We start from the raw sequence: 57,417 nt of genomic DNA, 5'->3' as shown, positions 1-57,417 counted from the left end.
GGGTCGTTGCGCCGGTCCAGCACGAGGTTCCGGGAGATCGGCATCGACAGCACCAGGCCCTCGTGGTGTCGGTCGGCGGGGATGACCCCGAGCCCGGCCTCCAGGAAGGCTCGGCCACCGCGGCCGGTCATGTCCGTGCCGGACAGCCGCACGGTGCCCGTGTCCGGTGACTCGAGACCGGTGAGCACGGAGACGATCTCGTGCTGCCCGTTGCCGTCGACGCCGAGGATCCCCAGCACCTCGCCGGCCCGCACCTGCATCGACAGCTCGCGCAGCGGCATGCCGTGCAGCGTCCGGCTGCCCATCGAGACATCGTCGATCTCCAGCAGCACCGCTGCGTCGTCAGGGATCACGGTCGGCTCGCGGCGGGTACCCACCACCTGACGGCCGACCATCAGGGTGCCGAGTTCCTCGACCGTTGTCGCCGCGGGGTCCCGGGTGGCGACCAGCCGGCCACGGCGCAGCACCGACACCGTGTCGGCGAGAGCCAGTGCCTCGCGCAGCTTGTGGGTGATGAAGATGATGGCGCGACCGTCGTCGCGCAACCGGCGGAGCACCTCGAACAGCGAGGCCGACTCCTCGTCGGTGAGCACCGCGGTCGGCTCGTCGAAGATCAGGATCTCCGCGTCACGGGTCAATGTCTTGACGATCTCGACACGCTGCTGCATGCCGACCGACATGTCCTCGACCACCGCGTCGGCGTCCAGCGAGAGCCCGAACCGGACCGACACCTCGCGGGCCTTGGCCCGGGCGGCGTCCCGGTCGAGCATGCCGCGCCGGTTGACCGGTTCCGCGCCCAGTGCGATGTTCTCGGCCACGGTGAACGCACCGACCAGCCGGAAGTGCTGGTGCACCATGCCCACCCCGGCGGCGATGGCCTGGCGCGCGTCGAACCCGGTCACGTCCTCGCCGGCGATGACGACCTGCCCGGCATCAGGGCGGACCGTGCCGGACAGCATGCCCATCAAGGTGCTCTTGCCGGCGCCGTTCTCGCCGACCAGCACATGGATCTCGCCCTTGCGCACCGACAGGTCGATCGCGTCGTTGGCACGCAGGGTGCCGTAGTTCTTGCTCAGCCCACGGAGTTGCACATGCGGTTCGGAAGTGACTGACGGCGCGACGGTCGACAGGGCTGCGTCGGCCGGGACGTGCTCGGGCATGGCGGCGGTCCTCTCTGCGACGACGGGGTCCGGGCGCTCGCGGCGCCCGGACCCCGTCCCCGGATCAGCTGGTGGTGATCGTCCCGGCGACGATGTCCGCCTGGACCTTCACGAGCTCGTCCTTCAGCGCCTGCGGCACGGCCGCGTCGGCGTCGTGGAACGGCGCGATCCCGACGCCCTCGTTGGCCAGCGTGCCTTCGTACACGCCGTCCGGCAGATCGCCGGCCACGGCCTGCGAGACCACGTCGAAGAGGCTGACCTGGATGTTCTTCAGGACGGAGGACAGGAACAGGTCGCAGTCGGCCTCGTTGGTGATGCAGCCGTCGGTGTCCGGCCAGAACAGGTAGTAGCCCTTCTCCGGACCACCGGCGGCGCGGATCGCCTCGGCGCCGCCACCGATCAGCGCCAGCACGATGTCCGCGCCCTGCTGGATCTCTGACTCGACGAGCAGCTTGCCCTTGTTGGTGTCGGTGAAGTTGCCGACGAAGGTGCCGGTCCGTGCCTCGGTGTCCCAGCCGATCGCCTTGACGTCGGCGGACTTCTGCTCGGCGTAGTACTTCACGCCGTTGACGTAGCCGTCCATGTACAGCTCCACCGGCGGGATCGACACGTTGCCGACGACACCGATGGTGCCGGTCTTGGACATGCCGGCGGCCAGGTAGCCGGCCAGGAAGGAGGCCTGGTCGGTCTGGTAGTGCAGCGAGGACACGTTCGGCTGCGGCGAGCTGATCGCGTCGTCGATCAGGATGAAGTCGGTGTCCGGGTTCTCCGGGGCCAGCCGCTCGATCGTCTCGGTGGTGTTGAAGCCCATGCCGACGATCAGGTCACACCCCTCCTGGACGAACTGGTCGCCCATCTGCGGGTAGTCGATCGAGCCGGACTGGGCCAGGTACTTGACCGTGATGCCCAGGGTGTCCTGCGCCTGCTGCATGGCGTCCCACGCCTGCTGGTTGAACGAGCGGTCGGCGACACCGACGCTGCTGACCATGAGGCAACCGGTGTAGTCGACCGGGGCCGCCGCCGAGCCGCTGGAACCGGCGGCGGACGAGGCGGAAGTGGCGGCCGAGTCGGCGGCGGCGCCGGTGGTGGTGGACTCGGTGACCCCGCCGTCCCCGCACGCGGAGATCAGCAGTACGGCGGTGGCCAGGATCCCGGCGAGGCCGCGACCACGGCCCAGCATCCGGAATCCTGTCCGGGAGGACCGAGAGTGCAGATCTGACACGATGTCTCGCTTCCATGAGGAGGGTGGCAAAGGCAGCGCGAAGGAGGGCGGCGGCCCGATCAGGTCGGGCGGGCGGCGGCCGGGCCATTCGTTATTCGCATAACGGAGCTTAGGGAACCGGAGGGGTTCTGACAATAGGCAAACACCCGGGACCTGCTACATCAACGCGGCGATACCTGTGGATTGCCAGCATGTTTCCTGCCCCGTCACGCGCGCTCGGCGTGCAGGTGGCGGTGCCGGGGACGTACGATGCCCGGACACCCGGTGCGATCCGGGCCCGGCGCGGCCGACCGGCCCCGGGCTCCTGGCACCGTCCACCCCTGCCGAGGAGTTCATCGTGTCCGATTCCGCCGTGTCCGATCCCGCCGTGTCCGATCCCGCCGCGGCCGATCCCGCCGTGTCCGATCCCGCCGCGGCCGACCTGCAGTTCGAGCAGGCGGTCCGCAAGCACAAGCTGGTCGCGTCCTACCGCCTGTTCGCCCGGTTCGGCTTCGACGAGGGTGCGGCCGGCCACATCACCGTGCGGGACCCGTTGGACCGGAACACCTTCTGGGTCGCGCCGTTCGGGCGCTGGTTCGGCGGGGTCACCGTGGCCGACCTGGTCCGGGTGGACCAGTACGGCGACGTGGTGGAGGGTTCCGGCCCGGTGAACAAGGCCGCCTTCTTCATCCACTCCGCAATCCACGACGCGCGCCCCGAGGTCGACGGCGCGGCGCACGCACATGCCCTGCACGCCAAGACCTTCGCCGCGCTCGACCGGACACTGCGGCCGCTCACCCAGGACTCCTGCGCGTTCTACGGCCGGCACAGCAGGTTCGAGGAGTTCAGCGGTGTGGTGCTGGACCGCGGTTACGGTGACCGGATCGCCAAGACCATGGGCGAGGATCGGGCGCTGATCCTGGCCAACCACGGGCATCTCACCGCCGCCACCTCGCTGGATGCGGCGGTCTGGTGGTTCATCTCCATGGAACGGTGTTTCCAGTCCGAGTTGCTGGTGCTGGCCACCGGCGAGGCCTCCCCCATCCCCCACGAGGAGGCGGCACTGACCGCGTCGCAGCACACCGTCGAGTACGCGGAGCTGTGCTTCTCCGCGCTCTACGAGCGGATCATGGCCGAGCAGCCGGATCTCGCCGCATCCCGGCCGGTCTGAGAAGTCTTTGCGTCACGGCGTTCCGGAACGCCGTTGCCCTCCGCCCGGACGTCGGGCGGAGGGCAAGAGGGGAACGGGCGGTCAGCCGAGCCGGGACAGCGCGTCGATCACGACGTCCCAGAAGCGGTCGAAGTCGAGGCCCACGCCGGCCCGGTGCCGGCAGTCGTCACCGGCGGGCAGTCGCAGGTCGACCACGGTGCGCCCGTCGGTCAGCCGGCCGGCGGTCTCGACGGCGATGGGCCCGCGGACGAACTCGAAGATGGTCGGGTCGATGAGGCCGACCACCGGGCACAGGTCGTGCACCGGGGCCGACTCGAATCCCTGGTGCTCGAGGTAGCGGGCCTGGAAGAACTCGAGCATCTGGTCCGCGAACACCCCGATATCGGTGCCCAGACCGGCGATCCGGCTGCGGATCTCGGGGGTCGCGAGAGCCTGGTGGGACACCTCCAGGCCCATCATGGTCACCGACCACCCGGCGTCGAAGACGGCCGCCGCGGCCTCCGGATCGACCAGGATGTTGAACTCCGCGGACGGCGTGATGTTGCCCTGGCCGACGGCGCCGCCCATGATCGCCACCCCCTCGACCCGCTCGGCGATCAGCGGTTCCCGCTGCAGCGCCAGGGCCAGGTTGGTCAACGGTGCGGTGGCGACCAGGGTGATCTCCCCCGGCTCGGCGGCCATGACCAGGTCGACGATCAGCTGGTCGGCGGACCTCGGGTCGAGGGTGACCGCGCCGGGATCAGGCAGCGGCGGGCCGTCGAGCCCGGTGTCGCCGTGGATGTCCGGCGCCGCCCGGTGCTCGCGGACCAGTGGGTGCTCGGCTCCCCGGGCGAACAGCACGTCGGTCATCCCGGCGAGACCGCCCACGGCCAAGGCGTTCCGCGTCACCAGGTCCACGGTCTGGTTGCCGCAGACGGTGGTCACGGCCACCAGGTCGATCGCCGGGTGCCCGTAGGCGGTCAGCATCGCGAAGGCGTCGTCGTGCCCCGGATCGCAGTCCAGGATGATCGTGGTGGCCATCAGGGGTGTGCTCCTCAGCTGTACTGGTGGACGGGGTGCCGGTTGGCGGGGGCGGGGTCGACGGGAGGTACGGCCCGGGCGGCGCCGGCGACGCCGAGACTCGCTGCTGCCCAATGGTTACCGCGTTCTGCGGCGGCAACGTGCCCGGAGCCCTGCAGCACGGAAGTGAGGAATCCGGCGGCGAACGCGTCACCTGCACCGGTGGTGTCCAGCACCAGGGCGACCGGCGGCACCGGGATCTCCAGCACCGTGCCGTCGGGCTCGTGCACGAACACCGGGTCCGCGCCGTTCTTGACGACGTAGCAGCCGCCGCGCCCGGTCACCTCGGCGACCGGCAGCAGCGCCGCCTCGTCCTCGTTGGCGAACACCAGGTCCGGCCGCAGCACGTCCAGCAGGCCGGTGAACGTCGACCCGAGGGCCACAAGGAGGTCGGCGGACGAGGCGTCCAGCGAGACCCGACCGCCACCCAGGCGAACCGCGGTGGCGAGATCGCAAACGGTGTCAGCACTGTCGGGGGTCTGCAGGGCGTAGGCGGAGATGTGCAGGATGCCGGTGTCGATCACCCAGTCGCCCGGTACGGCAGCGAGTTCCGCAGCGGCGGCCCGGTCCGGGTACATGGTCCGCCCGGCGGCCTCGTCCACGATCACCACCACGGTGCCGGTGCGTCCGCCCGTCTGCACCTGCACGTCCACCCCGGACTCCCGCAACCGGTCCGCGAGATCGCGACCCACGGCGTCCGCACCGACCCGGCCGATGAACCTCGTGGGCACCTCCGCGGCGGCCAGGGTGGCAACGTTGGCCGCGCTGCCGCCCGGACCGCGGGTGATCGACGAGGGGTTGTCGGTGTCCGGCGTGGAGGGCCCGGTGCGGCGCACGACGATGTCCTCGACGAGATCGCCGACGCAGGTCAGCAGGGCGGTCGGCCGCCGGTCGGCGGAGCGGGTCACGAGAACCTCCCGTGGGCAGGATCAGCGGGTGGGGATCAGCGGTGATGGGTGGTGCGGGTGCGGTACCCGGTCGACATGCAGCGGCGGCTGCGCGGACGTGCCGTAGAACACGAGCAGGTGGTGCCGTGGAGAAGGCCGCAGGCCCGGCGGGTGTCGCCGGCGCAGCAGGTAATTATGCGGTTAACGTAGCAGAACGGTGCGGTGCTGTCAGGGGCGGGACTGCCGGACCTTCCGGCGCGGGGCCGGCGCGGTGGACCCGCGGACGACCAGCGAGGTGGGCAGCTGGACGGACCGCCCCGGCCGCCCGTTGCGGGCGATCTCGTCCACCAGCAACGTGACCGCCTCCCGGCCGAGCGCCCGTGCCGACAGGTCCACCGAGGTCAGCGGGGGTCGGGTGATCATCGACATCAGGTTGTTGTCGAACGAGGCGACCGACATCCGGCCGGGGACGTCGATGCCGGCGCCGGCCAGCCCGGCCAGCACGCCGTAGGCCTGCACGTCGGTGGCGGTGACGATCGCCGTGGCGCCCTGGGCCAGCCAGTCGTCGACCGACCTCGCGGTCACCTCGGCCGCGGCGTTGAGGTCGATCCCGGACCGCACCCGCAGCACCTTCCCCTCGACCGCCACCTTGCGGAACTGGTTGCGGAAGTGCGTGCGGCGCGAGGTGAACGTCGACCGCGGCCGTGTCGAATCCAGGTACACCACCGTCCGGTGACCGAGCTCGGCGAGATGCCCGGCCAGCATGGCCGTCCCGTGCGCGAGATCGAAGTACACCCGGGAGGCGTTGGCCCGCGGCTCGTGCTCGTCGACGACGACCACCGGGAAGTCCAGCAGCTCCGGGTCGTACTCGCCGTCGTCGAGGTTCAGCAGCATCCCGTCCACGCCGAACGAGGCGATCATCGCGACATCCGGCGGGGCGCTCTCGGCGCCACCGGCGCCCAGCAGCACCTGCAGGTCGGCCGGCGCCGCCTCGACCACACCGGCGGCCACGGTGGCGATGAACGGGTTGGTGAGATCGTGCGCGAGCAAGGCGATCCGGCCGTACCGACCGGTGACGAGCGAACGCGCGGACGGGTTCACCACGTAGCCGAGCTCGCGGATCGAGGACTCGACCCGCTGCCGGGTGGTCTCCGAGACCCGCCCCTCCGCCTTGCCGTTGGCCACCAGGGAGACTGTCGCGATCGACACACCCGCATGTTTCGCGACATCGGTAGCCTTCACCCGCGAGCCCCGCCCGGCCACCGCACCCCCGTTGTCGCGGTTCCCCGGATCGCGTTTCACCCCGGCAGCATACGGCCGGGCCTTTCCGATGTTGCAGCACTCCGCCGTTCCAGCGTTCCGCCGTTCCAGCATTCCGCCCACCGGGCCGCGTTGCGGCCACCTCACCCGAAGAGCAGGGAGCTGCCCTGATGTCCGTCCGCCTGGACCCCGCGCGTCTGCGACGCGTGCCCGAGACCTTCTCCCGCGCCGTGGGCGAGGGCCTGCTGCCCGGCTACGCGCTGCGGATCAACCAGGGCACCGAGGTGGTGCTCGACACCCAGGACGGGCTGCGCGATCTCGAGCGGTCGCTGCCCGTCGAGCGGGACACGGTGTTCCGGGCCTTCTCGATGACCAAGCCGATCACCTCGGTCGCGGCGCTGATGCTGTACGAACGCGGCGACCTCGACATCCGGGTCCCGCTCGCCACCTACCTGCCGGAGTTCGCCCACACCCCGGTCTGCCGGACGGCCGCCGGCGACCCCGCCGACGTCGTGCCGATGACGAACCCGCTGAGCGCCTGGCACCTGCTCACCCACACCTCCGGACTGGGCTACGAGTGGTCGGGGCAGAACGGGGTCACCGAGGCCTACCACCGGCACCGCATCTGCGATCCGGACGGCCCCGAGGACCTGGCGACGTCCGTCCGCCGTCTGGCCGGCCTGCCCCTGCTGTTCCAGCCGGGCAGCGCCTGGAACTACTCCATGTCGGTCGACGTGCTGGGCCGGCTGGTCGAGGTGGTGTCCGGCCGTCCGCTGGACGAGTTCCTGGCGGCCGAGATCTTCGGTCCGCTGGGCATGACGGACACCGGGTTCGCCGTCCGCAGTGCCGATCTGGGGCGGTTGGCGACCTTCTACGAGGCGGTGCCCGGCGGCGGGCACCGGCCGATGTCGATCTTCGGCCCGGCCGTCGACGCGCCGCCGAACCTGCTGGCCGGCGGCGGTGGCCTGTACACGACCATCGAGGACTACCAGGCGTTCGTGCTGATGCTGGCCGCCGGCGGCCGGGTCGGCGACCGGTGGCTGATCGGCCCGGAGACGCTGCGCTTCGCGACCACCAACCACCTCCCCGGCGGCGTGGACCTGGCCGCCTTCGCCCACCGCGGGCTGGAGGACGACCTGTCGGGCCTGGGGTTCGGCCTCGGCTTCGCCGTGGTCACCGATCCCCCGGCGCGGCGCATCCAGACCCGGCGCGGCGTGCACTTCTGGAACGGTCTGGGCGGTGGGACCTTCTTCATCGACCGGGAGTCCGGCCTGTCCGCCACCTACCTGATGTCGGTGCGCTCCGCGACCAATTTCGTCTGGGAGGCGAAGCTGCAGCAGCTGGTCCACCAGGCGATCGTCGACTGAGCGGCCGGAGCGGCCCGCTCGCCGGGCGGGAACGGTGCGTCACCAACTTGTTTCGGGTCTGTTTCGGTCCACCGGATCGCCCGGAATCTCGCCATCGACCGTTGCCTTCCGTCCCTCCGCGGGCTAGCGTCGAGTTATACGCATAACGCCAGGCTTCGCGGCCGGCGTTGCACCCGTCGGACCTTGTCCGTCACCGGTCGAAGATCGCCCCGGTGCGGCACCAGAGCTTGAGAGGGCCACTGTGACCTACGTTCCCATCCTCGACCTGACCTCGGACGACGAGACCCTCGCCCGGGCGCTGGACGAGGTCTGCACCGAGGTGGGCTTCTTCCAGATCGTCGGCCACGGAGTGGATCCCGCTGTCGAGGAGCGGCTGTGGAGCACATTGCGCGCCTTCTTCGACCTGCCGGACGAGGACAAGCTCGCGCTGCGCCCAGAGCCGGGCGAGCCCTACGGCTACATCCCGGTCAGCGCCGAGTCGCTGGCGAAGTCCCTCGGCGTCGCGACCCCGGGCGACCTGAAGGAGAGCATCAACCTCGGGCCGATGCAGCCGCCGGCGCACGAGCTGTCCGATCCCGACGAGGCGTCGGTGTACCAGCCGAACCGCTGGCCGGATGCGCTGCCGGAGCTGCAGCAGGTGTGCGCCGACTACTACGCCGAGATGAGCGTGCTCAGCGAGCGGCTGATGCGGCTGTTCGCCCTCGCCCTGGATCTCCCCCGCGACTTCTTCGACCCGATGATGAGCCACGCGCCGAGCGCGCTGCGGGCGATCAACTACCCGGAGACCGACCAGCCGCTGGCGATCGGCCAGCAGCGGGCCGGCGCGCACACGGACTACGGCCTGCTCACGATCCTGCGGCAGGACGCGGTGGGTGGCCTGCAGGTGGTCGACAAGGAGCAGAACTGGGTCGACGTGCCGAGCGTGCCCGGTGGCTACGTCATCAACATCGGTGATCTGATGGCCCGGTGGACGAACGACCGCTGGCAGTCGACCCTGCACCGGGTGGTGAACCCGGTGGGCGGCGCAGCCGCCGCGGCCCGGCGGCAGAGTGTGCCGTTCTTCTTCAACGCCAACTGGGACGCCGTCGTGAGCTGCCTGCCCTCGTGCCTGGAACCGGGTGAGTCGCCGAAGTACGAACCGGTGACCGCCGGCCCCCACCTGATGGGCAAGTTCCGCCGCACCGTCACCGCCTGAACCTCACCACGCTGCACCGTTCCACGGAAGGAAACCCCATGGGCGACAACGAGACCCCCGCATCCGACGACGGCGTGGTGGTCGGCACCCCGCTGATCCCGGTCATCGACATCACCTCGTTCCTGGACGGCACCGACCTGGTGACCGCGCCGGAGCAGGTGAACACCGCGGCCGTGCACTCCGGCTTCTTCCAGATCGTCGGGCACGGCATCCCGATCGAGAAGCTGGACGCCGTGTACTCCAAGTCGATCCAGCTGGCGCAGATGCCGCAGGACTACCGGGACAGCCTGGTGTCGCCGGTCGGCCACCCCTACCGCGGACTGACGACCAACATCGACAAGGCCGGTCAGGTGCGCTCGCTGCGCATGCACGCCAGCCACTTCGACAACTCGGCGCACGCCGAGGCCGCCGGTGTCCCGGCCGCCTACTCGGACTTCTTCTCCCCCAACGTCTGGCCCGAGGAGGTCGTCGGGTATCACGAGGCGGTCCGCGACCTGTTCGAGGCGACCCAGCAGCTCGGCGCGTCGATGATGAAGCTCTTCGCCGTCGCCCTGTCCCTGCCGGACGACTACTTCGATGCCCTGATCGAGCCGAACGCCTCCAGCTGCTCGATCAACTACTACCCGGCCCGGCACGCGCCCCTCACCGAGCACCCGACGGTGATCTTCGACGAGCACTTCGACGGTGGGACGCTGACGATCCTGCACCAGCGCGGTACCTACGAAGGGCTGCAGATCCGCGATCTCGAGGGCAACTGGTTCCCGGTCCCGGTGATCGACGAGGCGCTCGTGATCAACATGGGCGAGCTGATGATGCGGTGGACCAACGGCCTGTGGCCGGCCACCCGGCACCGCGTCGTCGCCTCCGAGGACCCGGAGGGCCACCGCACCACGCTGACCACCTTCCACCTGCCGGCGGTGGACACCGTCATCGAGCCGCTGAAGACCACCTACGGCTCCGAGGGCCCGCAGTTCGACCCGGTCTCGGTCTACGACTGGGAGCAGCGCTTCATCAAGAAGACCTACGCCGAACGCAAGCACCTGGTGACGGGTGACGCCACCGAGGCCTACCTGGAGAAGTTGAACCAGCAGTAGTCGCCTGCTGCGATCCGGTCGGGCGGATGTCCCAGCCGGCCGGATCGCGGTGCACCGCCGCACTTCTCACATCCGCACCACCTCTCACCGCCGATTCCACCCGACCGCCGGTGCGCCGCGCCCGCGGTCGGGCAGCCGACCGCCCGGAGGACCACCGCACCCATGACCACCACCCTCATCGCCGGCGGCACCGTCGTCTCCGCCATCGGCCGGCAGCTGCTGGACGTGCTGGTCGAGGACGAGCGGGTGGTGGCCCTGCTCGAGCCCGGCTCGCAGCGACTCGGCGATCTCCGCTCGACCGCCGACGTGGTGATCGACGCCACCGGGACCTACGTGATCCCCGGCGGCGTGGACGCGCACACCCACATGCAGATGCCGTTCGGTGGCACCACCGCTTCCGACACCTTCGAGACCGGTACCCGGGCAGCGGCTTTCGGCGGCACGACGACCATCGTGGACTTCGCGATCCAGACCCCGGGCGAGCGGCTGCAGGACACCTTCGCGCTGTGGCAGGACAAGGCCGCCGGGGTGTGCGCGATCGACTACGGCTTCCACCAGATCGTCGGCGACGTGAACGACGAGTCCCTCGCGGCCATGGGTGAACTCATGGCCGAGGGCGTCACCAGCTTCAAGCTGTTCATGGCCTATCCCGGCGTCTACTACTCCGACGACGGCAAGATCCTGCGGGCGATGCGGCGGGCCGCCGGTCTCGGCGCGATGATGATGATGCACGCCGAGAACGGCATCGCCATCGACGAGATCGTCAAGGAGCACCTGGCGCGCGGGGAGACCGACCCGATCTACCACGGGATCTCGCGCCCGTGGCAGTTGGAGGAGGAAGCCACTCACCGGGCGATCATGCTCGCCGAGGTGACGGGCGCACCGCTCTACGTCGTGCACGTGTCGGCGAAGCAGGCGCTCGAACAGATCGCCTGGGCGCGCGGGAACGGCGCCAACGTGTTCGCCGAGACCTGCCCCCAGTACCTGTACCTCAGTCTCGAGGAGCAGCTGGGCGCACCGGGTTTCGAGGGCGCGAAGTGGGTGGCCTCCACCCCGCTGCGCTCCCGGGCCGAGGGTCACCAGGACGCGCTGTGGCGGTTCATCCGGACCGGCGACGTGTCCGGCATCGCGACGGACCACTGCCCGTTCTGCATGAAGGATCAGAAGGAGATGGGGCTCGGCGATTTCTCGAAGATCCCCAACGGGATCGGCGGCGTCGAACACCGGATGGACCTGATGTACCAGGGCGTGGTCGACGGCCGGATCACCATGGAGCGGTGGGTGGAACTGTGCTGCACCACCCCGGCCCGGATGTTCGGGATGTACCCGCGCAAGGGTGCGATCACCCCCGGTGGCGATGCCGACATCGTGATCTACGACCCGGCCGGGCACACCTCGATCGGCATCAACGCCACCCATCACATGAATCTCGACCACTCCGCGTACGAGGGCTTCGAGGTCGACGGTGCCGTGCGGACCGTGCTGTCCCGCGGGAAGGTCGTCGTCGACCACGGCCACTACCTGGGTCGTCCCGGCGACGGCCGTTACGTGGCCAGGGGTCTCGCCCAGACCCTCGTCTGACCTCCGGTACCCGACCGACCCCCACCCTCGTCGAAAGCTGGTTCCCCGTGCAGTTCGGTGTTGTCATGCAGTGCGTCCCGCCGGCCTCCCGGGTCGTCGACCTGGCCGTCCGTGCGGAGACCTACGGGTTCTCCCACTTCTGGACCTTCGACTCGCACATCCTCTGGCAGGAGCCGTACGTCATCCACGGCCAGATCCTGGCCTCGACGCGCAACATCGTCGTCGGCCCGATGGTCACCAACCCGCTGACCCGGGACTGGACGGTGACCGCCAGCACCTACGCGACGCTGAACTCGATGTACGGCAACCGCACGATCTGCGGGATCGGCCGCGGCGACAGCGCGGTCCGGGTGCTGTCCGGTCAGCCGTCGACGCTGGCCACCCTGCGGGACTCGGTGGAGGTGATCCGCGAGCTCGGCAACGGGCGGGCGGTCGAGTGGCAGGGCAAGCAGCTGCGGCTGCCGTGGGCGACGAACTCCCGGCTGGACGTGTGGGTGGCCGGGTACGGGCCCAAGGCGTTGGAGCTGACCGGTCGGCACGCCGACGGCTTCATCCTGCAGCTCGCCGATCCGGAGATCGCGAAATGGACGATCGAGCGGGTCCGCAACGCCGCCGCCGACGCCGGGCGCGACCCGATGGACGTGAAGATCTGCGTCGCGGCGCCGGCCTACGTCGGGACCGACCTGGCGCACCAGCTCGAGCAGTGCCGCTGGTTCGGCGGCATGGTGGGCAACCACGTCGCCGACATGGTCACCCGGTACGGGACGGACGGCACCGTTCCCCGGGCGCTGACCGACTACATCGCCGGCCGGCAGGGCTACGACTACAACCACCACGGCCTGGCCGGCAACCCGTCCACCGACTTCGTGCCCGACGAGATCGTCGAACGCTTCTGCGTTCTCGGTGACATCGACCGGCACATCGAGCGGATGAAGGAGCTGCAGGCCCTCGGCGTCGACCAGTTCGGCGTGTACCTGCAGCACGACGGCAAGAACGCCACCCTGCAGGCCTACGGTGAACGGATCATCCCGGCGATGGCCGAACACACCGCAGCCGTCGCCTGACCTACGTTCGCGGCCTCCGCCGGGTCGCCCTCGTTGTTGTTCCCGCCGTTCCCGACAGCACCCGTCAGCACCCCCGGAGGTTTCCGTGTCCGACCAGACCCTCTCCCCCGCCGCGACCCACCCGGGCCGGGATGCCGGTGACAACCGCAGTTTCATCGACGACTTCGTCGAGCTGTCGGCCTTCGGCGCCACCCCGGCCGGCGGCGTCGAGCGGCAGGCGGCGACGGCAGAGGACGGGGAGATGCGGAGTTGGCTCGCCGCCTGGCTCGACCGCAACGGCTTCACCGTCGAGTTCGACCGGGTCGGGAACATGTTCGGGCTGAGAGAGTTCGCCCCCGGCGCCCCCTGGTTGCTCGCCGGATCGCACCTGGACAGCCAGCCGCGTGGCGGGAAGTACGACGGCGCCTATGGGGTTCTGGCCGCCGCCCACGCCCTGCACCGGGTGGTGCGCGGGCACGAGACCGCCGGCACGGTGCCGGGTTTCAACTTCGCGGTGGTCAACTGGTTCAACGAGGAGGGATCCCGCTTCAAGCCGTCGATGATGGGCAGCGGTGTGTTCACCGGCAAGATCCCGCTGGAGAAGGCGCTCACCACCACCGATGTCACCGGGGTCAGCGTCGGTGAGGCACTCGGGGCGATCGGCAGCCTCGGCGCGGGCGACGCCTTCGGCGACGGCACCGGCCGGCAGGTCGGCGCCTATGCGGAGATCCACATCGAGCAGGGCCGCGAGCTCGACAAGAGTGGCATCGTACTCGGCCTTGTCGACTCCACCTGGGGCGCGAACAAGTACGAGATCGCCGTGACCGGGGCGCAGTCGCACACCGGCGCGACGGCGATCGCCGACCGGCAGGACGCGCTCTACGGCGCGGCCCTGGTCGTGGTGGCGCTGCGTGAGCTGGCCGACCGCTTCGGCGAGGATCTGCACACCTCCTGCGGACAGCTGACCGTCTACCCGAACTCGCCGGTGGTGGTGGCCCGCGAGGTATACCTGCACCTCGACCTCCGCTCCCCCTCCGATGACCTGCTCGACGAGGCGGATGCCCTGCTGCGCCGCCGGTTCGCCGAGATCGAGGTGCAGGCCGACGTGCAGATCGAGCGCCGGTTCGCGCACACCTGGAAGGGTCAGCAGTACCAGTCCGAGGGCGTGGATCTCGCCGCGCAGGTGGTCACCGACCTCGGGGTGTCCTCGATGAAGGTGCAGACCCGGGCCGGCCATGACTCCACCAACATGAAGGACACCGTGCCGACTGTGATGCTCTTCGTGCCCAGTGTCGACGGGGTCTCCCACGCCGAGAACGAGTACACCACCGACGAGGATCTCTGCACCGGCGTCGACGTCCTCACCGAGGTGCTGCACCGGATGGCCGGCGGCGCCCTGTCCTGATTTCGCGGTGTGCCGGCCCGTGCGTGGTGGTGATCTCGCGAGCTCGTCGCGCTCAGCCGGCGCTCCCGGCAGAGAGCTGCCGTCTGCGGTCGGCGGTGAGCGCTCCCCACTGCAGGTCCAACACCGCCGCCGCCTGGATCCGGTCGACCTCGAGCAGGGATCCGACGGCGACGGTCGCCGCCTCCCGGTCCGCCGACGCGGCAATGACCGCCATCACCTCCGGCCACCGGCGGAGCGCGGACTCCACGGCGCCCAGAATCTGCAGGCGAAGGAGGTCCGCGACTGCGGCGCCGTCGTGGTCGTCGGGCATCCGCACAGCCTCGCAGGTCAGCGCTCCCACTGCTGACTGCGGGGCCGGGACTGCCACGAAACCGCTGGGTTTCCGCTGGGTTAGGACCTCAGAACAGAAATGACAAGAGCCCCCGACCTGAGTTTCCCCAGGTCAAGGGCCCTTCACTAGTAGCGGGGACAGGATTCGAACCTGTGACCTCTGGGTTATGAGCCCAGCGAGCTACCGAGCTGCTCCACCCCGCGTCGTTGTGGTGACACCACTGTAACCACCGGATGGACGAGGATCCAAATCGCCTGGTGAGGGTGCCGCACGGACGCCACGAGCCGCCGGATGGCGGCCTGCGCGTGGGAAGTTGCTGCCGTTGGGACGGGTGAGGCAGGAGTCGCCAACTTCGTACGCGCCGGCGAAGTTGATCATGGTGGGAACCCCGGCCATCGGCCGCGCACCAGCTGCACACGGGCTGCGCGTGGGAAGTTGCTGCTTTTGGGACGGGTGAGGCAGGAGTCGCCTACTTCGTACGCGTCGGCGAAGTTGATCATCGCGCGAATCCGGGGCCAGGCGGCGGGAGATCAGCGCAGGAACCCGGGGCCGGTGAACGGCGGACGCCGCGCCCGGCCTGAGGGGCCGGACGCGGCGTCCGTGGGTCGTGCGGGGTGGTGCGGGGGGATCAGCCGCCGGAGCTGGAGGTGACGCTCGGGGGCAGGGTGCTGGAGGCCGTGGCCGGGCCGACCAGCCGGATGTAGTTGTCCACGGCCTGGGACAGGTCGTCCGTCGCCTCGGCGATCGCCACCAGGTTGCCGGAACTCTTCGCATCCTCCAGCCGCTGGTTGGCCTGCTCGACCACGGCCAGCGCCTCCGCCGCGTTGGACGGCAACGGCTCCGACGAGGTCGGACCGGTGGTGTCGGTCGTGGTCGGCGGCACGCTGCCGCTGGAGATCGACGCGCTCCCCGACACGGTCGGCGTCCCGTCGCCCGGGGGCTCGACGACTTCGACCGGGGCACTGGCGGCAGCGCTCTCCAGTGCTTCGGTGAGCGTGTCGCCGATGCCCACCCGCTTGTTGAACCAGACCACCACCTTGTTCAGCTGCGGCGCGGCGGAGGTCGAGACACCGCGCAGGTACAGCGGTTCCACGTACAGCAGACCCTCGGACGTCGGCAACGTCAGCAGGTTGCCGTAGATCACCTGGGTGCCCTGGTTCTGTCTGGTGGTGATGAAGTTCGAGAACGACTCGGTGGCGGCGAAGGTCTGCTGGATCAGCAGCGGACCTGGTGTCGTCGTCTCCGTGTTGAGCTGGAGAACCGTTATTTTCCCGTAGTTCTCGGGATCACTGTCCACCGACACGTACGCCTGCAGGAACTGTCGGTAGAACCCGGTCAGCGCACTGGTCAGCTGGAAGGACGAGTCGGCCTGCCCCGGCAGCTGCACCTGCTGGTAGTACGGCGGCTGCGCCGCGGTCACACCGGACTCGGTCGGGTCGTCCGGCACCCGCCAGAAGTTGGAGTTCTGGAAGAAGTCGACGGCGCTCTCCAGGTGGTACTGGGTGAGCAGCGACCGCTGCACCTCGAAGAGGTCCTGCGGGTAGCGGAAGTGGTCCCGCAGCTCCGGGGTCACGTCGGTCGACGGCTTGATCAGCCCCGGGAAGACGCCTTCCCATGCCTTGAGCACCGGATCGGTGTCGTCCACCGAGTACAGGGTCACCGTGCCGTCATAGGCGTCGACCGTGGCCTTCACCGAGTTCCGGATGTAGGAGACCTGCTCGTTGACCTGACCCTGGGCCTGGCCGCTCGCGCTCTGCGAGTTGTTGGTCGCGTCGGACAGGGTCACCTCGCGCGAGTACGGATAGTGCTGCGCGGTGGTGTAGCCGTCGACGATCCAGACGATGCGGCCGTTGACCGCCGCCGGGTAGGGCTTGGTGTCGATGGTGAGGAACGGCGCGGCCTTCTGCACCCGCTCTGCCGGGTCGCGGTAGTACAGGATCTTCGAGTTCCCGTTGATCTCGCTGGAGAACAGGAAGTTGGCCTCGCCGTAGTGCGTGGCGAAGATCAACCGGTCCAACAGGTTGCCGACCCCGACACCACCCTTGCCGGTGTAGGTGAAGTTCGTCGTCGGGGTGTCGTACTCGCGCTGCACGTCGGCCGATTCCGAGCCGACGATCGCGTAGTCGGTGGCCAGCTGGCCGTAGTAGATCCGCGGTTCGTCGACCGGGATCGCGCCCTTGTTGTTGAGATCGGAGACGGTGAAGGCCGGATAGCCGTCGACCACCGAGTTCGCCGGCGCGGCGACGAGGCCGTTGCCGTGCGTGTAGACGAGATGCTCGTTGATCCAGTTCTTCTGCTCGGCCTGCAGCCCGTCCACGTTGAGCTCGCGCAGCGCCACGATGTAGTCCTGCACCCCGCCGTCCTCGGTCGGGTACCGATCGATGGTGAGCTGCTCGGCGAAGCCGTAGAAGTTCTGCTGCTGCTGCCGCTGGGTGAAGGTGTCGGACAGGATGTTCGGGTCCAGCAGCCGGGCGTTGTTGACCGTCTGGGTGCCCAGCAGATCCCGTGGGCTGGCGGCGTTCTCGTCCGGGTACTCGACGTAGGTGACCTTGTCGTCACCGAGCCCGTACGCGGCCTGGGTGGCGGCAATGCTGCGTGCGATGTACGGGGGCTCGCGGGAGATCGCGTTCGGGTTGACGACGACCTGCTGCAGCACCAGCGGCCAGATGCCGCCGATCAGCACCGACGAGAGCACCAGCAGGGCCAGCGCGATCGCCGGCAGCCGCACCGACCGCAGGAACGCGCCGACCACGAAGCCGACCGCACAGATGGCGGCGATGCACATCAGGATGATCTTGGCCGGCAGCACCGCGTTGATGTCGGTGTAGGACGCACCGGTGAAGGATCCACCGCGGTTGGAGAAGAGCAGGTCGTACCGGTCGAACCAGTAGCGGACCGCCTTGACGAGCACGAAGAACCCGACCAGCAGCGAGAGCTGCAGGGTCGCGGCGGCGGAGATCTTGCGGCCCGGACCGGAGACCCGGATGCCGCCGAACAGGTACTGCACCACCAGCACCAGCACGAAGCTGATCCCGGTGAGCACCAGCAGCCAGCCGAGCAGCATCTCCCACAGCGGCAGGGAGAAGACGTAGAAGCCGACGTCGTGCCCGAACTGCGGATCGACCGTGCCGAAGCTCTGCGCGTTCAGCCAGAGCTGCACCGTCTCCCACTCCCCCTGCGCGGACAGGCCGCACACCAGGGCGATGACGATGGCGATCGCGAAGCTGAAGAGCTTCGGCCGGGCGGTGACGACGGTGCGGTACGGGGCGAGCGGGTCGACCTCGTTGCCGGGTACGAACACCGGCCGGGATCGGAATGCGATCAGCAACGAGCCGAGCACCAGTCCGCCGGCCACCAGGGCGCCGATCAGGAACAGGATGATCCGGGTGATCAGCTGGGTGGTGAAGACGTTGCGGTAGCCGACCTCGCCGAACCACGCCCAGTCGAAGTAGATGTTGACGAACTGGAACCACAGCACCGCGAGCACCACGAGCGCGCCGAGCGTGATCAGGACCCGTTTGGCCCGCTTGGACATGGCCGGCATACCGATGGGGGGCCGCTGGGCCACTGACGTGCTCCTGTCGTTGCCGGACCGGTGCGCACCGGCCCTGGGGCTTGCCTGCCGCCGATGACCGGCGACCACACCGCGCAGGTCCGTCTCACGCCGGACCCAGCACGATCACAGGGTCACGGCGGACCCTGATCGATCAACTGTAAGGGGGCGTGCTGGGTTCCCCGTGAGCCGACGCCGCTGACACCAACGAGACACCCACCCCGGGCACAGCAGCGGACGTGCGGGCGGCGCGTGACAGGATCGCCGCATGGCCGATCCCGACCCCGACCGCGACACCCCGCAGCCCGGGCCCGAGTGGTGGGAGGATCCGGACCTGGCCACCGCGGTCGCCGAGGTCGAGGAGTTCGTGGCGAGTGCCGGCTGGGACGCGGCACCACAGCTGTTCGCGCTGGTGGCCAGTGCCGACCTGATCGCCGCGAAGCCGGAGCTCGCCGCCGGGCTCGGCGACACCGCCTTCACCGCGGTGGCCCAGGACCCGCTGGACGCCCCCGACGGCGATCTCGCGGTCGCGCTCTCCCGGGTGTCCTGGCCGCCGGAGGTCTCCGGCTGCGTGCTGGTGCAGGAGATCGTGGTGCTGCCGCCGTCCGCGGTCGCCGACCAGGACGAGCCGCTCGATGCCGCCGCCGCGGCCGGGCACCCCGACCGGCAGGAGGCCCGGTTGGTGGCGGGGGTGCTGCGCGGGATGCCAGGCGGAGCCTGCCTGCTGCGGGTCCGGTCCGCCGACGGCGAGCCGGGCGCGGAGCCGCTGCGCGGCGCCGACCTGGCGCCGAACCTGCTGGTCGCGCTGCAGGCGACCTTCCAGGACTGAGGTCCGGGGTCAGCAGCCGGGCGGGGTGCCGCCGTCGGCGATGGTCTTCAGGGCGTTCATCGCGTCGTCCAGCGTGGCGACCTTGACCAACTGCAGGCCGTCCGGCACCCGGGTCAGCGCCTCGGCGCAGTTGGCCTCGGGGACGAGGAAGATCGTCGCGCCGGCGTCGCGGGCCGCGACCTGCTTCATCAGGATGCCGCCGATCGCACCGACGGTGCCCTTGTCGTCGTCGACCTCCATCGTCCCGGTCCCGGCGATGAAGTGGCCGCTGGTCAGGTCGCCCGGGGTCAGCTTGTCGATGATCCCGAGGGTGAACATCAGTCCGGCCGACGGGCCGCCGATGTTGGCCAGCGAGATGCTGATGGAGAACGGTGCCTTCGGCCGTTCGACCGCGCCGATGCCCAGGAATCCCTGGCTGCCGGAGGTCGCCGGGTCGGCGGCAGCCTGAAGCACGACCTTCTCGTCCTGCTCGGCGCCGTCGCGCAGCACCGTGACCGTCACCGTCTGGCCGGGTGTGGTGTCGGCGAGAGCGGTCCGCAGCGAGGCGAAGTCACTGACCGCCGTCCCGTCGATCGCGGTGATCTGGTCCTGCGGCTCGAGCACCTTCGCGCTCGGCGAGTCGTCCGGGATGGTGCCCACGTAGACGACGTTCGGGTACTTCAGGTAGCGCAGCGCAGCGATCTCGGCACTGGACTGCGAGTCGGAGAACAGCGCCGCGTTCTCCTGGTTGACCTGCTCGACGGTCTTGTCCGGCGGGTAGACCTCCTCCCGCGGCACCAGCGAGAAGTCGCCCTGCGCCCATAGTCCCAGCGCGGAGAACAGCGTCTGGTGGTCGTAGATGGAGATGGTGGTCATGTTGAGGTGACCGGTCGCGCTGTTCTCCTGCACCGAGGCCGGGATGTCGTCACCGGAGAAGCCGATGACCTCCGTGCCGTCGACGTCGTCCAACGTGTTGTAGGTGACACCGGGGCCGAGGGCGACGTACGGGAGCGGCACCGTGAAACCGACCGCGATCAGTGCCGCACCGAGGACCGAGCCCACGATCAGCGTGCGGGCACGCAGCGACCGGGACAGGAACCAGTTCATGCGGCGAGATTAGGGCATCCGGTGTACGGCTCCTGTCGACCCGCGGTGCGCCGGGGCCGGGCACGGACCCGCACAGGGTTCAGCTGACGGCGATCAACTTCAGGGTTGTCCCTCATGCTCTGCACCGACTCGGTCAGTACCGTGGACGACATGACCAACCTGCCCTTCGGTTTCTCCAAGCCCGGCGACGACGAGCCGGAACGCCCCGGCCAGGGCCAGGGTCCCGGGGGCCTGCCGGGCGGGTTCGACCTGTCCCAGCTCGGGTCGATGCTCTCGCAGCTCGGACAGATGATGTCCAGCGCCCAGCCCTCCGCCGGCCCGGTCAACTACGACCTCGCCCGCAAGCTCGCGACCTCCCAGGTCCCAGCCACGCACCCGGCGTCCTCGGTCGACGTCCAGCAGGTGCGCGACGCGGTCGCGCTGGCCGAGGTCTGGCTGCAGGACGCCACCACGTTCCCGGCCGGTGCCCGCACCGCCACGGCCTGGACGGCGAAGCAGTGGATCGACGCCACCATGCCGTTGTGGGAGAAGCTCTGCTCCCCCATCGCCGAGCGGGTGTCCACCGCCTGGGTCGACGGCCTCCCGGAGGAGGCGCGGCAGCAGGCCGGTCCGTTGCTGGCGATGATGGGATCGATGGGCGGCATGGCCTTCGGCAGCCAGCTCGGCCAGGGCCTGGCCCAGCTCGCCGTCGAGGTCCTCACCTCCACCGACGTCGGCCTGCCGCTCGGGCCGGAGGGCACCGCCGCGCTGCTGCCGGTCGCCATCAACGAGTTCGCGTCCGGGCTGTCGCTGCCCGACGACCAGGTCCGGCTGTTCCTGGCCGCCCGGGAAGCGGCGCACCACCGGCTCTACGCCGGGGTGCCGTGGCTGCGGCAGCGGGTGCTCGACCTGGTCGCCGGCTACGCCAAGGGCATCGAGGTCGACTTCTCCGCGTTCGAGGAGCTCGCCGGATCGCTGGACCCGTCGAACCTGGCCGGCATCGAGTCCGCGCTCGGCAAGGGCATGTTCGAGCCGAAGATCACCCCGGGCCAGCAGGCCACGCTGGCCGAGCTGGAGACCCTGCTCGCCCTCGTCGAGGGCTGGGTGGACACGGTCGTCGCCGAGGCGGTCGGCAACCGGCTGCCGGGGGCGGGTGCGCTGCAGGAGACCCTGCGCCGGCGCCGGGCGACCGGCGGTCCGGCGGAGCAGACCTTCGCCACCCTGATCGGCCTGGAACTGCGGCCGCGGCGGCTGCGCGCCGCCGCCGAGCTGTGGAGCGCGCTCACCGCGTCCCGCGGCGCCGACGGCCGGGACGCCCTCTGGGGATCGCCGGACCTGCTGCCGACCGCCAAGGACCTGGACGATCCGACCGGATTCGTCGAGCGGGACAAGGAGTTCAGCGCCCTGCTCGCCGGGCTCGAGGACGTCGAGTCGCTGCCCGACGACGACGGGCCGGCGGCGTCCGGGGACGACAAGGGCGACGCCGGGGACCCGCCGCGCACACTCTGATCCACGCACCGCACGATCCGCACAGCGCACGATCCGCACAGCTGCCGCACCCGGTCGATCCGGGTGCGGCAGCTGTCGTCTCACACTGCGCTGGACTTCGACCAGAGGTTGATCCCGGCCTCCACCGCATGTCCGTCGATCGCCGACAGCTCGTCATCGGTGAGCGTCGGCCCCTGCAGCGCCGCGAGGGAGTCCTCGAGCTGGGCCACCGACGAGGCACCGATCAGCACCGAGCTCATCCGCTCGTCCCGCGCCGCCCACGACAGCGCCAGCTGCGCCAGCGACTGCCCGCGGCCCTGAGCCAGCTCGTTCAGCGACCGGATGTGCCCGATCGCCGCATCGGTGAGCAGATCCGGCGACAGCGACGATCCCTTCGAGGCCCGGGAGCCCTCGGGGATCCCGTTGAGGTACTTGCCGGTGAGCATGCCCTGCGCGAGCGGCGAGAACGCGATGCAGCCGACACCCAGGTCCCCGAGGGTGTCCAGCAGGTCCTCCTCGATCCAGCGGTTGAGCATCGAGTACGACGGCTGGTGGATCAGCAGCGGCGTGCCGAGGTCGGCGAGGATCGCGGCGGCCTGCCGGGTGCGCTCCGGCGAGTAGGACGAGATCCCTGCGTACAGCGCCCTTCCCGAGGTGACGGCGGTGTGCAGGGCACCCATCGTCTCCTCCAGCGGGGTGTCCGGGTCGGCCCGGTGCGAGTAGAAGATGTCGACGTAGTCCAGCCCCATCCGCTCCAGCGACTGGTCGAGGGAGGCGAGCAGGTACTTGCGGGAGCCGAAGTTGCCGTAGGGGCCCGGCCACATGTCGTACCCGGCCTTGCTGGAGATCACCAGCTCATCGCGGTAGGGCCGGAAGTCGTCCCGCAGGTGCCGGCCGAAGTTGGTCTCCGCCGAGCCGTAGGGCGGGCCGTAGTTGTTCGCCAGGTCGAAGTGCGTGACGCCGAGGTCGAACGCCCGGCGCAGCACCGCCCGCTGCCGGTCGAAGTCGTCGACGTCGCCGAAGTTGTGCCAGAGGCCGAGGGAGATCGTCGGCAGGTGCAGGCCGCTGCGGCCCACCCGTCGGTAGGGCATGTCGTCGTAACGCTGCGCGGAGGCCACATAGGTCATGGCGCGATTCTGCACCCGCCGCAGGTGGCACCGCCCGGCATGTCCCGCACCGCCGCCCGCCGTGCTCCAGAGGCGCCGGGTACGGTGAATCGGCCGGGCGCCGAAGCCCGGCACCACAGCCCCGGACCTGCCGGGAGCGGGACAGGAGGCTCCGACGATGGCCGAGACCTACAACGGCTACTGCGTGAAGTGCAAGGAGAAGCGGGACTTCGAAGGCGAGGTCCACGAGACGAACGGCCGCCGGATGGCGAAGGGCACCTGCCCCGTCTGCGGCACCAAGATGAACCGGATCCTGGGCAAGGCCTGATCCGAAAGGCCCGCGCGGCCGGCGCCCTGTGGACAACTCCGCGGCGCCGGCCGCAGACCTGACACCCTTACCTGCGACAGGACGTCGTCCAGGGGGTGGACCGTGCGGGGTGGGCGGGATCAGGTGCAGGCGACCATCGATCCGGGCGGCCGGTTGATGGTGCTGCTGGGGGTGCGGGTGGTGCGCCGTTCGGCCGACGCCGTGCAGATCGGCACCGCACACGACGGCCCGGGGGGCCCGGGTCCGGTGATCCTGCACCAGGCCCCGGCCTGCAGCGTCGACCTGCTGCGCGACCTCGACGGGACCGCCACCGTTGCCGAGGTGCTGCACCGGCACGGCGCGGACCCGGGGGTGTGGTCCCCGCTGCTGACCGAACTGGTTGCCCGCGGACTGGTGGTGCCGCTGGCCGCCCGGGGTACCGGCCCGACACCCGCCGGCGGATGGTCCGAACGCACCGCCCTCGAGCACCGGCACGGTCCGGCCGTGGCCCGGCGCACCCTGCTGGCCCGGGCGGACGCCGTGGTGCGGGTGGTCGGCGGCGGCGACGTCGCACACCACCTCGCCGCCGCGTTGACCACCGCCGGGATCGGGCGGGTCGACACGGCCGCGCATCCCGGGCCCGCGACCCGGCGGGTCGCCGTGCGACCTGCCGATCCGGTGGAGGACGCCGAGGCTGCTGTCGCCGCGGTGCTCCGGGACCCGCAGACCGTGGTGGACACCTCGACCGACCGCTCCTCCGCCCAGCGCCGACCGGCCCGCCCGTCGGCGGTGTCAGCCGCGCCGGTCCCGGTGGCCGCGGACTCCCGGACCGATCTGGTCGTACTGACCGGCACCGCGCCGGCCGCACCGTGGACGGTGATGTCCCTGCTGTCCGGGGGCATCGCGCACCTGCATCTGCTGACCGGGGTCGACGGGTGCACCGTCGGCCCGCTCACCCTGCCCGGCCGCAGCGTCTGTGCGCTCTGCGTGCTGCGGCACCGTTCGGCCCTGGACCCCGGGTGGCCGGCTGTCGAGGCCGGGATGCGGGAGACCGCGGCCCTCTCCCCTGCCACCGTCATGCAGGCCGCGGTGCTGCTCGCGCTGGTCGAGGTACTCGGCCACATCGACGGCCTGCAGGCGCCGGCGACCCTCGACGGCACCCTCGACTGGACACCGGAGCCGGCCCGGCCGCGGCGACGCAGCTGGTCCCGGCATCCGGACTGCGACTGCCGGCGGGTCTGAACGCCGGCGCGGTCCGGCCGTCGGCGTCCGAAAGTCACCGAGGACCACTGCACACCCCTCACGAATCCACTGCAGACCGCCCGCGACCACCGAAGAACCGTTAATGCCACCGGCCGAAGATCGTCGTGAGGAACAATGGGGTCATGTCCGACATCCCCCGCGGCGCACTGGGGCGCACCGCCCGGCTGGCCGGCCTGCCGCTGTCGGCGGCGGGGCGGGTCGCCCAGGGCTGGGGACAGCGGCTGATCGGCAAGGACCGCGAGGAGATCACCGCCGAGATGCAGCGCCGCACCGCGGAGCAGGTGTTCGACGTGCTGGGCACGCTCAAGGGCGGTGCCATGAAGTTCGGCCAGGCGCTGTCGGTCTACGAGGCCGCGATTCCCGAGGAACACGCCGCGCCGTACCGGGAGGCGCTGTCCCGGCTGCAGAACGCGGCGCCGCCGATGCCGACCGCCACCGTGCACCGGGTGCTGGCCGAGCAGCTGGGCGGTGCATGGCGGGAACGGTTCGACAGTTTCGACGACGAGGCCGCGGCGGCGGCGAGCATCGGCCAGGTGCACCGGGCGGTGTGGCACGACGGCCGCGACGTCGCGGTGAAGATCCAGTACCCGGGAGCCGGCGACGCCCTGCGGGCCGACATGAACCAGCTCAACCGGGTGGCCCCGCTGCTGGGGTTGATGCTGCCCGGCGTCGAGGTGCGGCCGCTGCTCGCCGAACTGCGGGAACGGGTGCTGGAGGAGCTGGACTACACCGCGGAGGCCGCGAACCAGCGCGCCTTCGCCAAGGCCTATGCCGGGGACCCGGAGATCCTGGTGCCGAGGGTGTTGGCCAGCGCTCCCAAGGTGGTGGTGTCCGAGTGGGTGGAGGGCACCGGGATGCTCGGCATCATCCGCGAGGGCACGGTCGCGGAGCGCGACCTGGCCGGTCGGCTGCTCACCGAACTGCACTTCTCGGCGCCGCAGCGGGTGGGGCTGCTGCACTCCGACCCGCACCCCGGCAACTACCTGCTGACCGCCGACGGGCGGCTCGCCACCATCGACTTCGGCTCGGTGGCGCGGCTGCCGAACGGGTCGCCGCCGATCATCGGGCGGATGTCACGCCTCGCGCTGGACGGCCGCACCGACGAGTTCGTGGAAGGTCTGCGCGCGGAGGGGTTCATCCCCGCCGGCTTCGACCCGGATCCGGAGCACCTGATCGAGTACCTGGCCCCGTTCGCGGAACCGTTGCGGCACGAGACCTTCCACTTCACCCGTGCCTGGATGCAGGAGCGGGCGGCCCGGATGACGGATCTGAGCAGCAAGGACGTGCAGCTCGCCCGGCACCTGAACCTGCCGCCGTCCTACCTGATGATCCACCGGGTGACCTTCGGGTCGATCGGCGTGCTCTGCCAGCTGGACGCGACCGCGCCGTTCCGCGACATCGTGTCCCGCTGGCAGCCCGGCTTCGGCGACGACGGCTGACCGCTCCCGGGCGGGTCACCACCACTCCTGGTCGAGTTTGGCCTCGATCGCCCGCAGATGGGTGCGGGCGCAGACGGCGCACACCCAGGTGAGGCCGCGCGGCCCGCGCTCGCTCACCCAGTCCAACGGGGTCGCCGCGGCGACGGTGCCGCACATCGTGCAAGTGACCGTGTCCTCCGGAACCCGTTCCACGACAGCAGGATAGGACCGAAAGGCCGGCCGGGGCGGTGACCGCGCCGGGACGGGCCAAGGCCGGAGAAGTGCCGGGCTGAGAGGGCCGGGCTGATGAGGGCCGGGCTGATGAGGGCCGGCGAACCTGGTCGACGATCGGGCCGGGACAGGCCCCGGCAGCAGCGACGTCGGCGAGGTACCCGCGACGGTGTCAGGCGGAGTGCGGACGGCGTGGTGGTCCGGCGAATTCCGGATCGCGAACAGCACGACGACCGGGCCCTGCGGTCTCCCCGCCGGGTCCGGTCGTCGTGCTGTTCGGTGTGTGGGTGAACGGTGCTGGTGCTGTGCTCGTCGGGATCTTCCGGATCACCGCCGCCCGGTCCGGACGGCGCACCTCTTGGTGCGCCTTCCGGACCTGACATGCAGTGCGCTGCAACGGTTCTGTCCGCTGCCGCGGCGGTGCTGCCGGGTGGGTGCTCAGCGCGCGGAGCGCTGCCGACGATGCCGGCGGGCCGTCCGGGCCTGCTCGACGTCGCGCTGCACCTGACGCATTCGGTCACGTGCCAGTTCTTCCAACATGAGTGACATCTCGATGCTCCTGTGTCGTGGGTTGCGCTCGATGCGCGGAGAGTTGTTGGCGTGCAGGCCGTTCCTGCCCGCCGGTGGAGTGCGGTCCAGCTGCCGGACGATGCGCCGGTTGTCGCGGTTCACGCGGCGACCTTCCGGGGCCGGCCCCTGGGCCGCTTCCGGGCGATCACCACGCCGTGGTCGAAGATCTCGCCGCCCCATACGCCCCAGGGCTCGCTCCGCTCGAGGGCCGCCGCGAGACATGCTGCACGCAGCGGACAATCGGCGCAGAGCACCTTGGCCTTCTCCAGGTCCTCGGGCCGCTCGGCGAAGAACAGGTCCGGGTCCCCGGTGTGGCAGGGCAGCTCTCTGGCGAACTGCGGGTCGCCGATGATCTCCTCGATCACCTGAGGGCTGTCGGTCAGTGCGATCACGGGTTGTCACCTCCGTGTGTGTGATCTCTTCGGGTGGATGTGCGGGGTTCCTGCGACGGACCCGCTCGAATCGGGTGGTCGTGTGGTCCGGGAACGCCGAAGCCGCGGTGTCTCTGCTGAAGAGACCCGCGGCCGGGAAGAGATACTCGGAGGTGCTACCTCACAGAGTTCTCCCCGGACCAACGGGGCTGGTTGCCGGCGCCGGCGGCCTCGATCTTGTCGAGGTGGCGCAGGCGCGCACCGACGACGATCGGAGACACAGCGGTGCCCAGGAAACCGGCAGCGCGCGGGGTGCCCAGATCGTCGATCATCGGCGTTATGCTGATCATCATCACCGTGGCACCTCCTTCGCTCTCGCTGCCTGCCCGTCCGGGGAGGCTCCGGCAGTGTTGCCGGGCTGTTTCTGGAACGTGTGTGAGAGTAGTTCGCCCGCGCGGAGGCGCGCAACCGAATTACCAGGATTTCCCGAACTTTTCCTGATCTTCTGACACCGGCGTACTGCCAACGGGTTTCGCGGGCGCCGCGATCCGGGACAGATCCGGCACCGTTGACCCCGCGTTCCGGCCGGGCACGTGCCGCGCGACGCCGTACCGGGTCGGCGGACCCGGAGGCATCGGACTCAGGACGCGGAGATGATGCCGAGGACCTCGCTGCCGTAGGTGTCGAGCTTGGTCCGGCCGATGCCGGGGATGGCCAGCAGCGCGGCGCCGTCGGCCGGCCGGCGCTCGGCGATGGCGAGCAGCGTGGCATCGCTGAACACCACGTAGGCCGGCACCGACGAGGCGGCGCTGCGGTCCTTGCGCCAGGCCCGCAGTGCGTCCACCAGTGCCGGATCCGCGGTGGACGGGCAGTTCTCGCACCGCCCGATCTTGATCTCGGCCGGCGCGGTGAGCACCCCGTTGCACATCCGGCAGCGGCTCTGCCCGGGCCGGGCGCGGGTCGCACCGGCCAGGCCCTCCGGCGCCAGCCCGGTCAGGAAGCGGCTGCGCCGTCGGGTTCGCCGGCCACCCTCCGCACGGGACAGCGCCCAGGACAGCGCGAGTCGGGTGCGGGCCCGGGTGATCCCGACGTAGAGCAGCCGGCGCTCCTCCTCGATCTCCTCCGGCGACTCGGCGTGCTGGATGGGCAGGGTGCCGTCGGTCAGCCCGACCAGGAACACCACGTCCCACTCCAGCCCCTTGGCCGCGTGCAGCGACGCCAGCGTGACGCCCTCCACCGACGGTGCGTGCTGCGCCTCGGCCCGCTGCTCCAGCTCGGCCACCAGCGCGCCCAGGTCGGCCGGGACGGTGCTCTCCAGGGCGGCCAGGTCCTCGGCGACCCCGACCAGGGCCAGCAGGGACTCCCACCGGTCCCGCAGGGCACCGGCGGCCGGTGGCTCCTCCGTCAGACCGACATCGGCCAGCACGGCACGGACCACGTCGACCAGGGTGCGGCCCTCGGGCAGTCCGCCGTCGGCCGCCACCGACGCGCGGCGCAGCGCGGTGAGCGCCTGCCGCACCTCGGGCCGGGCGAAGAAGCGCTCGCCGCCGCGGATCAGATAGGGCACGCCGGCGTCGGACAGCGCCTTCTCGTAGACCTCGGACTGCGCGTTGATCCGATAGAGGACGGCGATGCCGGATGCCGGCTGCCCGGCGGCGATGAGTGCGGCGGCCTTCTCGGCGACGTTGCGCGCCTCGGCCGGCTCGTCGGGCAGCTCGGTGAAGGTCGCCTCCGGGCCGGGCGGCAGCACGGCGGTGAGCTTGAGCCGGAGCCGGGCGGACTGTCCCTGGGCCGCAGCGATCACCCGGTTCGCCAGGGTCACCACCTGCGGCGTCGACCGGTAGTCCCGCTCCAGCCGGACGATGGTGGCGTTCGGGTAGGTGCGGTCGAAGTCGAGCAGGTGGGTCGGCGAGGCACCGGCGAAGGAGTAGATGGTCTGGTTCGCATCACCGACCACGGTCAGCTGGTCGCGCCCGCCGAGCCAGGCGCCGAGCAGCCGCTGCTGCAGCGGGGTGACGTCCTGGTACTCGTCGACGACGAAGCAGCGGTACCGGGCCCGGAACTCCCGGGCCACGTCCTCGTCCTCCTCCAGCACGGCGCAGGTGTGCAGCAGCAGGTCGTCGAAGTCGAGCTGCTCGGACTGCACCCGGGCCTTCTCGTAGTTCGCGAACACCTTCCCGACCAGGTCGGCGGCGACGGGGGTGTCACGACGGCGGCGCGCCACCTCCGCCACATAGGTGTCCGGGGTGATCAGGCAGGCCTTGGACCATTCGATCTCGGACGCCAGGTCCCGCAGGGTCGCGGCGTCGGTGCCGGCATTGGCCCGGCGGGCGGCGGCGGCGACCAGCCGCAGCTTGTTCTCCACCACCGGCCAGAGCTGGCCGCCGACCGCACGGGGCCAGAAGTACCGCAGCTGCTTGAGCGCGGCCGAGTGGAAGGTGCGGGCCTGCACACCGGGCACGCCCAGATCGCGCAGCCGGATCCGCATCTCCCCCGCCGCCCGGGTGGTGAAGGTGACCGCGAGGATCTCCGACACCGGGTGCGCACCGGTCGCCACCAGGTGCGCGATGCGGTGGGTGATGGTGCGGGTCTTGCCGGTACCGGCGCCGGCGAGCACGCAGACCGGCCCCGAGGGCGCGAGCACCGCCGCCCGTTGCCCGTCGTCCAGTCCCGCCAGCAGGTCCACCGTCACGTCGTCCAGTTTCGCACGGATGTACGACGGGCCGGTGCTGCGCCGCGGGAGATGTGGACAACCCGGTCGGGCACCGAGCGGCTCACGGGGTGTCGAGCGCGGCCCAGCCCTCGATCATCCGGCGGGCGATGGAGACCTCACCGGGCAGCAGGATGCCCGGACCGGTGGCCCGGGGGTCGTCCGGGGCGGTCCAGTCGTCGCCGCCGGCCAGGGCGGCCCGGACGGTCGCCCGGTCCACCCACATCGCCTCCTCGATCTCGCCGTCGCGCGGCCGCAGCGGATCACCGGGATCGGCGCGGGCGGAGAAGCCGAGCATCAGCGACCGGGGGAACGGCCACGGCTGCGAGCCGAGGTAGGTGATGTCCTCGACGACCAGGCCGACCTCCTCCTCGATCTCGCGCAGCACGGTCGCCTCCAACGACTCGCCACCCTCCACGAACCCGGCCAGCACCGAGTACCGCCCGGCCGGCCAGATCGGTTGCCGGGCCAGCACCATCCGGTCCGCGCCGTCGTGCACCAGCACGATGACCGCGGGGTCGGTACGCGGGAACTCCTCGTGCCCGTTGGGGCAGTGCCGGGACCAGCCGGCGGACCGAGGCTCGCTGGGCTCCCCGCAGCGCGGGCAGAACCGCCCGGCGCGGTGCCAGCCGAGCACCGAGACCGCGGCGGTCAGCAGCCCGGCATCGGTGTCGTCGAGTGCCGCACCGAGCTCACGCAGGCCGGCCGCACCGTCGGCGACGGTGTCGTCGAGATCACCGGAGAGCGCCCAGACGTCGTGCGCCCCTTCGGTTCCGGCGCGGGTGACCCGGCCGAGCAGCACCGCCCCCGCCGGGGGCACCTCACCGAGACCGGCAGCGGGCAGCAACGCCAGCTCCACCCGGCCGTCGCCGGTCGTGACGGTGCCGACCCTGCCCTTGTCGTCGACCACCAGCACCGAGGCGGTCGCCCATCCGGCCCGCGACCGGTCGGCGTCCCGCAGGTCCTCGGAGCGGTCCGCGGTCCCCCTGGACAGCAGCGGCACCTCGATCGGGAACCACCCGGGCAGCCCCGTCATGCGCGCACCACTCCCCCGATCCGGTCCAGCGCCGAACCGACGGCATCGGCGTCACCCAGCACCACGCCGGTGAAGTTGCTCGGTGCGAGCACCCGCGCCGCGGCGGCGGTCACGTCGTCGACGCCGACCGCCCGCAGGCGGGCCGGGTGCTCCCGGAGCCAGGTGATGTCCAGGCCGTGACCGGCGAGCGCGGACAGCGTGGACGCCAGACCCGCCTGGGTGGACAGCGACGTGGCCAGTGTGCCCAGGGCGTAGTTCCGGGCCGCCTCCACCTCGGCAGCCGTCGGCGGGGTCAGCGCGAGACGTCCGAGCTCGTAACGGGTCTCCAGCAGCGCGGCGGCGGTCGACGCGGTGTTGGTGTCGAAGCCGACGGTGATCGCCGCCCGGCCGGGCCAGAACTCCAGCGAGGAGTGGGCGGAGTAGGTGTAGCCCTTGTCCTCCCGGATGTTCTCCACCAGGCGTGAGGAGAAGAACCCGCCGTAGACCAGGTTCGCCAGCTGGGCCGCGGCGTAGCCGGGATCGGTCCGCGGCACCGCCGGTGCGGTCAACCGGATCTGGGTCTGCACCGCATTCTCGCGGTGGTGCAGCTGAACCGGGCCGGCATCGATCCACGGCGGCGTGGTGAGCGGCCGGGCGGTGCCCCGGGAGGTCCAGCCGGCCAACGCGGTCGCCGCCTGCTCGATGGCCTTCGCCGGGGAGAGGTCCCCGACGAGCACCAGGATCGAACCACGCGGGACCACGCCGTTGCGGTGCCGCTCCCGGACCGCGGCCGGGGTGAGCGCGGCGACCAGTTGCGGGTCGGGCATGTCCCAGGCCGCCGGGTGATCGCCGAAACGCCGCTCCTGCAACAGCATCCGGGCGACCACCGACGGCTGCGAGCCGGAGACCGCGAGATGCTCCAGCAGTCGTTCGCGCTCGCCGGCCACGTCCCGTTTGTGGAAGGCGGGATCTGTCAGCGAATCGGCCAGGACGTCCAGCAGCAGCGGCAGACCCGGCGCCAGCACGGATCCGGAGATGACCAGCCGCTGCGGGTCCAGCCCGGTGCCCAGATGGCCGCCGACCGTGGCCAGATCCGCGTCGACCCGTTCCCGGGATCGGCTGCCGGTGCCGAGCAGCAGCGTGGCGGCGAGCAGCTCTGCCCGTGCGGCCTGCACGTGCGTGCGGTTGCCGAACGGCACCCGCAGCCGGAGCTCGGCCAGCGGTGTACCCGGCTTCCGGACGGCGAGCACCTGCAGACCGTTGTCCAGCACCGCGGTGCGGTAGGCCGGGGGGCGCCGGGTGGGCGTGGTGCGCAAGGCCGGGACCGGGCGCGGCCCGGTGGCGGTCACCGCGATCTGCTCGGCGGAACGGGATCCGGGCTTCGGGGTGCGGGTCCGCGGGGTGCGGGAACGGGGCGGCATCAGCGGTCAGCTCCCGGGATGACCTCGAGGATCGCGCAGCGACCCGGGTCCAGGTGCGCGGCCGCGTCCCGGATGGCCTCCGGCGGGAGGGCGGCGATCATCGCCGGGATCTCGTTGAGCAGTTCGGCGCGGCCGTGCAGCAGCTCGAACGAGCCGAGCGACCGGGTACGCGCCGAGATCGAGTCGCTCTCCCGGAAGTGGCCGGCCGAGAATCGGGCCACCGCACTGGTCATCTCCTCCTCGGTCGGCCCGTCCTGGGCCACCGCGGCGAGCTGCTCGTAGGCCGCCTCGCGCACCGTCTCCCCGTCGACCTCGGCCGGGTGCAGGGCGCCGAGCACGAAGATGTCGGGATCACGGGCGTCGAACGGGCCGCCCATCAGCCCCGGACCGGACCAGATCTCGGTCGCCAGGCCGGCCTCGGCCACCACGGTGGACTGCAGCCGGGACGACTCGCCGTCCGAGAGCAGCTGTCCCAGAAGGACTGTCGCCAGGTAGGAGTCGAGATCGGCCACCGGGTCCGGCAGCCGCCAGCCCACGGCGAAGGCCGGGAGCGGCGCGAGCGGATCCGGGTGCTGCCCCTTGATCACACCGTCCGGTACCGGCTCGTCGAAGGACGGCCGGACCGGGGCCGGGCGGTACGGCACGTCCGAGAAATGTTGCTGCACCAGGTCCGCGGCCTCGTCCGGATCGAAGTCACCGCACACCGTGAGCACCGCGTTGGCCGGTGTGTAGTACTTCTCGAAGAAGTCGGCGCAGTCCGCGACGGTGGCGGCCTGCAGATCGACGAAATCGCCGTACCCGTTGTGCGCGTTGGCGAACGTGGAGAACAGCAACGGCGGCAGGTAGATCCAGGAGAACCCGCCGTACGGCCGGTTCAGCACGTTCAGCCGGATCTCCTCGCTGACCACGTCGACCTGGTTGGCCAGGTTCTCGGCGGTGATCCGCGGTGCGCGCATCCGGTCGGCCTCGAGGAACAGACCGCGTTCCAGGGCCGCGGCGGGCAGCACCTCGAAGTAGTCGGTGTAGTCGGTGTGGGTGGAGCCGTTGAAGATGCCGCCCGAGGACTGCACCAGCCGGAAGTGCTCGAGTTTGGGCAGCGACTCGCTGCCCTGGAACATCAGGTGCTCGAAGAGGTGGGCGAACCCGGTGCGGCCCTCGGGCTCCGACCGGAAGCCGACGTCGTAGTGGACGGCCACGCCGACCACCCCGCTGGTCCGGTCGGGTGCCAGCACCACCCGCAGTCCGTTGTCCAGCCGGAGCCTGCTGACCGGGTGCTCGGCGGTGGGGATCGCCGATCGGCGGCGGGATCGCCGTGTCGGCGTAACGGTGTGGGCCACCCCGCCACACTAACCAGCCGTTCGCCCGGCTCAGGGTCCCACCCACCGTTCGTGTCGCGTCGCTCCGCACCTGTGTGACCGGTTGTCCGAATCCGGTGCCGGTCCGGAGTTCGGGCGGGCGTCGGCATGGGGTTCCGGCGGGCGTCAGGCCAGGGGCACGGGCGATGTCCGGCGCGGTGTTTCCCGGGCGGGATCGAGGCGGTGGTCGAGTCGTCGGGCCCGGCGTCGCCCGGGAGGGACAGGTGTCCGGAGGCATCGGTGTCCGGAGGTATCGGCGTCCGGACACCCGTGTCGGGAGGGATCAGTGTCCGGGGAACTCGTGGCCGCGGTGGGAGAACAGGTCGTCGTCCTGGTCCCCGTCGGCACGGTCGGCCGCCGCGGGTTCCTGGTCGGACAGACCGAGGTCGCCGGCGTCGGAGAGGTCGGACAGGTGGTCGGGTGCCGCCGGCCCGTCGGACTCCTGCTGCTCGTCGGTCGCCCAGGCCGGGCCAGACTCCGGGACCCAGCCCGTCTCCGGGACCCAGCCGGAGCTCGTGGTTCCGCCCGCGGTGAGGTCGATCGGTCCGGTGTCTGCCTGTGCGCCGCCACCGGAGTCCGGCAACCCGACCGGTCCGGTCGTCGCGTCGGCCGGCTCCCTGACGCCGCCAGGGACGGTCGAAGCGACGTCGCCGTCCGGGAAGGTGTCGGCAGCCGAGGCGGGATCAGTAGCAGGCTCGGTGTCGACGGCAGGCTCGGTCACGTCCGGCGCGGTGTACTCCGTCGCCCCGGTCGGCGGCTCGGTGCCGTCGGTCGGCGCTTCGGGTGCCGCCGACTCCGGCACCCACCCGGCGTCGGAGGTAGCCGGCGGGCCCGTAGCCGGATCGACGTCCGCGGCGGTCCCCTGCCCGGGAGCCACGCCGGCCGCACTCGTACCGGCCGCGGCCGACAGAACGGCGCCGGACCCCGGCGGGGCGGCGGACTCCCCACGCGCCCGCAGATCCGCCATCGACACGCGGGTGCCCCGCCCGGAGTGCCGCGACCGCCGGCGTTCGATCAGCTGCTGCAGGGTCGCGGCGACGGCGAGGCCTCCGGTGAGGAGGATGGCCAACGGCAACCAGCGTGCCGCGGACGGCGTGCCCGCCGCCGTCCCGGTCCCGGCGAGGCGCACCTGGGCCGGGTCGGAGGCCAGGTACTGCACCGCGATACGCCGGCCCTCCGGGTACCCGCACGCGTCCATCGTTGCGCGGACCACCGGGTCGGTGCCGGCGATGTCGACGACCGTGCCCTCCCCGCCCGGGCAGGCCGGGGACGACACCACGACCGCGTAACCGTCGACCGGGTCGGCGGAGATCGGGTCGGTCTGCGACCGGAGGGTCCACCACCAGATGCCGAGGCCGATCGCTGCGACCAGCAGCACCACGACGCCGATCAGCACCCACGGCACCCGTCGCGTCGAACGCGCCTCGGGTGCACCGTGTCTGCCCATGTGCGGATCATGGCACAGGGGCTGGTCAGCGGGCCGTCAGCACGCCGGGAGCGGTCGGAACGGCCGCACGACCGGGTGACCGGCCCAGTGAGCCGCGACGGGTCCGGTCGGCGGGATCAGGCCTCCCGCAGACCTTCCCGGCCGATGGCGGCGAGTCCGGCGTACATGTACGCGGTGGCCTCGCACCCCTTGATCAGCCGGTCGACGGCGGTCTTCTCGTTCGGCGCGTGGATCTGGTCATCGTCCAGCATCACGCCGAGGAACACCAGCGGCGCGTCCATCGACGCGGCCAACTGCGCCTCTGGACCGGATCCGCCTTCCCGGGTCAGCAGCACGGTGTCGGTGTCGAACGCCAGCCCGACCGCTGCTCGGGTGGCCTGGGTCGCCGGATGGGTGGTCGACACGTGCACCGGTGCCACACCCGCACCCTCCCACTCCATGGTCACCTCGATACCGGGACTCGCTGCGCCTTCGAGGAACTCGCTCACCAACCGCTGGATCGTGGCCGGGTCCTGATGTCCGACCAGCCGGAAGCTGAGCTTGGCGTACGCGTCCGTCGGCACGATGGTCTTGCCACCAGGACCGGTGTAGCCACCCCACATCCCGTTGATCTCCGCGGTCGGCCGGATGCCGATCCGCTCCAGGGTGCTCCAGCCCTCCTCGCCGACCGCCGCCCGCGAGGACGCCGGGCCGGACAGGAACGCCGACTCGTCGAACGGCAGCGCGGCCGTCGCCGCGCGCTCCTCCGGCGTCGGCTCGATCACGCCGTCGTAGAAGCCGGGGACGGTGATGCGGTGGTCGGCGTCGTGCAGGGACGCCAGGATCCGGGCCATCTCGGTGAGCGGGTTCGGCACCGCACCGCCGAAGACGCCGGAGTGCAAATCGATGTCGGGCCCGTGCACGTGCAGTTGACCGCCGACCAGACCTCGCATGCCGACGCAGATCGACGGGGTGCCGGCGCCGAACAGACCGGTGTCGGAGACGACGATGACGTCCGTCTCCAGCTGGTGCCGGTGCGACTCGAGCAGCTCGGCGATGTGCGCGGACCCGGACTCCTCCTCGCCCTCGACCAGCAGGGTGAGATCGACGGCCGGGGCGGTGCGCCCGGTGGCGGCAAGATGCGCCTGCACCCCGAGCAGGTGCATCGCGATGTTGCCCTTGTCGTCGCTGGCCCCGCGGCCGTACAGCACCCCGTCCTCGATCGTCGGCTCGAACGGCGGATGGATCCACCGTGCGGCCGGGTCCTCGCTCGGCTCCGCCGGCTGGACGTCGTGGTGGCCGTACACGGTGACCCGCACCGCGTCCGGATCACCGGACGGCCAATGCGCCCAGACGGCCGGCAGCGCCGGTCCTTCGTCCCAGACCTCCACCTGCGGGAAGCCGCTCTGCCGCAACCACTCCGCGAGGTAGTGGGCGGAGGCGGCCACGTCGCCGTGGTGGCCGGGGTCGGCGCTCACCGAGGGGATCCGGAGCCAGTCCTGCACCTTGTCCAGCCACTGCGCGGCGCCCTCGGCCACCGCTTCCCTTTCGCGCGTCATGACCTCCACGCTAGGGCAAGGGTGATGGGTGGGTGGCGACCGTGTCAGGCCGCGGTGGCCGTGTTCCGTCGTGACGATTCTCGATGCATCACGGTTGCCGGTGGTTGCGGTCGTCAGCGGTCCCGGTGTTCACGGTCGCGGTCGCGGTCGCAGTCATCAGTGGGGTCGAGGTCGTCAGTGGGTGGCAGTGACCTTGTTCAGTCCGACCGGGCGGTCCGGGTCCATGCCGAGCTCAAGGGTGGTGCTGACAGCGAGTTGCTGCCCGCGGACCACCAGCGGCACCACCGCCAGCGCCTCCCCGAGCCCACCGGCGACCGGCAGCCCGACCGCCGACGGCAGCCCGGACAGCAGCTCCGGCGCCCCGATGGCGATCACCGGTGATCCCAGATCCGATGCCGCGGAGGCGGTGTCGAGCACGTCACCGAGCACCGGCCCGTCGGCGCCGTAGGCGACGACCAGCACCTCGGGTGAGGCAACGGTCAGCGGTCCGTGCAGGAAGTCGGCACTGGAGTACCCCTCGTGCACCCGCCGGGTGGTCTCCTTCGACTTCAGCGCACCTTCCAGTGCTGCGGCGTAGGTCAGGCCGCGCGCCAGGTGGATGCCGACCTTGTGATCCCGGGCGAGAGCCGCGGCGTCCTCCACGGCGGCGGTGTCGTCCAGGACGCCGGCCACCACCTCGGCGAGCCGATTCCATGCCGTCGCGCCTCCCGTCCACCGGTCCATGTCGGCACCGTCGGGCGCCACGGCCTCGGCGAGCAGGGTGACCAGGGCCAGTTGACCGGTCACCGTCTTGGTCGCCGGGACGGCGATCTCGGACCCGGTGCCGACCGACAGGGTCACGGCGGACGCGGCGGCCAGCGGGGAGTCGTCGTGATTGGTCACGGCCACGACAGTCGCGCCTCGGGATGCGAGATGCTCGGCCACCGTGACGATCTCCGGTGTGCGGCCGGACTGGGACAGCGCAACGGCCAGATGGTTCCGGGCCCGCAGCTCCCGGTGGTACCGGGTGACCAGACTCGGCGCGACGAGGCTGACCGGCAACCCGGTGGCCAGCTCCAGCAGGTACCGCGCGTGCACAGCGACGTTGTCGCTGGAGCCCCGCGCGATCAGCGAGATCCCGCCGAGCTCCTCCCGGTCCCGCGGCAGCGCCGCCCGGATCCGTTCGATCTCGACGTCCCGACGACCGGCGATGCCGGCCAGCACCGCCGGCTGTTCGGCCATCTCCGCAGCCACCCACCGGCCCGGACCGGCATCGATCACCGACGACATGACAGCCTCCCTTCTGCTCGTTGTTGCGCACATCGTAGCTCAATCGAGCATATTTGTGCACTGTCTGATCAGTTGCGAGCAGGAGCTGCGGCGCAGCCTTGCCATCGGGTCACTGTTGGCCGGCGACACCAACCCCGACACCCATGGTCTCCATTCGTTGGCCCTCCTGCCGGTCGTGAGACGGCTTTCGGGCCAGGGAATGCCTGCGCCGCAGGGAATCCCACCCTTCCGTGCTGAAGACGGAACCACCCGGCCACTCGGTGGCCGTTGCGCTACAACAGATGTCGCCAGACGGACCGGAAGTCGAAAATCCCGCCGGAAGATGCCCTCCCCGGCCCCACCACGACACCAACCGACACCCGACGACCCGACCCGGCGGCCACGGACCCCTGTCCAGGCGGCAGCGGTAGAACCTGACCACCAGCGCACCGACAGCCAAGAGCCTTCCCGGGCCGTTGCGCTACAACAGATGTCGCCAGACGGACCCGGAGTCGAGAACCCCGCCGGAAGATGCCCTCCCCGGCCCCACCACTACAGGACCGACGCCCAGCCAGCGACCGGCCACCAACGGCACCCTGTCCAGGCAACATTGAACCGACCACCTCGACGCGGATCCGGACGTCGCAAGCCACAACCTGACCCGGCCGACAACGACACCCTGTCCAGGCAGTGGTAGAACCCGACCACCTCAGCAACGGACAGCCGGCAACCATCGTCTGCAGCAACCCGACACAACCGCCTGGAGGAAGACCTACTGCGGGTCGAACCCGAGCTTGCGGAGTTGCTTGGGGTCGCGCTGCCAGTCCTTGGCGACGCTGATGTGCAGGCTCAGGTACACCCGCTGCCCGAGGAGCTTCTCGATCTGCAGGCGGGAGCGCCGGCCGACCTCACCGAGCCGGGATCCCTTGCGGCCCAGCACGATCGCCTTCTGTGAGTCGCGCTCGACGTAGATGGTCGCGTAGATGTCGGTCATCGGGGAGTTCTCCGGGCGGCCCTCGCGCGGTCCCATCTCGTCGACCAGCACGGCCAGCGAGTGGGGCAGCTCGTCGCGCACCCCGTCCAAGGCGGACTCCCGGATGATCTCGGAGATCATGGTCTCGACCGGCTCGTCGGTGACCTCACCGTCCGGGTAGAGACGGGGGCCCTCCGGCAACCGGGCGATCATCAGGTCGGCGAGCAGCCCGACCTGCTCCTGCCGCACCGCGGACACCGGGACGATCTCGGCGAACTCCCGCACCTCGGAGAGCAACAGCAGCTGGGCGGCGATCTGGTCGGCGGAGGCCTTGTCGGTCTTGGTGATCACGCCGATCACCGGCGTCCGGCCGGCCTGCTCGGCGATCTCGGCGGCGATCCGCCGGTCCCCCGGCCCGACCTTCTCGTCGGCGGGCACGCAGAAGCCGATGACGTCCACGTCGCTCCAGACGGACCGGACCAGGTCGCCGAGCCGCTCGCCGAGCAGGGTGCGCGGCTTGTGCATCCCCGGGGTGTCGACGACGACCATCTGCGCGTCGTCGCGGGTGATGATCCCGCGCACCGCACGCCGGGTGGTCTGCGGCTTGTCCGAGGTGATCGCGACCTTCTGGCCGACCATCGCGTTCAGCAGGGTGGACTTGCCGGCGTTCGGCCGGCCGACGAAACAGGCGAAGCCGGACCGGTGCGGCTGCTCCGGAGCAGCGTCCGGCGTAGCGGTGTCGGAACCCGGACCGGCAGGGGCGTTCACCACGTCAGGGTCTCACCGATCGCGCCGTCCGGCCCCACGGCGATCAGCAGCGGCGCCGACATGTCCCGGGCGGCAGCGATCGATACCTCATCCGCGGAGGTGCTGCCGAACAGCACCACGGCCTCCAGTTCCTCCGCCCCGGAGGCCACCGCCGTGGCCACCGCGGCCTGGACCGCGGTGAGTGAGAACGAGGGCAGCCGGACGGTCGCCGCCGCATAGGTGCGTCCGTCCTGGTCGCGCACCGCGGCCCCCTCGGCCGCGCCGGCCCGGCCGCGGGCACCCTTGGCCAGGGTCACCAACTTCTCGTCCTCCGCCGGGAGGGAGGCGGGCTGTGCGGTCACCGATGCACCTTCTCGTCCTCGCCGCTGCGGGACGACCGCCCGCGCGACGTGCTGTCCGCCGCGGCACGCTCGCCGCGGCTGTTCTCCTGATCGGCGGGGTGGCCGCGTCGCCCACCCTCGTCCGTGTCGCCCGCCTCGTCGTCGTCGGTCTCCCCGTCGTCCTCCGGCTCCAGCCGCCGGACGAGCAGGGACTGGACCCGCGGCCGGCCGCGCCGGTCGGTACCCGCTTCGCCGAGCAGGTGCAGGCCGTTGATCTCGGCCTCCGCCCCGGCCAGCGGCACCCGGCCCAGCAACTGCGCGAAAAGGCCGCCGACCGTCTCGACGTCCTCGGCGGGCAGTTCGACGTCGAAGACATGGCCGAGGTCCTCGACGGGCAGCCGGGCACTGACCCGGACCACCCCGTCCTCCAGGTGCTCGATCGGTTCGCGGGCGTCCTGGTCGTACTCGTCGGTGATCTCGCCGACGATCTCCTCCAGGATGTCCTCGATGGTGATGATGCCGGCGGTGCCGCCGTACTCGTCGACCACGATGGCGAAGTGCGTGCGGTCGCGCTGCATCTCGCGCAGCAGGTCGTCGACGTCCTTGGACTCCGGGACGAACACGGGCGAGCGCATGACGTCGACCAGATCGGGACCGCGATCCGCCGGGTCCAGGCTCATGGTGCGGGCGATCAGGTCCTTGACCTGCACCACGCCCAGCACGTCGTCGACGTCCTCCCCGACCACCGGGATTCGGGAGAAGCCGGAGCGGGTGGCCAGCTGCAGCGCCTGCCGCGGCGACTTCCCGGATTCGATCCAGACCACCTCGGTGCGCGGGACCATCACCTCGCGGGCGATGGTGTCGCCGAGATCGAAGACGCTCTGCAGCATCTCCCGTTCGTTCTCCTCCACCACGCCCCGGTCCCCGGCCATGGTCAGCAGCTCGCGCAGCTCGATGTCGGAGGAGAACGGCCCCTCGCGGAAGCCGCGGCCCGGGGTGATCGCGTTGCCGAGCAGGATCAGCAGCCGGACCACCGGGGCCAGTACACGTCCGAAGGCGCGGGTGGGGCCGGCGGCCCGCAGCCCGACCGGGTACGGGTGCTGCCGGCCGAGGGTGCGGGGCAGCACGCCGATCACCACGTAAGTGAGCAGCAGCATCACCAGTACCACCACAACCGCGACCAGCCAGTGGAATCCCCAGGTGGACAGCGCCACCGCGGTGACCAGCACGGTCGCGGTGAGCTCCGCCCCGACCCGCAGGAGCAGCAGCAGGTTGGTGAAACGCGGCTTGTCGTGGGCGATCTCGAGCAGCGAGGCGGCTCCGCGCCGACCCTCCCGCTGCATCTCCTCCACCCGGGCGGCCGAGACCATGCTGATCGCCGCGTCGGCAGCGGCGAACAGACCCGCGATCGGGATCAGCGCCGCCGCGACGATCAGCAGGGTGATGTCGAGGGCGTCCATCGCGGCGGTCAGCTCTCGCCGGGACCGCGGGCGGGCGCGGGGGCACCCATCTCCGCGGCATCGAGCACGGCGGCATCCACCTCGGTGAGCCGGCGCCGGCGCTCGGCATCGGCGCGGTTCTCCCGCCAGCCGTCCAGCAGGTCGTTCTGCAGCCGGAACATCTCGCGTTCCTCGGCCGGCTCGGCATGGTCGTAACCGAGCAGGTGCAGGATGCCGTGCACCGTGAGCAGGTGCAATTCGTCGTCGAGCGAGTGCCCGGCCTGGGATGCCTGGTCCGTCGCGACCGCCGGGCACAGCACGACGTCACCGAGCAGCGCCGGGCCGGGTCCCGACTCGTCGGGGCGGCGGGCGGTGTCCAGCTCGTCCATCGGGAAGCTCATGACGTCGGTCGGGCCCGGCTCGTCCATCCACTTCACGTGCAGGTCGGTCATCGCCTCGACGTCGACCAGCAGCAGGGACAGCTCGGCCAGCGCGTTGATGCCCATCCGGTCGAGGGCGAACCGGGACACCGCGATCAGCGAGGTCTCGTCCACCTCCACCCCGGACTCGTTGGCGACCTCGATCGTCATCGGGCACCGCCCCGGTGCTGCTGCTGGCCGCGGCCGTAGAACCGGTTCTGCCGCTCACCGCCGGGCCCCTGGCCGGGTGGTGGTTGTCGGTCATCCCACTTCGCGTACGCGTCCACGATCGCCCCGACCAGCTGGTGGCGCACCACGTCGGCGCTGGTCAACGTCGAGAAGTGCACGTCGTCGATGTCCTCGAGGATCTCCCGCACCACTTGCAGCCCGGACCGCTGGCCGCCCGGCAGGTCGACCTGGGTGACGTCGCCGGTCACCACGATCTTGCTGCCGAACCCGAGCCGGGTGAGGAACATCTTCATCTGCTCCGGCGTCGTGTTCTGCGCCTCGTCCAGGATGATGAACGCGTCGTTCAGCGTGTTGTGGGTGACCAGGAAGTCGTCCGTCACGTACAGCGAATCTTCGGCCGCGACCTGGATGCACAGGGTGTCCATCACACCCAGCGGTTCGATCCGGTCGACGAACCGCATCGGGCGACCGCCACCGGATCGCTCGTAGAGCGCCGTCTTGCGCGCGAGCCGGAACGGGGCAACACCGGACGGCAGCCGGATGTCGAGCAGATGGGCGTCGTGCAGGTAGCCGACCGGTCGACCGTTGGCCAGGCCCGGCTTCCGGCCCTCGGCCTTCCGGACCCGCCGGTAGCTGACGCCGCCGAGTGATCGCACGAGGTACTCGACGTCGTCCGCGAGCCGCGGCGAGGTGGTCGTGTACTGCACCCGACAGGAACGCGCGATCTGGGTGACAGGTCCGCCGTCGGTGTCCAGCAGTCCCTGGAGCACGGCGAGCCGCACCTGCGCCGAGTTCTGCAGATAGCATTCCGGGACGAACTTCGTCGCCGAGCGGGCCCCGGCCAGCCCCAGCTCCCGGACGATCGCCGTCACCGGGTTCGCCAGCCGCAGACCGGCGCGGGCACCGTTGCGGTTCCGCAGCACCCAGTCGTCATCGGCCTTGTGGGTGACCTGGACGTCCAGAGGTTCCAGCGCGTCCTGCAGCGCCACGGCGAGCTCAGGGTCGTTGGTGGCGAACGAAGGCGTTGTCGAGGTGGTGATGCAGCCGTCACCGAGCAGCAGGCCGAGGGCGTACGGGTCCATCGGTACCGGCTGGGCAACTTGCTGTGCCGGGGCCATCATCGGCAGCTCGTACCGCCGGACATACCCCCTCCGGAGGTTGCCGATCATGTCCGCCGTCGTCAGGGTCCGGGAACGGCCGCGGCGCTTGTCCTCCGGTGTGCGGACGGTCCAGAGGTGCTCGCCGCAGGCGATCGTGCTGGAGCCGTCCTGCGCGGTGACCCGGTAGACCTCGCGTTCGCCCTGCGGGTACACGCCGAGCACGGGGGTGGGCTCGCCGTTCGAGCCGATGACCAGATCGCCGACCTGCAGACTGCCGATGGGCCGGAAACCCTCCGGCGTCAGCACCTTCGCGTCGTACGGTTGCGCGCGGCCACGCATGTATGCCAGGGGCGCGACCTCGATGGTGCCGGCGGCCATCAGGCGCGGGATGGACTCGGGATCGAGCATGTCGTGCAGCGCGTCGTAGAGCGGGCGCAGGTAGGGGTCGATCTTGTCGGACAGAGTTCCGGGCAGGTAGCCGAGCCGCTCGCCCGCCTCCACCGCCGGCCGGGTCAGGATGATCCGGGTGATCTGCTTGGCCTGCAACGCCTGTACGGCCTTGGCCATCGCCAGGTAGGTCTTGCCGGTACCGGCCGGGCCGATGCCGAAGACGATGGTGTTCTCGTCGATCGCGTCGACGTAGCGCTTCTGGTTCACCGTCTTCGGCCGGATGGTGCGGCCGCGCCGGGACACGATGTTCAGGCCCAGCACCTGCGACGGCGACTCCCCCGCCGCGGCCCCCGCCGTGGAGGCGGGGGTGCTCAGCATGCCGATGGTGCGCCGCACGGCGTCCGGGGTGAGCAGCGCTCCGCCCTCCTGCAGGGACAGCAGCTCGCGCACCGACCGCTCGGCCAGCGCGACGTCGGCGGCGGCACCGCGCAGGGTGATCCGGTTGCCGCGGACGTGCACGTCGGCGGCAAGACCGTCCTCGAGAGCACGGAGGTTGACGTCGCGGGAGCCCAGCAGGCCGACCATCGCCCGCTCGTCAGAAATGACGATGGTGGAGGTGGTGGAGTCCGCGGCCGTCGTTCCCGCAGTTCCCGGGTCAGCGGCAGAGGCGGCCGGCCCGTCCGCCGGGTCCGGGGCGTCACCCCGGGCCGACTCCGCAGCTGACACGGCGGCCACGGCCGCCTTTGCCGAAGCGATGGCGGCTGATGGTTTGTCCGGCACGGGCTGCGTGGCCTGCTTCCTTGATGTCCTGCGCGGGTGGCTGTCCTGTACCAGCGCTGCTGTTCCCAGTTTACGACGCACCCACGACAGCGGTCAGGCGCATTTCGTTCCATCAGATAGTGGACAGTGCCGCTATCGATAGCTACGGTATCCATATGCGGATGGGCGAACTCAGCAGCACCACCGGCGTCCCGGTGGCGACCATCAAGTTCTACCTGCGCGAGGGACTGCTGCCGGCCGGCACCGCGACCGCCCGCAACCAGGCCGACTACACCGACGAGCACGTCCGGCGACTGCGACTGGTGCGGGCGCTGCTCGGGGTCGGCGGCATGTCGCTGGCCGAGGTGCGGGAGGTCGTCGACGTCGTGCAGGACCGGTCCCGCCCGGTGCTGGAGATGCTCGGCACCATGCAGACCCATCTGGTCGCACCGGGATCGGCCGGGGTCGGCACCGATCCGTCCGCTGCCGCACTGGAGACCGTCGACCGGCTGGCGGCCGAGAAGGACTGGACCGACTACCCCGGTGATCCCAACCGGCTGCGCCTGGCCGGTCTGCTCGACACCTGGTCCCAACTCACCGATCGCGACCCCGCCGTGCTGCTGCGCGGGTACGCGGCCGCCGCCGAACTGGTGGCGGAGGCCGACCAGGAGCTCGTCCGCTCGGTCGTCCCGGAACGCGACGCGATGGTCGACACCGCCGTCGTCGGAACGGTTCTGGGCGACGCCATGTTCGCCGTCCTGCGCCGGATCGCCCAGGTGCAGGTCTTCGCCAAGCACTTCCCGCGCCCGGAAACCGGGCCGGACACCCTACCGTCACCGGAAGAAGGTCGTGATGAGCGTCTTCACCCCGTTCCGCCAGGATCCGATCGATAAGTCCACCGGCACAGGCGGTCCCGGCCGCGGAGCCCGGCATCTCCCGCTGCGGCTGCTGGCCGCCGCCGACCTGGTGATCGTCATCGGCGCCCTGGTCGGGATGATCGTCGACGACCGCGAGCTGGTCGGCCTGAACATCTGGGACAAGCCGATGAAGTTCGCGCTGTCCATCCTGATCTACGCCGTGACCTGGGCCTGGCTGATCGAGCAGCTGCCCCGGTTCCGCCGGATCGCCTGGTGGTCCGGCACGATCGCCGCGGTCTTCCTGGCTGTGGAGATGGTGGTGATCGTCGGGCAGACGTTCCGGATGACCACCAGCCACTTCAACGTCGCGACACCGTTCGACACCGCCGCGTGGAGCCTGATGGGTGCGTCCATCGCGGTGGTGTGGGGCGCGACGCTGGTGCTGAGCGTGCTGCTGTTCCGGGTGCCCGGCGCCGATCGCGCCCGCACCGTTGCCATCCGCTGGGGCGCGCTGATCGCGCTGGTCGGCATGGCTCTCGGGTTCCTGATGACCAGCCCGACCGCCCAGCAGCTGGCCGCCGCCGAGGGCGGCGCCCCGATGGACATCGTCGGCGCGCACACCGTCGGCGTACCGGACGGCGGCCCCGGCCTGCCGATCCTCGGCTGGAGCACGGTGGCCGGCGACCTGCGCATCCCGCACTTCCTGGGAATGCATGCGCTGCAGCTGATCCCGATCGTGCTCATCCTGCTCGAACTGCTCGCCCGGCGCGGGGTGCGGCAGCTGCGGTCCTCCGACACCCGGCGCCGCCTCGTGCATGTCGCCGCGATCGGCTGGTCGGCGGTCATTGGCATCACGACATGGCAGGCCCTGCGCGGACAGTCGATCGTCCGCCCGGACGGACTCACGCTCGCCGCGCTCGGCATCACGGTGATCGGCGTGGTCGTCGCCGCGGCCGCCGTGCTGCGGGTCGGCCGGACGCGGGTGACCGCGTGACCGGCACCCTGTTCGCGGTGACATTCCCGCTGGCCGTGCCGTTCTGGCTGATGATGATCGTGCTGCCGACCTGGCGCTGGACCGAGCGGATCGTCGGGTCGCCGTGGATCGCGCTGCCGCCGCTGGTCATCTACGCGACGGTCGTGCTCCCGCACTTCGGCGACTTCTGGGCGGTCATGTCGAGCCCCTCGCTGGACGGACTGCGGGAGCTGCTCGGGACGGCGAAGGGCGCGGCGGCGATCTGGGCCCAGTTCATCGCCTTCGACCTGCTCATCGGCGCGTGGATGTACCGGGACGCGCGGCGCCGCGGGGTGTCCCCGCTGCTGATGGCGCCGGTGCTGCTGTTCACCATCGTGCTGTCGCCGCTCGGCCTGCTGCTCTACCTGGTGCTGCGTACCACCGGCGCCGCACGCATCGCCCCGGCCCGGCTCACCGACACAGCAGCTTTCAGATGAGCTGCAGCAGCGAGTCCCGGCTGACCTGCCAGCCGATGTGGCCGGGGTCCACCAGATCCATGTGGCTCACCCCGGACAGTGCCACCAGCCGGGCCGGGTCACCGGCGGCGACCGCGGCATCGACGTAGCGGCGCGACTGCTCGATCGGCACCACGTCGTCGTCCTCGCCGTGCACGCACACCACCCTGGCCCCGTCGCCGACGTGGGCGATCGGGGACGAGTGGTGGTAACGCTGCGGTACCGAACCGCCGGAGCCGTCCATCAGGTCGTCGACCGCGCCGTCGCCGAGATGCTGGGCGGAGGCCAGCTTCAGGTCGAGCACCCCGGCCTGGGACACCGCTCCCCGCAACGGGATCCACGGGGTGGTGTTGTCGATGCTGCCCGCAGTGCCGGCCCGCAGGGTCCGGCGGTGGGTCAGCCAGGTGGCGAGCTGACCACCGGCCGAATGACCGACCGCCGCCACCCGGTCCAGCCGGAGCCGACCCTGGGCGAGATCCTGTCCCACGGTGCCGATCTGGTCGACCGCCCGAGCCACGTCGGCCATCGTGGTGGGCCAGCCGCCGCCGGCGCCGACCCGCCGGTACTCGACCGCGACCGCGGCCACGCCGTAGGCCGTCAGGTCCTCGGCGAGCGGATCGGCCAGCTCGATGCCGTGCTTCGTGCGCCAGAACCCGCCGTGCACCACCACTGCGACAGGCAGGAAGTTGCCCGGCGGCAGGTAGATCCGGGCGAACTGGCTGGGGTGGTGGCCGTAGCGGAACTCCCCCACCTGCAATCCGGTGACGGTCACGAGGTGCTCCCCCAGCGGTCGGTCAGTGCGCCGAGGGCGCCCAGCGCCACGGCGGCCGCGGTCGAGGTGCGCAGCACCTCCGGTCCCAGCCGGGTCGCCACCGCACCCTCGGCGGTGAACAGCTCGAGTTCCTCCGGCGAGATCCCGCCCTCCGGGCCGACGATCAACACCAGCTCGCCGGCCGCGGGCAGCTCCACCGCGGGCAACGAGTGGGTCGCCGCCTCGTGCAGCACCAGGGCCAGGTCCGCGGCGCGGATCAGCTCGGCCACCGCTGCGGACCCCACCGGTGCGGCGACGGTCGGCACGAAGGTCCGCCGGGACTGCTTCGCGGCCTCCCGCGCCACCGTGCGCCACTTCTCCGCACCCTTGACGGCCTTGTCGCCGACCCACCGCGCGACACAGCGTTGCGCCGCCCACGGCACCAGCGCGTCGACGCCCGCCTCGGTCGCGAGATCGACGACCAGGTCGGATCTCTCGCCCTTCGGCAGGGCCTGCACCAGGGTGACCCGGACGGTCGGTGCCGCCGTCGTGCGGTGCGCGCCGACCAGCAGGTCGACGCCCTGACCGGAGACACCGCGCACCTCGGCCGCCGCCCAAGTGCCACGGCCGTCGGTCAGCACCAGACGTTCACCGGCCCGCATCCGGCGGACGGTCGCCGCGTGCCGGCCCTCGGCACCGCCGAGGTGTCCCGGGCCGGGTGCCGGCAACGGGTCGGCCAGGAAGAACGGCACGCCCGGGAACAGCTGCGACGGAGCCGCTGCGGCACCGGACGTGCTCGGATCGGGATGCAGGATCGTCACCGACCCGCGAGCGAATCCCGGATGCGGGAGAAGATGCCGCCGTGCGCCCGGGCGGACAGCTCCGGCTGCTCCTCGCCGCGCAGGGTCGCCAGCTCGCGCAGCAGCTCGGCCTGCCTGCCCTCCACCTTGGTCGGGGTGACGACCTCGATGTGCACGTGCAGGTTGCCGGTGCCGCTGCCGCGCAGCCGCGGCATGCCCTGGCTCCGCAGGGAGATGACGGTGCCGGACTGGGTGCCGGGCTGGATGTCCAGATCCTCGACGGACTGCAGGGTCTCCAGCGACATCGACGTCCCCAGGGCGGCCGCGGTCATCGGCACCTGGACGGTGCAGTGCAGGTCGATGCCCTCCCGGGTGAACCGGTCGTGGGCAAGCTCGCGCACCTCGACGTAGAGGTCACCCGGGGCGCCGCCGCCGGGACCGACCTCGCCCTGGCCGGCCAGCCGCACCCGGATGCCGTCGCCGACACCGGCCGGGATGTTCGCCCGGACGGTGCGGCGGGACCGCACCCGACCGTCGCCGCCGCACTGCCGGCACGGCTCCGGGATGACCTCGCCGTAGCCGCGGCAGACCGGGCAGGGGCGGGAGGTGACGACCTGGCCGAGCAGCGACCGCTGGATCTGCTGGATCTCGCCGGCCCCCTTGCAGGTGTCGCAGGTGACCGGGCTGGTGCCCTCCGCACAGCCGGAACCGTGGCAGACGCTGCACAGCGTCGCGGTGTCGACCAGGATGTCCTTGGCGACGCCGGTCGCGCACTCCTCGAGGGTCAGCTCGACCGGGATCAGCGCGTCGTCGCCGGGCCGGACCCGGGAGCGCGGCCCGCGGGAGCGCATCCCGCCGCCGCCGAAGAACGCGTCCATGATGTCGCCGAGTCCGACACCGGCTCCGCCGAACGGATCCCCGCCGCCACCACCGCCACCGCCGGGTGCGAGCGGATCGCCACCGAGGTCGACGACCTGCCGCTTGGCCGGGTCGGACAGCACCTCGTAGGCCGCCGTGACGTCCTTGAACCGCTGCTGCGCGGCCGGGTCCGGGTTGACGTCCGGGTGCAGCTCGCGCGCCAGCTTGCGGTACGCCCGCTTGATCTCGTCCGGTCCGGCGTTCTTCGCCACCCCGAGCAGGCCGTAGTAGTCCCGTGCCACCTGATCAACTCCGCTTGTCGTTCGTCCGCTTGTGGTTCGTGCCCGGCCGGGTGCGTCGCGCGCCCGGGGCCGTCCGTCGTGTCCGGCCCGGTCAGCCGCCGGACACGATCTCGCCGACGTAGCGGGCGACCGCCCGCACCGCGGCCATCGTGCCGGGGTAGTCCATCCTGGTCGGTCCCACGACGGCCAGGCCGCCCATCACCAGGTTGTTGCTGCCGTAGCCGGCCGAGACCAGCGCCGACGTGGACAGGTTGATGTCGTCGTGCTCCCGACCGATGGACACCATCACCGCGTCCGGGGCCTCCAGCACGGCCAGCAGCTTGAGCAGCGTGACCTGCTCGTCCAGCGCCTCCAGCACCCCGCGCAGCGAATCGGGCTGGTCGGCCCAGGCCCCGGTCACGTGCGAGGTCCCGGACAGCACCAGACGCTCGCCCGGGTGCTCCACCAGCGCGTCCAGCAGCACCCCGGTGACCGCGGTGACGGTCGGCCGGAGCTCCGGCGGCGCCAGGTCGGCCAGGCCGCGGAGCGCGCCGGATGCCTCCGAGAAGTGCCGGCCGGTGACGTTCGCGGCGAGCAGGGTGCGCAGGCCGCCGACCAGTTCGTCGGTGACCGGTTCGCCGGTCTCCGCGATCCGCTGCTCCACCCGGCCGGTGTCGGCGATGACCACCAGGAGCAGTCGGGTCGGCCCGAGCGCGACCACCTCGACGTGCCGCACCACCGAGCGGGTCAGCGTCGGGTACTGCACGACCGCGACCTGGCGGGTGAGCTGGGCCAGCAGCCGGACCGAACGGCGCAGCACGTCGTCCAGGTCGACGCTCTCGGCCAGGAAGGACTGGATCGCCCGGCGCTCGCCGGGGCTCATCGGCTTGACCTGGGACAGCCGGTCGACGAACAGGCGGTAGCCCTTGTCGGTGGGGATGCGGCCGGCGGAGGTGTGCGGCTGCGCGATGTAGCCCTCGTCCTCCAGCACGGCCATGTCGTTGCGGATGGTCGCCGGCGAGACGCCGAGGCTGTGCCGCTCCACCAGCGCCTTCGATCCCACGGGCTCGTGGGTGGCGACGTAGTCGGCCACGATGGCGCGCAGCACCTCGAACCGCCGGTCCTCCGCCGACATCGTCCCCACCTCCCTGTGTTCTCGCCGTCGCGCTCCGCTGCTCCATCCGGCCGGGCACCGATTGGCACTCACGACCTCCGTCTGCCAAGTGTAGGTCGCCCGGGACCGGGTCCGTGGCGCCCGCGCCGTTCGGCGTGCGCCACCCGGTCGGTTGACCTCCCTGCACACCGGTGACCAGCGGGAACTAAGTTGAGTGCGTGTCCATCACCCTCGACGAGCAGCTGCTCGACATCGGCCCGGTCCGGTTGAACTACCAGGTGATGGGTCCGGAGGACGGCCCGCCGATGCTGCTGGTGATGGGCCTGGGCAGCCAGATGGTGGCGTGGCCGGAGAAGTTCTGCCGGATGCTCGTCGACCAGGGTCGGCGGGTGATCCGGTTCGACAACCGCGACATCGGCCGGTCGACGCATCTCGACGGGCTCCCCGGATCCCCGCTGCGGGTGTTCGCCGGGGCGGCGCCGGCCTACCGGATCAGCGACATGGCGCGGGACGCGATCGCCCTGGTCGAGAGGCTCGCGCCGGGCGGCGTCGACGTCGTGGGGATCTCGATGGGCGGGATGATCTCCCAGTCGGTCGCGGCGCTGCGGCCGGACCTGGTGCGCAGCCTGACCTCGCTGTGCTCGACCTCGGGAGCCCGGGGCGTCGGTGGTGCGACGCCCCGGCTGGTCCTGCGCACCCTGCTGCAGAAGCAGGTCCGGACCGAGCAGGAGCGGATCGAGCAGGCCGTCGGCATGCAGCGGGCGCTGAGCGGTGGCGGGTTCCCGTTCGACGAGGAGCTGGTGCGCGCCTCCGCGGCCTGGGCGTACCGACGGGGCTACGACCCGGTCGGCGTCAGCCGGCAGCTCTGTGCCGTGATCACCGCCCCGGACCGCACCGCCGCACTGTCCCGGCTGCGCATCCCGACCCTGGTGGTGCACGGCGCCGCCGATCCGTTGATCGACGTCTCAGGTGGCCGGGCGACCGCTGCGGCGATCCCCGGGTCCCGCTACGTGGAGGTGGCCGGCATGGGTCACGAGCTGCCGGAGGCCTTGTGGCGGCAGCTCACCGACGACATCGGATCGGTGGCCGACAGCGCCGCCCGCTGACCCGGAGTGCCGGATCCGTTCCCGGCGTCACCTTTTCCGGTCGTCGCGCTCCGCTACCCTGTGGTGGCACGAGCGACCGGAGGGCCTTCGCGATGATCTTCAAGGACGTGCGCGCGGGGCGTCCCTACCCCGACCACGGACTGTCCATGCGGGACTGGGCACGGATCCCGCCCCGGCAGATCCGGTTGGACGAACTGGTCACCACCAAGCGCGAACTCCGGCTGGACACCCTGCTCGACGAGGACTCCACCTTCTACGGGGACCTCTTCCCGCACGCGGTCGCCTGGAACGGCGACGTCTACCTGGAGGACGGCCTGCACCGTGCGCTGCGCGCCGCTCTCCAGCAGCGCACCGTGATCCACGTCCGGGTGCTGGATCTCGAGCACCTGCGCGGCCTGGGCACCTGAACGCGGCTGCAGAACAGCAAGCCCGTCAGGGCATCAGCCGCACGGCCAGGCCGTCGGCCAGCAGCCGCCCGCGCAGCGTCAGCACCGCCCGGCCGGCGGCGAGCGCGTCCGGCTCCAGCAGTCCCTCGGTCACCGCCGTCGCGGCCTCGGCGCGGCCGGCGTCGTCCAGCACGTCCAGCGGCAGCCCCTCGGCCAGCCGCAGCCGGAGCAGGATGTCCTCGGTCCGGCGGGCCGCGTCGTCGAGCACCTCGCGCGAGTGCGCCGGCGAACGTCCGGCCGCGAGCGCGGTGGCGTACGCGTGCGGGTGCTTGACGTTCCACCAGCGGACCCCGCCGACATGGGAGTGCGCGCCCGGCCCGATCCCCCACCAGTCGCCGCCCCGCCAGTAGGCCAGGTTGTGCCGGCACCGCGCCGGGTCGTCCGCGGCCCAGTTCGACACCTCGTACCAGTGCAGACCCGCTGCCGTCATGGCCTTCTCGGCCATCAGGTAGCGGTCCGCCAGCACCTCGTCGGTGGTCTCGGCGTACTGCCCGGAGCGCACCTGCCGCGCCATCCGGGTGCCCGGCTCGACGATCAGCGAGTAGGCGGACACGTGGTCGGCGCCGGACCCGGTCGCCGCGGCCAGTGACTCGGCGAACTGGGTGTCGGTCTCGCCGGGGGCGCCGTAGATGAGATCCAGGTTCACGTGCCGGAAGCCGGCCGACCGGGCCTGCGCCACGACCTGCAGTGCTCGGCCCGGGGTGTGCTTCCTGTCCAGCACCGCCAGCACGCCGGGCGCGGTGGACTGCATACCCAGCGACAGCCGGGTGTAGCCGGCGGCGAGCAGGCCGTCCAGCAGCCCCGGATCCGTGGACTCCGGGTTCGCCTCGGTGGTGACCTCGACATCCGATGTCAGACCGAATCTCTCGCGCACCGCAGCGAGCAGTCCGCCCAGCATGTCCGCGCCGACCAGCGACGGTGTGCCACCGCCGACGAAGACCGTCGACACCGGCCGGTCCGGCCCGAGAACCTTCGCCGCCAGCTCGATCTCGGCCAGCGCCGCGGTGTACCAGGACTGCGGCGAGGAGCTGCTGCCGAGCTCGCCCGCCGTGTAGGTGTTGAAATCGCAGTACCCGCACCGCGTCGCGCAGAACGGGACGTGCAGGTAGAAGGACAAGGTGCGGCCCCCCGCGCCGGCGTAGGCCTGGTCGGGCAGCGAACCGTCCGGCGGGACCGGTTCCCCCTCGGGCAGGGTGGACGGCATCGCTCAGCGCCAGAGCGCGACGATCAGGGCGACGGCGACCATCGCCACCAGGGCGATGCTCATCCAGCGACGGGTGACCTGCGGCAGCGGCTTGCTCATGCGGACCGGCCGACCTGTTCCTCCGGCGTCCCGGTCACCGGCACCTCGGCGGCGCGGCGCAGCGACGGGTGGGTGGCGGCCAGCCGCGCCTCCCGGCGGGTGTGCGGCCAGAGGATCTTCTCCACCAGCCGGTCGACGAGACCGGCCACCAGGAACAGCAGCGGGATCAGCACGCCGAGCACGATCGGCACCTGCACCCAGAAGGACTGCCCGGCGATCCAGGACTCGGCGGAGTCGACCGCGGACTTCACGCCGGACCACAGATCGGAGAAGCTCACCCCTCCAGGGTAGGTGAGGAACCGACCTGCCCTGCTCCGTTCCGACTCCGGCCCGGGGTCGTCAGCCCTTGCCGGAGCGGCTGACGACCTCGAACTCCAGCAGCGCCGAACCGGTGGCGACGGGACGCGCCCGCTCCCCGGCGTGCGCCTCCCGGGCGCTGCCGTTCGACCAGGCCTGGAAGTCCTCCTCGGTCGCCCACCGGGTGTACACGAAGTACCGGCTCTCCCCCGCCGTCGGGCGCAGCAGGCAGAACTCCTCGAACCCGGGGGCATTGTCGACCGCGCCCAGACGGGCGGCGAACCGCTTCTCCAATTCGGGGCCGGCGCCCTCGGGGACCTCGATCGCGTTGATCTTCACCACGGACATGAGCCCACCCTAACCGGTTCGACCGAGCAGTCCGCGGGTGCGTCAGGAGCGTCCGGGGCCGGCCAGCAGGCCGGTGATCAGCAGCCGGTCGACGGTCACCAGGGCCCGTACCACCCGGGGTGCGATCCACAGCACGCCGATCCCGATCGCCATCAGCAGCGCCATCCGCGGCACCGTGTCGAGGTAGAAGTCGTGACCCCACTGGGCGGCGCGGTGCACGGAACCGTCGTCGGCGACCTGCTCGGGCAGCCACCCGCGCCAGAACGGGTAGGTCACGGCGCCCACCCCGTAGGCGTACAGGCCGATCGCGACACCGAAACGCAGCGGCGCGAAGGCGATCGAGAAGCAGTGGTAGAGAAACGCTTTCCAGCAGCCGGGGTCGGCGAGCACGCCCGTCAGCCGGCCGATCGGCCCGGTGCCGCGCCGGACGATCGGCGCCGGACCGGACAGCGGCAGGCCGAGCAGCGACCGGCCCAGCGCGAGTTGCGCGAGCCCACCCGCCCTGGCCACCAGCAGGCCGGCGGCCAGCACCGGGAGGCCGACGTAGATCACCGCGGTGCCGATGCCCACCGCGAGCAGGGTGACCGGGACGACGAAGAAGAAGATCGCCGGGGCCAGCCCGACCAGGCAGTACACCAGGTCGCCGAGCGCACCGGCCGGGCTGTGCCGCCGGACGCGCCCGGGGACCGGCGACGACGGACCGGCGCCGTGGCCGTAGCCGGTCGGGTCCGCGAAGGTCGGGTCCGCGAAGGTGGTCGTCCCGGTGATGAAGGTGGTGGCCATGCAGTCACCCTCCCGCTGTGGCAGGAGGTGGGCGAGGACCCTGGGCCGCTGTTCCGAGGGTGGGGAAAGGCCCACCCCCGGATGCCGCTACTTCTTGGCCGCTTCCTTGTTCGAGGGCGCGTCGGTGGAGAGCGCGGCGATGAAGGCCTCCTGCGGGACCTCGACCCGGCCGACCATCTTCATCCGCTTCTTGCCCTCCTTCTGCTTCTCGAGAAGCTTGCGCTTACGCGTGATGTCGCCGCCGTAGCACTTGGCGAGCACGTCCTTGCGCATGGCCCGGATGGTCTCCCGGGCGATCACCCGGGAGCCGACCGCGGCCTGGATCGGCACCTCGAACTGCTGGCGCGGGATCAGCTCCCGCAGCTTGTTCGTCATCGACGTGCCGTAGCCGTACGCGGAGTCGCGGTGCACGATCGCCGAGAAGGCGTCGACGGCCTCGCCCTGCAGCAGGATGTCGACCTTGACCAGGTCGGCCTCCGCCATTCCGATCTCCTCGTAGTCCAGCGACGCATAGCCACGGGTGCGGGACTTCAGGGCGTCGAAGAAGTCGAAGATGATCTCGGCGAGCGGCATGGTGTAGCGCATCTCGACGCGGGTCTCGGACAGGTAGTCCATCCCGCCGAGGGTGCCGCGGCGGCTCTGGCACAGCTCCATGATGGTGCCGATGTACTCGCTCGGCGTGATGATCGTGCACTTGACCATCGGCTCGACGATCGACGAGATCTTGCCCGCCGGCCAGTCACTCGGGTTGGTCACGGTGATCTCGGACCGGTCCTCCATGGTGACCTGGTAGATCACGTTCGGGGCGGTGGAGATCAGATCCAGCCCGAACTCCCGCTCCAACCGGTCCCGGGTGATCTCCAGGTGCAGCAGACCGAGATAGCCGCAGCGGTAACCGAAACCGAGGGCCGCGGAGGACTCCGGCTCGTAGGTCAGCGCCGCGTCGTTGAGCCGCAGCTTGTCCAGCGCGTCGCGGAGCAGTGGGTAGTCCGACCCGTCCAGCGGGTAGAGGCCGGAGTAGACCATCGGCCGCGGGTCCCGGTAGCCGCCGAGCGCCTCGGTGGCGCCCTTCACCGCGGAGGTGATGGTGTCGCCGACCTTCGACTGGCGGACGTCCTTCACCCCGGTGATCAGGTAGCCCACCTCACCGACGCCCAGGCCCTTGGTGGGGATCGGTTCCGGCGAGATGACGCCGACCTCGAGCAGTTCGTGGGTCGCCTTCGTGGACATCATCTGGATGCGCTCGCGCGGGGTGATCTTCCCGTCGATGACCCTGATGTAGGTGATGACGCCGCGGTAGATGTCGTAGACGGAGTCGAAGATCATCGCCCGGGCCGGGGCGTCCGGGTCGCCGACCGGCGGCGGGATCTCCGCGACCACCTTGTCCAGCAGTTCGGTGACGCCCATCCCGGTCTTGCCGGACACCCGCAGCACGTCGTCCGGCGAGCCACCCAGGATGTGCGCGATCTCCTCGGCGTACCGCTCCGGCTGGGCCGCCGGCAGGTCGATCTTGTTCAGCACCGGGATGACCGTGAGGTCGTTCTCCAGCGCCAGGTACAGGTTGGCCAGGGTCTGCGCCTCGATGCCCTGCGCGGCGTCGACCAGCAGCACGGCGCCCTCGCAGGCGGCCAGCGACCGGGACACCTCGTAGGTGAAGTCCACGTGCCCGGGGGTGTCGATCAGGTGCAGGATGTGGTCCTGACCGGCGGCGGGGCCGGTGGTCGGGGTCCACGGCAGGCGCACGTTCTGCGCCTTGATGGTGATGCCGCGCTCCCGCTCGATGTCCATCCGGTCCAGGTACTGCGCCCGCATCGAGCGGCTGTCGACGACCCCGGTGAGCTGCAGCATCCGATCGGCCAGGGTGGATTTCCCGTGGTCGATGTGGGCGATGATGCAGAAGTTCCGGATCAGCTCCGGCGGGGTGAACGTCTGGTGCGCTCGGCTTGCCTGGGTCACTGCCTGTCTCTCGTGGGCATCTCGGACGCGGGGCGCCCTGTCGCGGGATCGGCAGCACGGGTGCGCGGCCGGTCCACCCGTCCCCTGCGGGACCGCGGACACACCATTGTCCCACGACGCGGGCCCCGGTCCGGGCGTGCGCGACGGGCCGGCGACAGCACACCCGCGGGACGGCCGCCGGCGCCCCGGTGTGCCCGGGTCGCCGACGGCCGCGCAGCGGCGCGGATCAGCCGATGATCCGGACCACCTCGGAATGCGAGCCGTAGACCGAGGTCACGTGCACGCTGGTGTTGTTCCGCGGCGGGGCGGCCTCGATGATCTTGCCGTTCCCGATGTAAATGGCGACATGGGTGGTGGAACTCCCGCTGTACCAGAAGATCAGGTCACCGCGCTTGCGTTCCGACCACGGGACCTTGCGGCCCTTGGTCACCTGCTCACCGGTGTACGTCCCGATGTTGATCCCGGCGCCCTGCCAGAACGCGTACTGGGTCAGCCCCGAGCAGTCGAAGCCGTATCGCTGCCGGTCGTCGTAGCCGCTCGGGCTGCAGCACACGCCGTAGCTCGGGCCGTTCTTGCCACCGGCTCCCCAGGAGTACGTGAGTCCCTGTCCTGTCTGCGATCTCGCTGCGGCGATCACGGCGTTGATCTTCTGCTCGGCAGCGGTCTGACCGCCACCACCACCGTCGTCGGTCGGCATCGCCGGCGCCGGTGCCGCCGCCAGTGGCGCGGCAGTGGGCGCGGTCGGCGCAGCCTGGGCCATGGTGACCCCGGTCCCGAGCGCCAGGGCGCCGGCCGCCAACAGCGGCGCGACGAACGTCAATCGGATCTTCATGCGTTTTCCCCGTCCTTGAAAGGTGATGGATACCGCAATGGCACGGCATCCCGGATCTCGCATTCCTCAGCTGATGTTCCTGCCCTCCGGAGGCGCACCGAAAGTATCGCCGTGACGATTCCGCGGTGGCGTATCACAACAATTTCCCCGCCATTCCGCGGAGGGATGCGAG

Annotated in this window: 52 protein-coding genes and 1 tRNA gene (1 of these 53 only partly in view); 17 read left to right on the top strand and 36 right to left on the bottom strand. The window is 71.1% G+C overall.

Annotated elements, in window-relative coordinates; all coding sequences use genetic code 11:
• Together GIS00_RS04545 and GIS00_RS04540 are read right to left on the bottom strand one after the other, a co-directional pair.
• Window positions 1–1,160 carry the 5' portion of an ABC transporter ATP-binding protein gene (locus GIS00_RS04545; protein ID WP_154767112.1) on the bottom strand. It extends 418 nt beyond the left edge of the window, so only the first 1,160 of its 1,578 coding nucleotides appear in the window; it begins with the start codon at window positions 1,158–1,160; the stop codon falls past the left edge of the window.
• A gap of 64 nt (window positions 1,161–1,224) precedes the next feature.
• The gene (locus GIS00_RS04540) at window positions 1,225–2,340 is read right to left on the bottom strand and encodes a BMP family lipoprotein (protein WP_154767111.1); all 1,116 of its coding nucleotides are present in this window, start codon (window positions 2,338–2,340) and stop codon (window positions 1,225–1,227) included.
• Between the two features lie 379 nt (window positions 2,341–2,719).
• Between GIS00_RS04540 and GIS00_RS04535 the strand changes: the two genes are divergently transcribed.
• Window positions 2,720–3,532: a class II aldolase/adducin family protein gene (locus GIS00_RS04535; RefSeq protein WP_322097496.1), complete on the top strand. Its 813-nt coding sequence runs from the start codon at window positions 2,720–2,722 to the stop codon at window positions 3,530–3,532.
• A gap of 81 nt (window positions 3,533–3,613) precedes the next feature.
• On the opposite strand, the gene GIS00_RS04530 is transcribed toward GIS00_RS04535, so the two are convergent.
• The 3 genes from GIS00_RS04530 to GIS00_RS04520 form a co-directional block, all read right to left on the bottom strand.
• Window positions 3,614–4,552 (bottom strand): nucleoside hydrolase, encoded by a 939-nt coding sequence (locus GIS00_RS04530; RefSeq protein ID WP_154767110.1) that lies wholly within the window; start codon window positions 4,550–4,552, stop codon window positions 3,614–3,616.
• 14 nt (window positions 4,553–4,566) lie between these two features.
• On the bottom strand, window positions 4,567–5,499 hold the full coding sequence (locus GIS00_RS04525) for a carbohydrate kinase family protein (RefSeq protein WP_154767109.1): 933 nt from the start codon (window positions 5,497–5,499) through the stop codon (window positions 4,567–4,569).
• A gap of 207 nt (window positions 5,500–5,706) precedes the next feature.
• The gene (locus GIS00_RS04520) at window positions 5,707–6,852 is read right to left on the bottom strand and encodes a LacI family DNA-binding transcriptional regulator (RefSeq protein ID WP_154767108.1); all 1,146 of its coding nucleotides are present in this window, start codon (window positions 6,850–6,852) and stop codon (window positions 5,707–5,709) included.
• A gap of 56 nt (window positions 6,853–6,908) precedes the next feature.
• On the opposite strand from GIS00_RS04520, the gene GIS00_RS04515 reads away from it, so the two are divergent.
• From GIS00_RS04515 to GIS00_RS04490, 6 genes are all read left to right on the top strand, one after another.
• Window positions 6,909–8,105 (top strand): serine hydrolase domain-containing protein, encoded by a 1,197-nt coding sequence (locus GIS00_RS04515; protein ID WP_154767107.1) that lies wholly within the window; start codon window positions 6,909–6,911, stop codon window positions 8,103–8,105.
• A 241-nt stretch (window positions 8,106–8,346) separates the two neighbouring features.
• Complete coding sequence (locus GIS00_RS28805; protein ID WP_154767106.1) at window positions 8,347–9,300, top strand: isopenicillin N synthase family dioxygenase; 954 nt, start codon at window positions 8,347–8,349, stop codon at window positions 9,298–9,300.
• Between the two features lie 38 nt (window positions 9,301–9,338).
• The gene (locus GIS00_RS04505; RefSeq protein ID WP_154767105.1) at window positions 9,339–10,394 is read left to right on the top strand and encodes a 2OG-Fe(II) oxygenase family protein; all 1,056 of its coding nucleotides are present in this window, start codon (window positions 9,339–9,341) and stop codon (window positions 10,392–10,394) included.
• A gap of 162 nt (window positions 10,395–10,556) precedes the next feature.
• Window positions 10,557–11,975 carry a dihydropyrimidinase gene (gene hydA / locus GIS00_RS04500; protein ID WP_154767104.1) on the top strand — a complete coding sequence of 473 codons (1,419 nt, stop codon included), beginning with the start codon at window positions 10,557–10,559 and terminating at the stop codon, window positions 11,973–11,975.
• Between the two features lie 47 nt (window positions 11,976–12,022).
• Entirely contained in the window at window positions 12,023–13,039 is a 1,017-nt protein-coding gene (locus GIS00_RS04495; protein WP_322097495.1) for a TIGR03842 family LLM class F420-dependent oxidoreductase, read from the top strand.
• 85 nt (window positions 13,040–13,124) lie between these two features.
• A complete protein-coding gene (locus GIS00_RS04490; RefSeq protein ID WP_322097494.1) occupies window positions 13,125–14,423 on the top strand; it encodes a M20 family metallo-hydrolase in 1,299 nt (432 codons plus the stop codon).
• 52 nt (window positions 14,424–14,475) lie between these two features.
• On the opposite strand, the gene GIS00_RS04485 is transcribed toward GIS00_RS04490, so the two are convergent.
• The 3 genes from GIS00_RS04485 to GIS00_RS04475 form a co-directional block, all read right to left on the bottom strand.
• Complete coding sequence (locus GIS00_RS04485; protein WP_154767103.1) at window positions 14,476–14,733, bottom strand: hypothetical protein; 258 nt, start codon at window positions 14,731–14,733, stop codon at window positions 14,476–14,478.
• 150 nt (window positions 14,734–14,883) lie between these two features.
• A tRNA-Met gene (locus tag GIS00_RS04480) sits at window positions 14,884–14,957 on the bottom strand.
• A gap of 425 nt (window positions 14,958–15,382) precedes the next feature.
• Complete coding sequence (locus GIS00_RS04475; protein ID WP_154767903.1) at window positions 15,383–18,298, bottom strand: UPF0182 family membrane protein; 2,916 nt, start codon at window positions 18,296–18,298, stop codon at window positions 15,383–15,385.
• Between the two features lie 277 nt (window positions 18,299–18,575).
• On the opposite strand from GIS00_RS04475, the gene GIS00_RS04470 reads away from it, so the two are divergent.
• Window positions 18,576–19,136, top strand: coding sequence for a PPA1309 family protein (locus GIS00_RS04470; RefSeq protein ID WP_230312774.1), 561 nt, complete (start codon window positions 18,576–18,578; stop codon window positions 19,134–19,136).
• Between the two features lie 9 nt (window positions 19,137–19,145).
• On the opposite strand, the gene GIS00_RS04465 is transcribed toward GIS00_RS04470, so the two are convergent.
• On the bottom strand, window positions 19,146–20,222 hold the full coding sequence (locus GIS00_RS04465) for a YlbL family protein (protein WP_154767102.1): 1,077 nt from the start codon (window positions 20,220–20,222) through the stop codon (window positions 19,146–19,148).
• Between the two features lie 150 nt (window positions 20,223–20,372).
• On the opposite strand from GIS00_RS04465, the gene GIS00_RS04460 reads away from it, so the two are divergent.
• A complete protein-coding gene (locus tag GIS00_RS04460; protein WP_154767101.1) occupies window positions 20,373–21,710 on the top strand; it encodes a zinc-dependent metalloprotease in 1,338 nt (445 codons plus the stop codon).
• Between the two features lie 80 nt (window positions 21,711–21,790).
• Here the strand turns inward: GIS00_RS04460 and mgrA are convergent, their stop codons facing one another.
• A complete protein-coding gene (gene mgrA, locus GIS00_RS04455) occupies window positions 21,791–22,816 on the bottom strand; it encodes an L-glyceraldehyde 3-phosphate reductase (RefSeq protein WP_154767100.1) in 1,026 nt (341 codons plus the stop codon).
• 157 nt (window positions 22,817–22,973) lie between these two features.
• Here mgrA and GIS00_RS26785 point away from each other — a divergent pair, with 157 nt between their 5' ends.
• The 3 genes from GIS00_RS26785 (at window position 22,974) to GIS00_RS04445 (ending at window position 25,804) form a co-directional block, all read left to right on the top strand.
• On the top strand, window positions 22,974–23,123 hold the full coding sequence (locus GIS00_RS26785; protein ID WP_196073110.1) for a DUF5679 domain-containing protein: 150 nt from the start codon (window positions 22,974–22,976) through the stop codon (window positions 23,121–23,123).
• 123 nt (window positions 23,124–23,246) lie between these two features.
• Entirely contained in the window at window positions 23,247–24,344 is a 1,098-nt protein-coding gene (locus GIS00_RS04450; protein ID WP_154767099.1) for a hypothetical protein, read from the top strand.
• A 143-nt stretch (window positions 24,345–24,487) separates the two neighbouring features.
• Window positions 24,488–25,804, top strand: coding sequence for an ABC1 kinase family protein (locus GIS00_RS04445; protein WP_154767098.1), 1,317 nt, complete (start codon window positions 24,488–24,490; stop codon window positions 25,802–25,804).
• Between the two features lie 15 nt (window positions 25,805–25,819).
• Here GIS00_RS04445 and GIS00_RS04440 read toward each other — a convergent pair whose 3' ends face one another.
• The 16 genes from GIS00_RS04440 to GIS00_RS29250 all read right to left on the bottom strand — a co-directional run bounded on the left by GIS00_RS04440 (window position 25,820) and on the right by GIS00_RS29250 (window position 43,872).
• Window positions 25,820–25,996: a hypothetical protein gene (locus GIS00_RS04440; protein WP_154767097.1), complete on the bottom strand. Its 177-nt coding sequence runs from the start codon at window positions 25,994–25,996 to the stop codon at window positions 25,820–25,822.
• Between the two features lie 456 nt (window positions 25,997–26,452).
• Window positions 26,453–26,686: a hypothetical protein gene (locus tag GIS00_RS04435; RefSeq protein ID WP_154767096.1), complete on the bottom strand. Its 234-nt coding sequence runs from the start codon at window positions 26,684–26,686 to the stop codon at window positions 26,453–26,455.
• Window positions 26,683–26,967: a WhiB family transcriptional regulator gene (locus GIS00_RS04430; RefSeq protein ID WP_154767901.1), complete on the bottom strand. Its 285-nt coding sequence runs from the start codon at window positions 26,965–26,967 to the stop codon at window positions 26,683–26,685. The genes GIS00_RS04435 and GIS00_RS04430 overlap by 4 nt, the downstream gene beginning before the upstream one ends.
• A gap of 164 nt (window positions 26,968–27,131) precedes the next feature.
• Complete coding sequence (locus tag GIS00_RS04425) at window positions 27,132–27,308, bottom strand: hypothetical protein (RefSeq protein WP_154767095.1); 177 nt, start codon at window positions 27,306–27,308, stop codon at window positions 27,132–27,134.
• A 287-nt stretch (window positions 27,309–27,595) separates the two neighbouring features.
• Window positions 27,596–29,647 (bottom strand): ATP-dependent DNA helicase UvrD2, encoded by a 2,052-nt coding sequence (locus GIS00_RS04420; protein ID WP_322097491.1) that lies wholly within the window; start codon window positions 29,645–29,647, stop codon window positions 27,596–27,598.
• 82 nt (window positions 29,648–29,729) lie between these two features.
• Window positions 29,730–30,701, bottom strand: a complete 972-nt coding sequence (gene nudC / locus GIS00_RS04415) for an NAD(+) diphosphatase (protein WP_154767093.1) — start codon at window positions 30,699–30,701, stop codon at window positions 29,730–29,732.
• Window positions 30,698–32,101, bottom strand: coding sequence for a M16 family metallopeptidase (locus GIS00_RS04410; RefSeq protein ID WP_154767092.1), 1,404 nt, complete (start codon window positions 32,099–32,101; stop codon window positions 30,698–30,700). The genes nudC and GIS00_RS04410 overlap by 4 nt, the downstream gene beginning before the upstream one ends.
• Window positions 32,101–33,390: a M16 family metallopeptidase gene (locus GIS00_RS04405; protein WP_407666790.1), complete on the bottom strand. Its 1,290-nt coding sequence runs from the start codon at window positions 33,388–33,390 to the stop codon at window positions 32,101–32,103. Before GIS00_RS04405 ends, GIS00_RS04410 begins: the two co-directional genes overlap by 1 nt.
• A gap of 349 nt (window positions 33,391–33,739) precedes the next feature.
• Entirely contained in the window at window positions 33,740–34,903 is a 1,164-nt protein-coding gene (locus GIS00_RS04400) for a hypothetical protein (protein WP_154767091.1), read from the bottom strand.
• A gap of 116 nt (window positions 34,904–35,019) precedes the next feature.
• The gene (locus GIS00_RS04395) at window positions 35,020–36,441 is read right to left on the bottom strand and encodes a M20/M25/M40 family metallo-hydrolase (protein WP_154767090.1); all 1,422 of its coding nucleotides are present in this window, start codon (window positions 36,439–36,441) and stop codon (window positions 35,020–35,022) included.
• A gap of 174 nt (window positions 36,442–36,615) precedes the next feature.
• A complete protein-coding gene (locus GIS00_RS04390) occupies window positions 36,616–37,710 on the bottom strand; it encodes an SIS domain-containing protein (RefSeq protein ID WP_196073109.1) in 1,095 nt (364 codons plus the stop codon).
• Between the two features lie 751 nt (window positions 37,711–38,461).
• Window positions 38,462–39,433 carry a GTPase Era gene (era, locus tag GIS00_RS04385; protein ID WP_407666741.1) on the bottom strand — a complete coding sequence of 324 codons (972 nt, stop codon included), beginning with the start codon at window positions 39,431–39,433 and terminating at the stop codon, window positions 38,462–38,464.
• The gene (locus GIS00_RS04380; RefSeq protein ID WP_322097487.1) at window positions 39,427–39,771 is read right to left on the bottom strand and encodes a cytidine deaminase; all 345 of its coding nucleotides are present in this window, start codon (window positions 39,769–39,771) and stop codon (window positions 39,427–39,429) included. The genes era and GIS00_RS04380 overlap by 7 nt, the downstream gene beginning before the upstream one ends.
• The gene (locus GIS00_RS04375) at window positions 39,768–41,210 is read right to left on the bottom strand and encodes a hemolysin family protein (RefSeq protein WP_154767088.1); all 1,443 of its coding nucleotides are present in this window, start codon (window positions 41,208–41,210) and stop codon (window positions 39,768–39,770) included. The genes GIS00_RS04380 and GIS00_RS04375 overlap by 4 nt, the downstream gene beginning before the upstream one ends.
• An 8-nt stretch (window positions 41,211–41,218) precedes the next feature.
• Window positions 41,219–41,779, bottom strand: a complete 561-nt coding sequence (gene ybeY / locus GIS00_RS04370; RefSeq protein WP_154767087.1) for an rRNA maturation RNase YbeY — start codon at window positions 41,777–41,779, stop codon at window positions 41,219–41,221.
• The gene (locus GIS00_RS29250; RefSeq protein WP_154767898.1) at window positions 41,776–43,872 is read right to left on the bottom strand and encodes a PhoH family protein; all 2,097 of its coding nucleotides are present in this window, start codon (window positions 43,870–43,872) and stop codon (window positions 41,776–41,778) included. The genes ybeY and GIS00_RS29250 overlap by 4 nt, the downstream gene beginning before the upstream one ends.
• 350 nt (window positions 43,873–44,222) lie before the next feature.
• On the opposite strand from GIS00_RS29250, the gene GIS00_RS04360 reads away from it, so the two are divergent.
• From GIS00_RS04360 to GIS00_RS04350, 3 genes are read left to right on the top strand one after another with little or no spacing between them, the layout of a single operon-like run.
• Entirely contained in the window at window positions 44,223–44,939 is a 717-nt protein-coding gene (locus GIS00_RS04360) for a MerR family transcriptional regulator (protein WP_154767086.1), read from the top strand.
• Window positions 44,899–45,897, top strand: a complete 999-nt coding sequence (locus GIS00_RS04355) for a hypothetical protein (RefSeq protein WP_230312772.1) — start codon at window positions 44,899–44,901, stop codon at window positions 45,895–45,897. Before GIS00_RS04360 ends, GIS00_RS04355 begins: the two co-directional genes overlap by 41 nt.
• Complete coding sequence (locus GIS00_RS04350; protein ID WP_196073188.1) at window positions 45,894–46,352, top strand: ABA4-like family protein; 459 nt, start codon at window positions 45,894–45,896, stop codon at window positions 46,350–46,352. Before GIS00_RS04355 ends, GIS00_RS04350 begins: the two co-directional genes overlap by 4 nt.
• On the opposite strand, the gene GIS00_RS04345 is transcribed toward GIS00_RS04350, so the two are convergent.
• From GIS00_RS04345 to hrcA, 4 genes are all read right to left on the bottom strand, one after another.
• A complete protein-coding gene (locus GIS00_RS04345) occupies window positions 46,345–47,142 on the bottom strand; it encodes an alpha/beta hydrolase family protein (protein WP_322097486.1) in 798 nt (265 codons plus the stop codon). The two genes, GIS00_RS04350 and GIS00_RS04345, sit on opposite strands and share 8 nt — an antisense overlap.
• A complete protein-coding gene (locus tag GIS00_RS04340) occupies window positions 47,139–47,885 on the bottom strand; it encodes a 16S rRNA (uracil(1498)-N(3))-methyltransferase (RefSeq protein ID WP_154767895.1) in 747 nt (248 codons plus the stop codon). The genes GIS00_RS04345 and GIS00_RS04340 overlap by 4 nt, the downstream gene beginning before the upstream one ends.
• A 53-nt stretch (window positions 47,886–47,938) precedes the next feature.
• Entirely contained in the window at window positions 47,939–49,081 is a 1,143-nt protein-coding gene (gene dnaJ, locus GIS00_RS04335; RefSeq protein WP_322097484.1) for a molecular chaperone DnaJ, read from the bottom strand.
• Window positions 49,082–49,172: 91 nt separating this feature from the next.
• The gene (hrcA, locus tag GIS00_RS04330; RefSeq protein ID WP_154767084.1) at window positions 49,173–50,195 is read right to left on the bottom strand and encodes a heat-inducible transcriptional repressor HrcA; all 1,023 of its coding nucleotides are present in this window, start codon (window positions 50,193–50,195) and stop codon (window positions 49,173–49,175) included.
• A 197-nt stretch (window positions 50,196–50,392) separates the two neighbouring features.
• Here hrcA and GIS00_RS04325 point away from each other — a divergent pair, with 197 nt between their 5' ends.
• Window positions 50,393–51,280 carry an alpha/beta fold hydrolase gene (locus GIS00_RS04325; RefSeq protein ID WP_322097483.1) on the top strand — a complete coding sequence of 296 codons (888 nt, stop codon included), beginning with the start codon at window positions 50,393–50,395 and terminating at the stop codon, window positions 51,278–51,280.
• A 92-nt stretch (window positions 51,281–51,372) separates the two neighbouring features.
• Window positions 51,373–51,687: a type II toxin-antitoxin system VapB family antitoxin gene (locus GIS00_RS04320; RefSeq protein WP_154767083.1), complete on the top strand. Its 315-nt coding sequence runs from the start codon at window positions 51,373–51,375 to the stop codon at window positions 51,685–51,687.
• A gap of 25 nt (window positions 51,688–51,712) precedes the next feature.
• Here GIS00_RS04320 and hemW read toward each other — a convergent pair whose 3' ends face one another.
• The 6 genes from hemW to GIS00_RS04290 form a co-directional block, all read right to left on the bottom strand.
• On the bottom strand, window positions 51,713–52,930 hold the full coding sequence (gene hemW, locus GIS00_RS04315) for a radical SAM family heme chaperone HemW (protein WP_154767082.1): 1,218 nt from the start codon (window positions 52,928–52,930) through the stop codon (window positions 51,713–51,715).
• A 95-nt stretch (window positions 52,931–53,025) separates the two neighbouring features.
• The gene (locus GIS00_RS04310; protein ID WP_154767081.1) at window positions 53,026–53,307 is read right to left on the bottom strand and encodes a hypothetical protein; all 282 of its coding nucleotides are present in this window, start codon (window positions 53,305–53,307) and stop codon (window positions 53,026–53,028) included.
• A 61-nt stretch (window positions 53,308–53,368) separates the two neighbouring features.
• Window positions 53,369–53,674: an antibiotic biosynthesis monooxygenase family protein gene (locus GIS00_RS04305; RefSeq protein ID WP_154767080.1), complete on the bottom strand. Its 306-nt coding sequence runs from the start codon at window positions 53,672–53,674 to the stop codon at window positions 53,369–53,371.
• Window positions 53,675–53,716: 42 nt separating this feature from the next.
• The gene (locus GIS00_RS04300) at window positions 53,717–54,457 is read right to left on the bottom strand and encodes a sensor domain-containing protein (protein WP_154767079.1); all 741 of its coding nucleotides are present in this window, start codon (window positions 54,455–54,457) and stop codon (window positions 53,717–53,719) included.
• Window positions 54,458–54,544: 87 nt separating this feature from the next.
• Window positions 54,545–56,413 (bottom strand): translation elongation factor 4, encoded by a 1,869-nt coding sequence (lepA, locus tag GIS00_RS04295; RefSeq protein WP_322097482.1) that lies wholly within the window; start codon window positions 56,411–56,413, stop codon window positions 54,545–54,547.
• A 226-nt stretch (window positions 56,414–56,639) separates the two neighbouring features.
• Window positions 56,640–57,245, bottom strand: a complete 606-nt coding sequence (locus GIS00_RS04290; protein WP_196073108.1) for a C40 family peptidase — start codon at window positions 57,243–57,245, stop codon at window positions 56,640–56,642.
• Window positions 57,246–57,417 lie beyond the last annotated feature (172 nt).

It is taken from the genome of Nakamurella alba (genome assembly GCF_009707545.1).
GTDB lineage: Bacteria > Actinomycetota > Actinomycetes > Mycobacteriales > Nakamurellaceae > Nakamurella > Nakamurella alba.
This window is presented reverse-complemented; position numbering and strand designations above follow the sequence as displayed.

Excerpts from the sequence above, each read along its gene's own strand:
- GIS00_RS04320 (WP_154767083.1), top strand. The coding sequence starts at position 51,373 with ATGATCTTCAAGGACGTGCGCGCGGGGCGTCCCTACCCCGACCACGGA.
- GIS00_RS04355 (WP_230312772.1), top strand. The coding sequence starts at position 44,899 with ATGAGCGTCTTCACCCCGTTCCGCCAGGATCCGATCGATAAGTCCACC.
- GIS00_RS04475 (WP_154767903.1), bottom strand. The coding sequence starts at position 18,298 with ATGCCGGCCATGTCCAAGCGGGCCAAACGGGTCCTGATCACGCTCGGC.
- GIS00_RS04470 (WP_230312774.1), top strand. The coding sequence starts at position 18,576 with ATGGCCGATCCCGACCCCGACCGCGACACCCCGCAGCCCGGGCCCGAG.
- GIS00_RS04445 (WP_154767098.1), top strand. The coding sequence starts at position 24,488 with ATGTCCGACATCCCCCGCGGCGCACTGGGGCGCACCGCCCGGCTGGCC.
- GIS00_RS04305 (WP_154767080.1), bottom strand. The coding sequence starts at position 53,674 with ATGTCCGTGGTGAAGATCAACGCGATCGAGGTCCCCGAGGGCGCCGGC.
- GIS00_RS04300 (WP_154767079.1), bottom strand. The coding sequence starts at position 54,457 with ATGGCCACCACCTTCATCACCGGGACGACCACCTTCGCGGACCCGACC.
- GIS00_RS04360 (WP_154767086.1), top strand. The coding sequence starts at position 44,223 with ATGCGGATGGGCGAACTCAGCAGCACCACCGGCGTCCCGGTGGCGACC.
- GIS00_RS04290 (WP_196073108.1), bottom strand. The coding sequence starts at position 57,245 with ATGAAGATCCGATTGACGTTCGTCGCGCCGCTGTTGGCGGCCGGCGCC.
- mgrA (WP_154767100.1), bottom strand. The coding sequence starts at position 22,816 with ATGACCTATGTGGCCTCCGCGCAGCGTTACGACGACATGCCCTACCGA.
- GIS00_RS04390 (WP_196073109.1), bottom strand. The coding sequence starts at position 37,710 with ATGTCGTCGGTGATCGATGCCGGTCCGGGCCGGTGGGTGGCTGCGGAG.
- GIS00_RS04515 (WP_154767107.1), top strand. The coding sequence starts at position 6,909 with ATGTCCGTCCGCCTGGACCCCGCGCGTCTGCGACGCGTGCCCGAGACC.
- GIS00_RS04410 (WP_154767092.1), bottom strand. The coding sequence starts at position 32,101 with ATGCCGCCCCGTTCCCGCACCCCGCGGACCCGCACCCCGAAGCCCGGA.
- GIS00_RS04540 (WP_154767111.1), bottom strand. The coding sequence starts at position 2,340 with ATGCTGGGCCGTGGTCGCGGCCTCGCCGGGATCCTGGCCACCGCCGTA.
- hrcA (WP_154767084.1), bottom strand. The coding sequence starts at position 50,195 with ATGTCGGCGGAGGACCGGCGGTTCGAGGTGCTGCGCGCCATCGTGGCC.
- nudC (WP_154767093.1), bottom strand. The coding sequence starts at position 30,701 with ATGACGGGGCTGCCCGGGTGGTTCCCGATCGAGGTGCCGCTGCTGTCC.
- GIS00_RS04530 (WP_154767110.1), bottom strand. The coding sequence starts at position 4,552 with ATGGCCACCACGATCATCCTGGACTGCGATCCGGGGCACGACGACGCC.
- hemW (WP_154767082.1), bottom strand. The coding sequence starts at position 52,930 with ATGCCGTCCACCCTGCCCGAGGGGGAACCGGTCCCGCCGGACGGTTCG.
- hydA (WP_154767104.1), top strand. The coding sequence starts at position 10,557 with ATGACCACCACCCTCATCGCCGGCGGCACCGTCGTCTCCGCCATCGGC.
- GIS00_RS04375 (WP_154767088.1), bottom strand. The coding sequence starts at position 41,210 with ATGGACGCCCTCGACATCACCCTGCTGATCGTCGCGGCGGCGCTGATC.
- GIS00_RS04395 (WP_154767090.1), bottom strand. The coding sequence starts at position 36,441 with ATGACGCGCGAAAGGGAAGCGGTGGCCGAGGGCGCCGCGCAGTGGCTG.
- GIS00_RS04400 (WP_154767091.1), bottom strand. The coding sequence starts at position 34,903 with ATGGGCAGACACGGTGCACCCGAGGCGCGTTCGACGCGACGGGTGCCG.
- GIS00_RS29250 (WP_154767898.1), bottom strand. The coding sequence starts at position 43,872 with ATGGTCGGCCTGCTGGGCTCCCGCGACGTCAACCTCCGTGCTCTCGAG.
- GIS00_RS04485 (WP_154767103.1), bottom strand. The coding sequence starts at position 14,733 with ATGCCCGACGACCACGACGGCGCCGCAGTCGCGGACCTCCTTCGCCTG.
- GIS00_RS04460 (WP_154767101.1), top strand. The coding sequence starts at position 20,373 with ATGACCAACCTGCCCTTCGGTTTCTCCAAGCCCGGCGACGACGAGCCG.
- GIS00_RS04465 (WP_154767102.1), bottom strand. The coding sequence starts at position 20,222 with ATGAACTGGTTCCTGTCCCGGTCGCTGCGTGCCCGCACGCTGATCGTG.
- GIS00_RS04505 (WP_154767105.1), top strand. The coding sequence starts at position 9,339 with ATGGGCGACAACGAGACCCCCGCATCCGACGACGGCGTGGTGGTCGGC.
- GIS00_RS04520 (WP_154767108.1), bottom strand. The coding sequence starts at position 6,852 with ATGCTGGAACGGCGGAACGCTGGAACGGCGGAGTGCTGCAACATCGGA.
- ybeY (WP_154767087.1), bottom strand. The coding sequence starts at position 41,779 with ATGACGATCGAGGTCGCCAACGAGTCCGGGGTGGAGGTGGACGAGACC.
- GIS00_RS04425 (WP_154767095.1), bottom strand. The coding sequence starts at position 27,308 with ATGATGATCAGCATAACGCCGATGATCGACGATCTGGGCACCCCGCGC.
- GIS00_RS26785 (WP_196073110.1), top strand. The coding sequence starts at position 22,974 with ATGGCCGAGACCTACAACGGCTACTGCGTGAAGTGCAAGGAGAAGCGG.